The following is a 56,218-nucleotide window of genomic DNA, read 5'->3' on the forward strand; positions in this document are numbered from 1 at the left end:
GAGACTTAAACTTACGGTCCAGACGGCGTCGACGTTGCGGACCGAGCGGCGTCGAGGATTTCGACGAGCGAACTGTCGAGCGAGGGCAGGAAGGAACTGAGCGGCCTCGACAGCTGGGCCGGCTCTACGAGGAGAAGGGGGAGAGGAATCGAGCGAAGAAAGTGGTGATTGGTAACCATGAACAGGCCACGTCAGGGCGATAGATTAGTGAGAACAGCCGGAAGAAGAGCGGTTCGCGGAGTGCTCGCGACCGATAGGCTGGAATCGAGCGGTTCGCCTGAGGAGGAACTGGTTCCACAGGACCGGTAGACAAGAACGAGAGGGAAGTCTGCAGGGAATCCCCCACCCCTTCGTTTCGACTGGAACGGTGAGAGGGACCAGTCCAGCAAACCGATCAGCCGGGAATCCACGCCAAACCCAACTAGAACTAGACCTTTGCAGCCCTACAATTGGATATGTTCTCTGTATTACGGATATTGTTTTTCGGGTAGGTACTTAGTTCTTCCCTAGGCTAGACGTCGTCTGTTGTGCCCACTCCTCTTTCTCCGTTCCACCTGAAACGAAGGGGTGGGGGGTTCGGCCACATCTCGGCGTTCGACCCCCTGGTTTCCGATGGAACGACCAGTCGACCAGTCTCAGAATTCCAGCTTCGTACGGTCGGGCTACTCCAAAGATCGGGAGCAGATCGAAGAATCGGTAGGTCCTGCAACAGGCTGATACTGCACCGATGAAGTCGTAGTTTGGTCGAACAAATTAACCGCCATGTAGCGATTTTCGTTATCAGATCTCTGCCTTATCCCGAGGAGCGGGCAACGTCCTTGTCAGTTCCTTACATGCTATGGATCGTGTCGAAACTGCTACACGGAGTACGGTCGACCTACAATCTGACCGCTCCAATTAGCATCATCGAAACTTATTAGTCTCTCCTGTTTCCATTGGTTCATCTGCATCAACTGGAGCGTCTGTCGGGAAGCTGTCGCGGAACGCCGCAGTAACGGTCGTTTCCGGGCCGCTGTCTGGTGACGGCGCTCTCCACACGAAACGAAGGGGTATCCAATCGACACATGTCTGACGAACCGATGCCGGACGACCGACGCACGGCCGACCGCGACTTCGAGGTCGACCTCGACGACGTCCTCGTCGACGACGACGAGGGTGACGAGGGGCTCTTCGACGACCTCCTGAGCGGCGAACCGATATTCGAGAACAAGGAAGTACTGCGCCCGTCGTACACGCCACACGAACTCCCCCACCGGAAGGACCAGATCAACAATATGGCGACGATTCTCGTCGCCGCGCTCCGCGGGGAGACGCCGTCGAACATCCTCATCTACGGGAAGACGGGGACGGGGAAGACCGCGAGCGCGAAGTTCGTGAGCCAGGAGCTCGAGCGCACCTCCAAGAAGTACGACGTCCCCTGCGAGGTCGAGTACATCAACTGCGAGGTCACCGACACCCAGTACCGCGTGCTCGCGCAGCTCGCGAACACGTTCATCGAGCAGAACCGCACGTTCGTCGACGAGCGCGTCGCCGACCTCCAGGACCTCCGCAACGAGATGGAGGCCGAGACCGACGCACCTGAAACGGGGGGGTTGCCGGGCGAGTTCGAGATGGGCGACGGGAGCGACGAGTCCAACAACGATGGCTCGGATCTCCGCGAGCAGTTCGACTCCGTCGAGGACGTCGACGACCGAATCGAGGAGCTCCTCCAGGAGAAATCGGAGATGGAGGAGGTCCCGATGACGGGGTGGCCGACCGACCGCGTGTACGCGACGTTCTTCGACGCCGTCGACTACGTCGAGCGGGTCGCCGTCATCATGCTCGACGAGATCGACAAACTCGTCGAGAAGTCCGGCGACGACACGCTGTACAACCTCTCCCGGATGAACTCCGAACTCGACAACTCCCGGGTCTCCATCATCGGCATCTCGAACGACCTGAAGTTCACCGACTTCCTCGACCCGCGCGTGAAGTCCAGTCTCGGCGAGGAGGAGATCGTCTTCCCGCCGTACGACGCCAACCAGCTCCGGGACATCCTCCAGCACCGCTCTGAGGTGGCGTTCAAGGGCCAGGCGCTCTCCGAGGACGTCATCCCGCTCTGTGCCGCGTTCGCCGCACAGGAACACGGGGACGCGCGACGGGCACTCGACCTGCTGCGGACCGCGGGCGAACTCGCGGAACGCGACCAGTCCGACGACGTCACCGAGGAGCACGTCCGGCGCGCGCAGGACAAGATCGAACTCGACCGCGTGGTCGAGGTCGTGCGCACGCTCCCGACCCAGAGCAAACTCGTCCTCTACGCCATCCTCCTCCTGGAGGACAACGGCGTCCACAACGTCAACACGGGCGAGGTGTACAACATCTACAAGACGCTCTGCGACGAGCTCGACGCTGACGTGCTCACCCAGCGCCGCGTCACCGACCTCATCAGCGAACTCGACATGCTCGGCATCGTGAACGCGGTGGTCGTCTCGAAGGGCCGCTACGGGCGCACGAAGGAAATCTCACTTTCGGTCCCCGTCGAGGAGACAGAGACCGTCCTCGAAGCCGACTCCCGCCTGAGCGACATCGAGGATGTCACCCCGTTCGTGCAGGCGCGCTTCGACAACTGAGCGACTGTCCGCCTATCAGACCAGATTCTGACACCCCTTCGTTTCTAGTGGAGAACACCTCACTGAGGCGTGGTTACCATCCAGTTGAAAGACGAGTACTGTGGTGTCGAACGAACGAAGCGGAATCGAAGAACGGCCGGTACTGGCTGGACGGGAGATGCGCTCCGCAGTGTTCCCGAACGGCTACCCGAGGAGGTAGCGCAGCCAGCCGTTCCGTTCCACGAGGTCGAGTTCCTCGAGTCGGGCGTCGAGGCCGAGGATGCGCCCGGCGCCGAACGCCGCGACGGCGAGGAAGACGAGCATGTAGGCGAAGTCGCCGTTCACGTAGCCGTGTTGGACGCTCCAGTTCCCGAAGTAGAACAGGAGCATCATGAACGCGCCGAAGAACGCGGCGAGTCGGGTGACTGCGCCGAGCAGGAGCGCGACGCCGATAAGCGCCTCGCCCCACGGGACGGCAACGTTCACGAGGTCGAGGAACCACGGCGTATTCGCCATCCACGCGAACATCGCCTCGAGGGGGTTCCCGTTCGTGGACGCGACGTTCCCGAGGTAGCCGCCGGCGGCGAAGCTCCCCGAGAGTAGCTTGTCGACGCCCGACGAGAGGAACGCGTACCCCATCATCAGTCGCAGCGCGAGGACGAACCACGCGCTCAGGCTGTGTGCTTTCCCGCGGACGGTGATGCCGCCGAGACGGGATTCGAACGTGTTCGGACCGGCCGTAGTTTGGGACATAGTGTTTCCCTCCAGTTGGACGGAGGTTCTGCGGAACGATATAGCGAGCAGGCGTTTCCCACGGTCTGAGGCTCGTTCCTGGAGTGTGGGAATCACACTGGTGGTCCCTTCCAGTGGGAGGGTTCTGTCGAACGAATTAAGAGACGGCGCTCCGCAGGTCGGACTGTCGATGCGCGCTCCGTTCGATTCGGAAGAGGCACCCGACCTCCAGGACGTACTGGACGCCCTGGACGACGAGGGCTGTCGACGCATCATCGAGGTGCTCGAGGAGCCGATGACCGCCAAGCAGGTCGCGGACGCCAGCGACGTGCCGCTGTCGACCACTTACCGGAAACTCGACCTGCTGACGGACGCCGCGCTCCTCGAGGAGCGTGCGGTGCTTCAGCCGGACGGCCACCACACGACGGAGTACGCGCTCGTGTTCGAGGAGGTGGTCATCCAACTGGCCGAGGACCGGACGCTCGACGTCGGCATCGCCCGGCCGCCGGAGTCGACGGACGAGCGCCTCGAGACGCTCTGGGCGGAGGTGAGCAAGGAAACATGAGACACTACACCATCGTCGTCGCGCTGAAGACAGTCACGCTGCTGCTCGGCGGAGCGGTCACGTACTTCGCGCTGAAGGCGTGGAAACGCACCGGCTCGCCCGCGCTGCGGTCGCTCGCCATCGGGTTCGGGTTCGTGACCCTCGGCTCGCTGCTCGCGGGGGTCGTCGACCAGCTGCTCGTCGTCGACCAGACGTTCGCGGTGCTGACCGAGAGCGCGCTGACGGCTGTCGGATTCGCGGTTATCGTCTACTCGCTGTACGAGGACTAGGCGCCCGCGAAAGCGCCTGACTGGGGAGCGGTCGCGTTGGCGGCGGCCGGCGCTACCGGATCCATCGACGCCGTCCCGGAGACGGTGAGGCGCACCCAGCCGAGGTACGGGATGCGGTACTCCGCCGTTCCCTTGATCCACGACGGCCGCACGGGCTCCGAGATGCCCTTCACCTGGTCGTAGTAGTCGTTGGTCACGGAGTTGTCCCCCTTCGTGATGAAGCCGGCGTGGGGCGCGGGGCAGTTCCGGAGTTCCCCGCAGTCGTCGGCACCGCCGAGGAAGCTCTGGTCGGCCTTCTCGTACCAGTTCTCGCCGTCGTTCACCCAGAAGCGCACGCGGTGAATTACCGGCGTCTGCCTGGCGTTCCCGTTCGGCTGATAGACGATGACGTCGCCGGGACCACCGAACTTCCTGAAGTTCTGGTCCGCGCCCGTGCGCGCCGTGACGATGCCGGTGTCGCCGGTGGCGTACTCGGGGCTGAACCGCTGTTCCTCCATCACGAACACGAGGTCTCCTTTCACCATGTTCGGCTGCATGCTGCCGCTCTCGACGGCGACCAGTGGGGGCCAGACGCCGCTGACGGCGAACAGCAGCAGTCCGACCATCCCGACGGCGAGCGCGCTGCTCCCGGCCTCACGGAGGAACAGCACGACGCCGTTGTCTGTGTGGAGGAACCAGCTCGCGGCGCCGCGAACACCGCCGCGGGAGTCGGGCGAGTCATCGCCGTTCGTCATTCACAGGGAATTCGGCGCTGGCGGGTTTCAACCTTCCCCTCTGGCGACCGCCACGCTTTTGCTGAACCTCCGCGTCCGTCAGTAACGTGCCCCTAGAACCCCCGGTTCGGGTGGTCCGCGAACTCACAAGCCGGGGCTACAACGCCGACCGCGAGGCGGTGACGCTGCTCGCGGGTGCGGACGACCCGTCGGCTGCCGTCGAGCGAGCCGTCGACGAGGCGCCCGCAGACGCCCTGACGCTCACGGTCGACCACGTGCGGTCCGTGCTGGAAGACGACCTTACCGACGCCCGGACGGACGGCGCGAGCGAGGCCGCCGACGCGGCGGCTGACGCCTTCTCGCCGGACGCACAGACGCCGGATAAATCCAACTCTACCGACGCTACCTCTGGTTCCACTGAAGTAGAAACGGAGACAAATCATACCACGGAAACAGGTTCTCCACTAGAAACGAAGGGGGTCGACGACACCAGCGGAACGACTGAGTCTGTCGGGTCCGCCGACTCACAGGACGCTCCGAATCCCGCTGGTGACCACGACGAGCGCAGTCTCGACATCGCGGGCGACATCACCGGAGAGTCCACTGGGACCGGCGAGTACAAGAACTTCGTCGCGACGTTCCGCGACCGCTACGACCGGCTCTCGAAGAAGCTCCGCGGGCGCGTCAACCACCGTCCGACGTCGGCGCTGGACTCGATGCCGGGTGGCAGCGACGCCGCCGTCGTCGGCATGGTCAACGACGTCCGCTCTACTGCGAGCGGCCACTGGCTCGTGGAACTGGAGGATACGAACGGCGTCTTCCCCGCGCTCGTGATGAAGGATAAGGACATCGCGGCGGACGTCGACGAACTCCTGATGGACGAGGTCATCGCCATCGAGGGGACGCTCTCGGACGACGGCGGCATCCTGTTCGCCGACGACATCTTCTTCCCGGACATCCCGCGGACGCACGAGCCGAACACCGCCGACCGCCACGTCCAGGCGGCGCTCGTCTCCGACGTCCACGTCGGCAGCCAGGAGTTCGCCGACGACGAGTGGTCGGCGTTCGCCGACTGGCTCCACACGCCCGAAGCCGACGCCGTCGAGTACCTCCTCGTCGCGGGCGACATGGTCGAGGGCGTCGGCGTCTACCCCAATCAGGACGAGGAACTCGACATCGTCGACCTCTACGAGCAGTACGAGACGTTCGCCGAGCGCCTCAAGGAGGTGCCCGGCGACACGGAGATCGTGATGATCCCGGGGAACCACGACGCCGTCCGCCTCGCGGAACCCCAGCCGGCCTTCGACGAGGAACTCCGCTCCATCATGAGCGCACACGACGCCCGGTTCACCGGCAACCCCTCCACGGTCACCGTCGAGGGCGTGAATATCCTGATGTACCACGGCGTCTCCATCGACGAAATCATCGCCGAACACCCCAGCGAGGACGTCTCCTACGACAACCCGCACCGGGCGATGGAACTACTCCTCCGGAAGCGCCACGTCGCCCCGCAGTTCGGCGGGCGCACCCGCCTCGCGCCCGAGGAAGAAGACTACCTCGTGATGGACGAGGTGCCCGACGTCTTCCACACGGGTCACGTCCACAAACTCGGCGTCGGCACCTACCACAACGTCCGGATGGTCAACTCGGGCTGCTGGCAGCACCAGACCGAGTTCCAGCAGTCGGTGAACATCGACCCGGACGTCGCCACCGCGCCCATCCTCGACCTCGACACGCTCGACGTGACGGTCCGGAAGTTCGTCTGACCCGGTTTCACCTGCTCACTCCGGCGCCGTCACGCCCCAGGAGATGCGGTTCCAGAGGCGCTCGTAGCCGTAGTACGTCCCGGTCTTGATGAGGTTCGTGACGAGGCCGATGTTGATCGCGTCCGTCGTACTCCCGGTCACCACCCACGCCACGACGATGGTGATCGCGACCATCAGGGCGCGGTAGCAGAGCGTCTTGACTACCGCGCGGAGTCGCGCCTCGTGTGGTCGCCTGGAGATGTAGTCTCGGAGCATGGTCGCCGCTGTCCGAACCCTCGAACGGCAACGCAATAACTGGTCCGTAGCCGATACCGGTTACTCCGCGTCGACGCCGCGCTCCGCGAGGACGTCGAAGAACGACTCGGCGTCGAGTTCCGGGACGCCCTCTGCGGCCGCGTCGTCGCGCTTCGTCTGCCCCGGACTCTCCCCCACCACGAGGTAGTCGGTGTTCCCAGACACCGAGGAGACGGCGTTCCCGCCGTGGCGCTGCACGAGGTCCTGGAGTTCCCCCCGCGTCCAGCCGTCGACGCTCCCCGTGAACACGAACGTCAGGCCGTCGAGTTCGCTGGCCACCTCGCGTTCGGCCGGCTCGGGCTCACCGAGACGCGTCTCCGCACGGAGGCGCTCGACGACTCTACGGTTGCGCTCGTTGTCGAAGAACTCCCGGAGGTGGCCGGCGACTACGCTGCCGACGCCCGGCACTGACTGAAAATCATCCTCGTCGGCAGCGAGGACGGCGCCCAGCGTCCCGAACTCCGCGGCCACGTCCCGGGCGACGGTCGGCCCAACCTCCCGGATGCCGATGGCCGCGAGGAACTGCCCGAGTGGTGGGTGACGTGCGCCCTCCAGTTCGTCGCGGAGGTTCCGCGCGCTCGTCTCTCCCCACCCCTCCAGGGCGGCTATCTCCTCGACGCTCGCGTCGAAGATATCCGCGACGTCGTTCTCGACGACCCCATCCTCGACGAACTGCTCGGCGGCGCGCTCGCCCAGGCCCTCGACGTCGAGGACGTCCGCGAAGTAGCTGAGTCCCTGGACGAGCTGCGCCGGGCACGCGAGCCCGCCCGTGCAGAACGCGATGGGACCCTCGTACTCGACCGGACTCCCGCAGCGTGGACACGTCTCGGGGAGTTCGATGGTTTCCTCGCTGTGGGGTTCGACCACCTCCGCGACGTACGGGATGACGTCGCCGGCGCGCTGGACGCGCACCGCGTCGCCGATGCCGACACCCATCGCTTCGATTTCGTCGCGGTTGTGGAGGCTCGCGCGGGAGACGGTGACGCCGCCGACGTCGACGGGGTCGAGCAGCGCCACCGGCGTGAGCCGTCCCGTCCGGCCGACCTGCACCACGACGTCCGCGACGGTCGTCACCTCCGCGCGCGCCGGGAACTTGTAGGCGAACGCCCACCGGTAGTGCCGTGCGGTCGTCCCGAGTTCGGCGCACTGCGCGCGGTCGTCGACCTTGATCACGACGCCGTCTATCTCGTAGTTCAGTGACTCCCGTTCCTCGCCCAGGCGATTGCGGTACTCGATAGCACCGTCGACGTCGGGGACGCGCTCCGAGCGGTCGTCGACCTTCAACCCCCACTCGGGGAGCGCGACGTGTTCGTCCCAGTGGGAGTCGAAGCCGCCGTCGAGGCCGCCGCGCGAGGCGTCGGCCGTGGCGTCAGCTTCCGACTCGCCCGCAGCCAACACGTCGTAGAAGAAGCAGTCCAGCGGCCGCTCGGCGGTCACGCTCGGGTCTAACTGGCGGAGTGTTCCGGCCGCGGCGTTCCGCGGGTTCGCGAACGCGTCTTCGCCGCGCTCGACGCGCTCCGCGTTGTGCGCCTGGAACGCGTCCCGGGGCATGTACACCTCGCCGCGAACCGCGAGGAACGCCGGCGGGTCCCCGCGCAGGCGCAGCGGGACGCTGTCGATGGTGCGGACGTTCTCGGTGACGTCCTCGCCGGTCCGGCCGTCGCCCCGGGTGGCGGCGCGCACGAACCGGCCGTCCTCGTAGACGACCTCGACGGAGAGGCCGTCGAACTTCGGCTCGCAGACGAACTCGACGGCTCCGACCTCCCGCTCGACGCGCGTGGCGAACTCCCGGACGTCGTCGACCTCGCCGCTGGAGTCCAGCGACAGCATCGGCACGACGTGGTCGACGCTCTCGAGTTCGTCGAGCGGCTCGCTCCCGACGCGCTGCGTGGGGCTGTCCGGCGTCGCGAGGCCGAAGGCGTCCTCGAGGTCCTGGAGGCGCGTGAACAGCGCGTCGTACGTCCGGTCGCCGACGACGGGGTCGTTCTCGACGTAGTAGCGGTAGTCGTGGTAGTGGATGGCCTCCCGGAGCAGGCGGGCCTGCTCCGTGGCCTCGCTCTCGGAGAGGTTCTCGACGCGCGCAAACGATGTGGCCGGGTCGCGGACGTACGGGTTGTTCGCCGGGGCGTCCGCGCCGGCCTCGGCCTCGGGCATACGTCCCGGTAGACGGTGGGGGGTGGTAAGCGGTATGGAAGCCACAGGTCATCGTTCGACAGCGCTGTCGAAGGCCGCGGAGAGTCCGACTGCGACCGACACTCGGCAGACGTTGCACGCATCCCGCTATCTTATCCGCGCTCGCGCCGACACTCCTGTATGCGCGAGGACTTTCTCCTCCTGAACCCCGGCCCCGTCCCCGTGACGCGGGCGGTCCGAGACGCGATGGCTGAACCGATGGTCTCCCACCGCTCGGCGGATTTCGAGGCCGTCTACGAGCGCGCACAGGACCACCTCGACTACGTGTTCGAACACTCGGCACCGAGCGGTCTCACGACGTCCAGCGGCGGCACCTCGCTCATCCTCAACGGCACCGCGACGATGGGGATGGAGGCCGCCGTCGCGAACCTCACGGACGACGACAGCGAGGTCGTCTCCGTCGTCAACGGGAAGTTCGGCCGCCGGTTCGCCCGCATCGCGGACCGACACGCCGACGTGACCCGCGTGGAGTTCGACTGGGGCGAACCCGTCGACGTCGACGCGGTCGCGGACGCAGTGAGCGACGACACGGACGTCGTCACGATGGTCCACAACGAGACGAGTTCGGGCATCCTCAACCCCGTGGAGGCGGTCGGTGAACTCGCCAGCGAGCAGGACGCGCGCTACGTCGTCGACGGCGTGACGAGCATCGGCGGCGACGAGTTCCGCATCGACGACTGGCACGTCGACGTCGCCGTCACGGACGGCCAGAAGGCGCTCGCGGCGCCGCCGGGTATCAGCGCGCTGTACGTGACCGAGGCGGCAGAAGCCTACCTCGACGGCGAGAGCGCGCCGTTCTACGAGGACCTCGACTGGCACCTCCGGAAGGCCGAGTCCCACCAGACGCCTTTCACGAGCGCCGTCCCGCTGTTCCGCGGTCTTGCCGAAGCGGTCTCGGATATCCGCGAGGAGGGGATGCCCGACCGCATCGAGCGCCACCGCCGGCAGGCCGCGGCGTTCCGCGACGCGTTCCACGCGATGGGCCTGGAGTCGTTCCCGCGGCTGAACGAGGACGCGGAGTACTCGAACACCGTCACCGGAATGGTTCTGCCAGCGGGCGCGCGCGGTGACGACGCCCCCGCGTTCTTCGACGCCGTCGAGGCGCGAGGTGTCTCCATCAGCGGCGGGCAGGGCCACCTGGGCGGGGACATTTTCCGGGTCTCGAACATGGGGAACATCACGAGCGAGCAGCTCCTCCGGGGCGTGCGCACCATCGGCGAGGCGTTCGACGAGGTCGGCGTCGACGTCGACACGGACGCGGCCCTCGATGCCGCTCGGGACCGACTGCGCTAGGCGGCCACCTTCTTCGGCGCGAGTCTCACGAGCGCGGGGAGCGCGAGCGCCGCGAGCAGCAACTCCGCCCCGCCAGCGAGGAGGAACGCGTCTGCGAACCCCCACTGCTCGGCGACCCAGCCGCCGCCGACGATGCCTGCGAGGAACCCCAGTGAGCCGGCGGCGTTGAAGCCAGCCATGCTGACGCCGCGCTCGTCGTCGCCGGCCACGTCGGTGACGAGCGCCATCGTCGCGGGCGCCATCAGCGCGCCGAGCACGCCGACGACGACCATCCCGCCCTGCGCGAGCAGCAGGCTGGGCGCGAGGCCGACGCCGACGACGGCGAGGCCGTAGGTCGCGGAGCCGGCGGCGATGGGGAGCGTGCGGCCGACGCGGTCGGAGAGCTTCCCGAACGGATACTGGAGGAGCGCGAACGGCGCGAAGAACAGCGCGAGCGTGAGCCCCGTTTCGCCGGCGCCGAGGCCGAACTCCTGCCGGAAGTACAGCGTCCCGACGAGCGCGAAGAAGCCCGCTGTGAAGCGGTCGATGAAGCCGAACGCGAACGGGACGCCGAGCGCCGGCCGGTCGGCGAGGACGCGGAACCCTTCGCGGAGCGAGTCGCCGTGGCCCGAGGGCGCGCGGTCCGGCACGCGCAGCGCGAACAGTCCCGCGAGCACGAGGACGACGCTCCCGACGACGAGCGGCGCGCGAACCGCGAACTCGGTGAGCTGGCCGCCGACCGGTGCGCCGAGCGCGGTGCCGAGGCCGATGGCGATGCCGGCGGCGCCCATGTCCTTGCCGTGGTCGTCGGAGAGGTCCATTAGCATCGTCATCGCGAGCGAGAACGCGCCGATGGTGGCCGCGCCCTGGGCCGCCCGGAGGACGAGCGCGCCCGCGAGGCCGACGTCGAGGACGGCGAGCGCGGCGTAACCGAGGCCGCCGCCGACGGCGCCCGCAGCGATGAACGGAACGCGCCGGCCGGCACGGTCGCTGAGGGCGCCCCAGACGCCCGCGAACGCGACGAAGGCGGCGAACTCCGCGGCGAGGAACCACCGGCTGGCGGTCTCCGGGTCGTCCGCGCGGAACGCCGCGACGAGGTCGGTGGCGCCGGGGTAGAGGAGCACCTGGGCGAACAGCACCGCGAAGACGACGCCCGCCAGCGAGGCGCGCTCCCGCCTGACCATGCCAGCCGGTTAGGAGGGACTGGCTATGAACGCGGTGGAATCGGCCACCCCGCCGGGCAAACGTTGCCGTAACTGACGCGCATATTTGACGGGAGAACTATTACTCGTAGCAATGACTGACGCGAGCCACGGGCCGCGCACCCGGAGCGTCCACGCGGGCCACGAACCGGACGCGACTGGCGCCCGGGCGCCCCCCATCCACCAGACCACCTCCTACGTCTTCCCCAGCGCCGACGAGGCGGCCGCTCGCTACGCCCTCGACTCCGAGGCCGACGTCTACTCCCGCATCTCCAACCCCACCGTCTCCATCCTCGAGGACCGCCTCGCCAGCCTCGAAGGCGGCGTCGACGCCGTCGCCACGAACGCCGGAATGGGCGCCATCGACGCCATCACCACCACGCTCGCCGAGAGCGGGCGCAATATCGTCGCGGGCGCCGAGATGTACGGCGGCACCGCGTCGTACTTCTCGCACATCGCGAGCAAGCGCGGCGTTGGCATCCGCACCGTCGACGCGCTCGACCCCGAGGCCGTCGCCGACGCCATCGACGACGACACCGCGTTCGTCCACGTCGAGACGGTCGCCAACCCGTCGCTCGTCACGCCCGACTTCGAGGAACTCGCCGCCGTCGCCCACGAACGCGCCGTCCCGCTCGTGGTGGACAACACGTTCGCGACGCCCCACCTCTGCCGCCCCATCGAGCACGGCGCCGACGTCGTCTGGGAGTCCACCACGAAGTGGATCCACGGCGCCGGCACCACGCTCGGGGGTGTCGTCGTCGACGGCGGGACGTTCCCCTGGGACCACGCGGACGCGAACTTCCCGGAGCTCTCCGGGGAGAACCCCGCCTACGGTTTCGACTTCACGGAGCGCTTCGGCGAGCGCGCGTTCGCCGCCGCCGTCCGCCAGCGCGCCGTCCGTTCCTGTGGCACCGGCCAGACGGCCTTCGACGCCTGGCAGACACTCCAGGGCGTCGAGACCCTCCCGCTCCGGGTGGAGAAGCACTGCCAGAACGCCCGGGCGCTCGCCGAGGCGCTACGCGAGAACCCCGACGTCGCGTGGGTCTCGTATCCAGGACTGGACGACCACCCGACCCACGACGCCGCGAGCGAGTATCTCGAGGGCGGGTTCGGCGGGATGCTCACGTTCGGTCCCGAAGGGGGCTTCGACGCCGCCAAGGCCGTCTGCGAGGGCGTCGAACTCGCCTCGTTCCTCGCGAACGTCGGCGACGCGAAGACGCTCGTCGTCCACCCCGCCAGCACCACGCACGCACAGCTAGACGCCGAGGAACAGCGCGAGGCGGGCGTCGCGCCCGACATGGTCCGCGTCTCCGTCGGCATCGAGGACGCCGCTGACATCGTCGCGGACTTCGAGCAGGCGCTGCGGGGTGCCCGCTGATGCCGTCGACGAGCATCGGGTCCTTCGAGTTCGACTGCGGACAGAGCGTCGAGGACCTCACCGTCGCCTACGAGACGTACGGCGAATTCACTGGCGACAACGCCGTCCTCGTCTGTCACGCGCTCACGGGCAGCCAGTACGTCCGCGGCGGCGAAGGGGGGCAGGGCCGGGGCTGGTGGCACGACGTCGTCGGCCCCGGGAAGGCCATCGACACGAATCGCTACTACGTCGTCTGCGCGAACGTCCCCGGGTCGTGCTACGGGACGGACGGCCCGTCCAGCGAGGGACCGGACGGCGAACCGTGGGGGACCGAGTTCCCGCCGGTCACCGTCGGCGACTGGACGCGCAGTCAGCGCCGCCTGCTCGACGAACTCGGTGTCGGCCGCCTGCACGCCGTCCTCGGCGGGAGCGTCGGCGGCATGAACGCCCTCGACTGGGCGCGGCGCTACCCCGACGACGTCCGCCGCGTCGCCGCCATCGCCGCCGCGCCGCGCCTCGACGCGCAGTGTCTCGGGCTGAACGCCGTCGCGCGCCGCGCTATCCGCAGCGACCCGAACTGGAACGGCGGCGACTACTACGGCGGCGACCCGCCGGAGGGCGGCCTCGCGATGGCCCGCCAGCTCGGCCACCTGATGTACCTCTCGAAGGACTCGATGGCCCAGAAGTTCGGCCGCCGGACCGCGGGCCGGGCGTCCGGCAGCGACCCGTTCCCCACCGACGAGGCTGCCGCGTTCTTCCCCTACCGCGACGTCGAGTCCTACCTCGACTACCAGGCCGAGAAGTTCACGGACCGCTACGATGCGAACAGCTACCTCTACCTCACGCGGGCGATGGACGACTACGATCTCGCCGAGGGGTACGACTCGGACGCCAGCGCCATCGGCGCGTTCACCGGCGAAGCGCTGCTCATGTCGTTCACCGGCGACTGGCACTTCACCGTCGAGCAGAGCGAGGAACTCGCCGAGGCGTTCCGCGAGCGCGACGTCCTCGTCGCCCACCACGTCGTCGACTCCGACCACGGCCACGACGCGTTCCTCGTCGAACCCGAGTCCGTCGGTCCGCCGCTGAAGGACTTCCTCGCCGACGGCGTCGCCGGCGCCTCGGTCACGGACACCGTCGAACACGAGGACGACGACCGCACGCGGTACGCGCCCGTCCACAACAGCCTCTTCTCCGGATAGAACCGCGACTGCTGTTGTAGAGACCGGCAGGTACTGCAGGTGACTACCGGGCTTAACCCGCTACCGCTCCTCCCAACGGTATGGCTGACGACTACGGCTTCGACACGAACAGCGTCCACGCGGGCCAGGACGTCGACCCGACCACCGGGTCGCGCGCACCGCCGATCTACCAGACCACCTCGTACGTCTTCGAGGACAGCGACGACGCCGCCGCGCAGTTCGGCCTCGAGAAGCCCGGCTACATCTACTCGCGGCTGATGAACCCAACCGTCGAGACGCTCCAGGAGCGCCTCGCGGCACTCGAGGGCGGCGTCGGTGCCGTCGCCACCTCCTCCGGGATGGCGAGCCTCGACCTCGCTACCTTCCTGCTGGCGAGTGCGGGCGACAACATCGTCGCGTCCAGCGACCTCTACGGCGGGACGTACACCTACCTCACGCACAGCGTCGAGCGCCGCGGCGTCACGACGGAGTTCGTCGACGTCCTCGACTACGACGCCTACGAGGCGGCCATCGACGAGGACACGGCCTACGTGCTCGTCGAGACCATCGGCAACCCGAGCCTGAAGACGCCGGACCTCGAGCGCATCGCGGAGATCGCCCACGACAACGGCGTCCCGCTGATGGTCGACAACACGTTCCCCACGCCGTACCTCTGCAACCCCATCGAGCACGGCGCGGACATCGTCTGGCACTCGACCACGAAGTGGATCCACGGCGCGGGGACGACGGTCGGCGGGGCGCTCGTCGACGCGGGCAGCTTCCCGTGGGCCGAGCACGCCGAGAAGTACCCCGAGATAGCGGCGGAGAACCCGGCGTACCACGGCGTCAACTTCGCCGAGGCGTTCGGGGAGGCGGCGTTCACGTACGCCGGCATCGCGCGCGGCCTGCGCGACCTGGGCAACCAGCAGTCGCCGTTCGACGCGTGGCAGACCCTCGAGAAACTGGAGTCGCTGCCCCTCCGGATGGAGAAACACTGCGAGAACGCCCAGCAGATCGCGGAGTACCTCCAGGACCACGACGACGTGTCGTGGGTCACCTACCCCGGCCTCGAGGACCACCCGACCCACGACACCGCCACGGAGTACTTCGGCGGCGAGTACGGCGGGATGATCACGTTCGGCCTCGAGGGCGGCTACGACGCCGCGCAGGCGACCACGGAGAACACGGAACTGGCGAGCCTGGTGGCGAACGTCGGCGACGCGAAGACGCTCATCATCCACCCCGCCAGCACCACGCACCAGCAGCTCACCGACGAGGAACAGGAGAACGCGGGCGTCACCGGCGACCTGGTGCGCCTCTCGGTCGGCATCGAGGACCCCGCGGACGTCGTTGCGGACCTCGAACGCGCCATCGAGGCCGCCTCCCAGTAACTACTCGCGGAGGCGGTGCACGAGCGAACTCCGCTGCTCGTACGTCTGGTAGGCGGCAGAGGCGACGACGACGCAGAAGACCACGACCGCCCACGTCCCCGCGCTCAGCGCGCCGACGACGGGCACCCCGATTCTCGCGGCGACCACGAGCAGCACGCCGAGCACGCCGAGCGCGCCGTAGAACTCGCTGTACGCCAGCCCGTACTTCGGCACCACTTCCATGTAGACGCCGAGCGTCGAGGCGTTCGTCGCTGGCGTCACTTCCTTCGTGTTCTCGTCGTAGTCCACGACGCCGAGTCCAGCGAGTTTCGGGAGGTGGGTCTGCTGGAGGGAGATGTAGACGCTCTGCCGGACGTCCCGGGGCGGCGGGTCGGCGTCGGCTTCGCGGGCCGCGATGGCTTCCGAGAGCTCCCGCGTCGTCACTGGTTCGCCGGCGTCCCCGAGCAGTTCGAGGACCATCCGGCGTCGGTCGTTCCGGAGGACGTCGTGGATCTCTCCCTCGGCGAGTTCGCCCCCCGCTCCCCCCGTGCCGTCGAAGCCGCTGCTCGTTGTCAACCTTGCACAGTCTGTGTTCAATCTAGTCGATAAGTGTTTGGTTGTGTCACTGACCACGACGGCGAGCACTGGCGGCTCGGCGAGATAGCTCATTAAGCACCAATTAAGAAAGGGTCAGAGCGTCGTACGAACGGATGCCCGGGTGCGGAACCACCAGTGTGCCCTGGCCATTTCACCCGGTGCTCCCGCGATCCACCCGTCGCGGGGTTCGGAACGCAGTCTTTCTCTCGGCTCCCGGACCAGTCAACGCCCACGGAGCTAATTCCACGCACTCGGCGCCGAAGGTATGTCCAACGTTTAACTCGCACGCTCGGAATCGTAGCGTGATGTCGGGCCAACACGAAGACGCTGACGTGTCGACTGAACAGGCAGCCGAACCGCAGGCCGTGGGGGAGCGGCCGGCCGCAGAACCGTCGATTACGGACCTCGCCACCGACCCGGCGACGAAGGCGTACGTGAAGTTCCTCACCGCCTGTTTCGCGCTGGTCGGCGCAGCGGCGGGCCTCGGCGCGCTGTTCGTCGGGTTCATCGGTGGAGCGCCGCTCTCGCCCGAGACGGTGGTGAGTCCCAGTACGTTCGTCCAGAACTTCGACGCGGTCATGGGACAGCTGTACGTCAACCGCCTGGCGTTCCAGGCGATGAACGCCGCACCGCTCGTCGCGGGCGTCCTGGGGGTCGCCGGCGGATTCTACGTTGCGAGTAATCTGGACGGCTCCGACCGTCACACGTACGTCGCGAGCGCGCTCGGCGGTGGCGTCGGTGCGTTCGCCCTGGTCGTGGTCGTCGGCGTGCTCGGCTCGTTCGCCATCTCGGCGGTGCCGATGCCCCAGCCGACCGAGACGGCGTCCGCGTTCGGCGGCCTCTCCTCGATGGAGACGTCCCAGCTCCAGAGCGCCTCCGGCGCCATCTCCGCGGTGTACATCGGCGGAACGAAGCTCGCCTTCGACAAGCTGGCGTTCAACGCCGTCGCCATCGGCGCGGGCGTCGGCCTCGTCAGCGCGGCGGCCGCCTACGTCAGCCGGGAGTACGCGCCGACGCACTGAGCGTTCGAAGTACCACTCTCGTAACTATCGGAAACTTATAAGTTGGACAGCGGGTATTCTGCGTTCGATGTCAGGACAAGGGAGCGAACCAGGAGGAGAACCGCAGCCGACTACGCACCAGCAGCCACAGCGGACCGCCGAGCCGTCGTACGTCGACCTGCTCACCGCGCCGCTGACCAAGCGCTTCGCGACGTTCGCGAGCGCGACGGGCGCCGGCACCGGCGTCGGCCTCGGCGTGATGTTCCTCCTGCTGAAGTTCGCCGGGAAGCCGGCCATCGAGTCGCCGGACGGCGGGTTCGCGTCGCAGTCGCCCAAGGCGGGCGAGATCGCGGCGACGCAGTTCGTCAACCAGGCCGCGCAGCTCGCCATCTACGTGCTACCGCTGCTCGCCGCGGCGCTCGCGGCGGTGCTCGGACTGTACGCCGCTCGAAGGCTCGACGTGGGAGACCGGGAGACGTTCGTCGCGGCCGCGGTCGGTGGCCTCGTCGGGGCGGGCGTGCTCGTCGTCGTCGGGACGTTCTTCGTCTCGATGGGCTTCGGCAGCGTCACCGTCGAGGGTCAGCAGGCCGTCCGGAAGCCCGGCAGCGTCGCGTTCGGTAACCTCGTCGTGAACGCAGTCGCAGTCGGCCTCGGCGCGGCGGTGCTGTCCACCGTCACCTCGTGGGCCGACCGCACGCAGGCCTAGTCGAGCAGTCCTCGCTCCCCGAACAGTTCCTCCAGTTCTTCCACCGACGAGACGGAGACGTCGCAGTGGTCGTCGACGCCGGATTTCGGCTCGAAGCCGACCGCGAACCCGGCCTCCTCGAGCATCGGAACGTCGTTGGCGCCGTCGCCAACGGCGACCGCCTCCTCGGGCGTCTCGTCGAACTCCCCGCACGCTTGCCAGAGCGCGTCGTCCTTCGTCCCCTCGACGAGCGGCCCCTCGACGTCGCCAGTGAGGCCGTCGTCGTCCGCCGGCAGGCGGTTCGCGACCACGCTGTCGGCCTCGGCGTCCGCCGCCTCGAGGGCCGCCTCCACGCCCGGCGCGAACCCACCGGTGAGGACGACGACGGTGACGCCGGCGTCCCGGAGCGAGCGAATCAGGTCGCCGGCCCCCTCCCGCAGGCGGACGTCGCCGTAGACGTCCTCGGTGTCGTCGTTCGAGAGGCCCGCGACGAGTTTCGCGCGCTCCCGGAGGCTCTCCGGATAGGAGAGTTCCCCGCGCATCGCGCGCTCGGTTATCTCGGCGACCTCGTCGCCGACGCCGTGGCGCGCGGCGAGTCGGTCGAGCATCTCGGAGTCGGCGAGCGTGCCGTCGAAGTCGAACGCGACCAGAGTCATTACGGGGTCGTTCGCGGCGGGGCGGGAAAAACGTCGCTGCCGTGGCAGAGATTGGGGCTACGTGTCGGGGGCGTACCGGTCGAGGACGCGCTCCCGGCTCTCGACGAGTGCGCCCAGGTGGTCGACGCCCGCGAGGACGGAGCACTCGCAGTCCGGGAGGCGGTTGGCTACCCTGCGCGCACCGTCGACGGGCACGTTGGCGTCGTCCTCGCCGTGCCACCACCGCACCTCGGCGTCGACGGCTGAAAGCGGGAACGTCCAGTCGCCGGTGAACTGCCGGGACTCCCGGACGACGCCGGCGCGGTGCGCCGCGAGCGCCTCGAGGAAGTCCCGCTTCACGAGTTCTCGAACCGCCTCCGGTAGGTCCTCCCCGCCGTCGGTCGTGTACTGGGCGACGACGAACGACGCCGGGAGGCGACGGGCCGCCCACGCCTGCCCCCGGAGCAGTCCACCCAGGAGGCGGGGCGCGTGCTCGGCGAGCGACCCGAGCACGCGCTGCGGGGTCGGCGTCTCCTCGCGGACCGAGGCGGGCACCCCACCAGACACCACGTCGACGTCCCCGACGCGGTCGGCGTTCGCGGCGGCCGCCGCGAGGGCGTGGGGGGCTCCCCCGGAGAACGCCACGAGGTCCGCGCTCTCGACGCCAGCGTCGTCGAGGACGGCCGCGAGCAGTTCCGGGGAATCGGTCTGGTCGTACTCCGCGACCGGCGGCGTCTCCCCGTAGCCGGGCCGGTCGAAGGAGAGCACGCGCACGCCCCGGGTCTGCGCCGGGTCGTCGTACAGTCCGGCGAGCAGTCGCGACCCGGGCGTGCCGTGGAAGAACACGACCGGTTCGCCGTCCGGGTCGCCGAACTCGGTGTACGCTACCGGTGTGCCGTCGTAGTCGGCGGTGCGCCCGGCACGTTGCTCGTCGGTCGTCGCTGTCGTCGCGCTCACGCGTCGAAGTTGCGGCCGGCGACAGGAGGGCGTTTCGTCGGATGCATCCGGTCTTTTAAGTTAACCGCGGCATCACTGCCGGTGTGAAACGCGTCGCCTTCGCTGCCGACTATCCCGTCGACCTGACCCACCCGCTCCACCGGGCGGTCGTCGAACACGCCGCCGTCTCGCGCGCCGAGGTGCTGACGTGGGGGCCGGTCGGGAGCGCGACGACGCTGATCTGGGTCGACGCGGACCGCGAGACCGCGACGGAGATGCTCGAATCCGAGCCGGTCGCCGAGACGAGTCTCGTCGCGGGCGACGGCGGCACCTACGCGTTCACACGCCAGACAGAGTACGCGTTCGCCGACGACCTGCTGGACCTCGTCGCCGCCGCGGACGTCGCCTTCCTCCCACCGCTCGCGTTCCGCGCGGACCGCACCGCGCGCTTCGAGGCCGTGGGGGAGGCCGACGCACTCGGCGCGTTCTACGCGGCCCTCTCGGACCTGCTCGACGTCTCCGTGGAGTCGGTGCACGACTTCCAGCGCGGCGACACCCCGGCGTCGCTGACGGACCGCCAGCGCGCCGCCCTCGACACGGCACTCGACCTGGGCTACTACGACGTGCCGCGGGCGGCGTCGGTCGCGGACGTCGCCGTGGAACTCGACTGCGCGACGAGCACGGCGGGTGAACTCCTCCGGAAAGCCGAGGCGTGCGTCGTCCGGGACGCCGTCGGCGGCGCGTAGCCCGGCAAACGCCGCCGGAGGCGGACGCGAGTGTGGATAGACACGACGGCACCGCTGGCGAGAAGATACAAGATTGTGGATATTATGGCTGCTCGGAACCATCGTCAATACGTGCACGTGCGGAAACCCTTATCCCCGCGGGCGCCGACCCACACTGCATGAAGGTACTCGTCACGGACCCCATCGCGGACGCCGGTCTCGACCGGCTCCGGGACGCCGGCCACGACGTACAGACGGCCTACGACGTCGAGGGCGACGCGCTGCTCGACGCAGTCTCCGACGCCAACGCGCTCGTCGTGCGGTCTGGGACGCAGGTCACGGACGAACTGTTCGACGCCGCGCCCGAACTCGTCATCGTCGGGCGCGCGGGCATCGGCGTGGACAACATCGACATCGACGCCGCCACCGACCACGGCGTCATCGTCGCAAACGCGCCGGAGGGCAACGTCCGGGCTGCCGCCGAACACACCGTCGCGATGGCGTTCGCCACCGCGCGCTCGATTCCCCAGGCCCACGCCAGACTCGCGGGCGGCGAGTGGGCGAAGGGCGACTACCTCGGCACGGAACTCAACGGGAAGACCCTGGGCGTCGTCGGCCTCGGCCGTGTCGGCCAGGAGGTCGCCAAGCGACTCGGCGGCCTCGGCATGGACCTCGTCGCCTACGACCCGTACATCGGCGAGGACCGCGCCGAGCAGCTGGGCGCCGAACTCGTCGACTTCGAGGAGGTCGTCGACCGCGCCGACTTCCTCACCGTCCACGTCCCGCTCACAGACGAGACGGAGGGGCTCGTCGGCGAGGCGGAACTCGCGGAGATGGAGGGCGGCTACGTCGTCAACGTCGCCCGCGGCGGCGTCGTCGACGAGGACGCGCTCGCCGAGGCGGCCCAGGACGGCGTCATCGCGGGGGCGGCCCTCGACGTGTTCGCCGAAGAGCCGCTCTCGACGGAGTCGCCGCTGCTCGACGCCGAGAACGTCATCCTGACGCCGCACCTCGGCGCGTCGACGGCGGCCGCACAGGAGCACGTCGCGACGACCACCGCCGACCAGATCGTCGCCGCGCTGAACGACGAACCCGTGCTGAACGCGCTGAACGCGCCGAGCGTCGACGAGAGCGCGTTCGGCCGCATCGAGCCGTACATCGGCCTCGCGGAGACCGCCGGGAAGGTCGCGGCCCAGCTGTTCGACGGCCGTATCGAACGCGTCGGCGTGCGCTACGAGGGCGACATCGCCGAGGAGGACCTCGACCTCGTCACAGCGAGCGCCCAGAAGGGCGTCTTCGAGCCCCTGGAGTGGCAGGTGAACGCCGTCAACGCGCCGCGAGTCGCCGAAGAGCGCGGCATCGAGGTGACCGAGACGAAGACCCGCCAGAGCGAGGACTTCCAGAGCCTCGTCTCCGTCACGGTGGGCAACAGCGACGACGAACTCACCGTCTCGGGCACGTTGTTCGCGGGCGACGACCCGCGCCTCGTGAGGATCGACGGCTACCGCGTCGACGCCATCCCGCACGGCCACATGCTCGCCGCGCGCAACCGCGACGAACCCGGCGTCATCGGCTTCATCGGCACCGCGCTCGGGGAGGCCGGCGTCAACATCGCGGGGATGTTCAACGCCCGCGAGACCATCGGCGGGGAGGCGCTCACCGTCTACAACCTCGACGAGCCGGTTCCGAGCGGTGCCATCGAAGCGCTGCTCGCCGACGACCGCATCACCGATGTCCGGAGCATCGAACTGAACGGCGAGTAGGGCGAGCAGTTTTGTCGGCGCCGGACCTTCGTTCACCGTGCCCAGCGTCACCGACACGTTCATCGAGAACCGCGTGCGCGTCCAGCCCGACGACACCAACAACTACGCCTCCGCGCACGGCGGCAACGTCGTCAAGTGGATGGACGAGGTGGGCGCGATGTCGGCGATGCGGCTCGCCGGCGAGACCTGCGTGACCGCGCGCATCAACAGCCTCGACTTCGAGCGCCCGATTCCCCGCGGCGACATCTGCGTCATCCAGTCCTACGCCTACGCGACGGGCCGGAGCAGCGTCCGGGTCCGCCTGCGTGCGTTCCGCGAGGACCCGCGGTCGGGCGAGGGCGAGCAGACGACGAGTTCCTACTTCGTCTTCGTCGCGGTGGACGAGGAGATGAAACCCACGCCGGTGCCCGACCTGACCGTCGAGACGGAGCGCGACCGGCGACTGGAGCAGGAGGCGCTCGCCGGTGAGACGGGGTCCCGGGACTGAACGACCGGAACCCCGCCGCTGAAATACGCGCCGCCCGTCCCTCCGGTAGTGACGGAGAGCGCGACCGAGGAGCGCCTGGTGACCGGCTACGCGGGCCGCCTGCTCGTCGGCACGTCCGTGGGCTGGCTGGCCATCCAGGCGGGGCGACTCGTGCTGTCGCCGATGCTCCCGCAGGTGACCGCCGACCTCCAGATATCGGACGCGCAGGCCGGCTTCGCGTTCAGCCTGCTGTGGGGGCTGTACGCGCTCCTCCAGTACCCCAGCGGCCGCCTCTCGGACGCGCTCTCCCGGAAGACGCTGCTCACCACCGGGCTCGCGCTCGTGGCGGTCGGCTTCGGCGCGCTCGCCGCCGCGCCCTCCTACGCCTTCTTCCTGGTCGGCGCGGCGGTCGTCGGTCTCGGCGCGGGGCTCTACCCGACCGCCGCTCGCGCGCTCGTCTCCGACCTCTACTCCGACAAGCAGGGCCGCGCGTTCGGCCTCCACACGGCCTCCGGTGACCTCGGCGGCGTCGCGGCGGCGGGCCTCGGTGCGACCGTGCTTGCGGTGGCGACGTGGCGCGCCGCGTTCGTGCCCGTCGTCGCCGTCGCTCTCGTCGTGCTCGTCTCGCTGCACGCCTGGAGCCGCGAGGACTACGTCTTCGAGCGGCGGACCCTCGACGTCCGCGCGACGCTCGGTCGGCTGTTCGGCACGCCCCGGTTCCGCGGCCTCCTCGTCGCCTACGCGCTCTACGCGTTCACGTGGCAGGCGACCGCGGCGTTCCTCCCGACGTTCCTCAACACCGGCAAGGGGTTCGGTCAGGGTGTCGGGAGCGCGGCGTTTGCGGCGCTGTTCGCCGTCGGCGCCGTCGTCAAACCGACCGCGGGCACGCTCTCGGACTACGTGCCGCGGCGCACCCTCACCGTCTCCAGTCTGCTGCTCGGCGCGGCGTCGCTGTCGGCCGTCGTGCTCGCCCGGGAACCGCTGTTCGCCGTCGTCGCCGTCGTCGCGTTCGCCGCGGGCTTGATGTCGTTCCCGCCGGTGATGCAGTCGTACCTGATGGACTCGTTCCCCGCCGACTCGGCGGGCGGCGACCTCGGCGCGATGCGCACCGTCTACATCGGCCTCGGGGCGCTCGGCCCGACCTACGTCGGCACCGTCGCCACGCTCGCGGACTACCGGCTCGCGTTCTGGGGACTGGTCGCCGCGCTCCTCGTCTGCGCTGGACTCGTCGCCGCGACCACCTAGCGCGTGGGCTCTTCCGCCAGACGGTCGACCGCCTCGACGCCCGTGACGTCGAGCCGTGCGCCGCCCGCGTCGCTCTCGCCGAGTCTCGCCCGCCAGCCGTGGGCCTCCGCGATGTCCAGGACGATGGCCAGACCGAGGCCCGTCCCGGTGTCGCTCGTCGTGTAGCCCCGCTCGAAGACGTCGCCGCGCTGGCGCTCCGGGACGCCCGGGCCGTCGTCGGCCACGAAGAATCCGTCATCGGTGGCACCGACCGTCACGGTGACCGCGGGGTCGTCGTCGGCCGCCGTCGCGACGGCCGACCCGTGTTCGACGGAGTTGTGGAAGACGTTCTCCAGGAGGCTCTCTAGCTGGTCCGGGTCGGCGCGGACCACGCGGTCGCCGACGTCGACGCGGAGCGCGGCCGTCTCGGTAGGGACGTTCTCCCAGGCCCGCTCGACGACGGTCGTCAGCGGCACGTCGCTCATCTCGGGGTCCTCGAGGCCGGTGCGGGCCAGTCGCAGCGTCCCATCGATGATGTCGTCCATCCGGTCGAGGGCGCTGCGGACGCGCTCGAAGTCCGCCGGGTCGCCCTCCGCCTCGGCCAGGTCGAGGTAGCCCTCGGCGACGCTCAGCGGGTTCCGGAGGTCGTGGCTGATGGTGTCGGCGACCCGCTCGAGGCGCTCGTTCTCCCGGTCGAGTTCGGTGCGCTTGCGCTCCAGTTCGGTGACGTCCCGGAGCACCACGAGGCGCCCGGACGGGTCTTCGCCGACGAGACTCGACTGCACCGTCAGCCACCGCGTCTCCCCGCCCGCGACGACCCGCACCGGGTCGCAGCCCTCCGCTTCGAGCGCGCGAGCGATGGCCCCCGGAACGACCGCATGGAACGTGTCGCCGGCCGAGAAATCGACGCCGAGCAGTCGCCGCGCCGCGGCGTTGTAGTCCGCGACACGGCCGCGACCGTCGACGACCACGACGCCGTCGTCTAGTTCCGCGAACACCCTGTCGCGGGCCACGGGGAGCAACTCGAAGAGGTCGTACTCCAGCATGGCGTAGGCGAACGCGACGGCGGTGACGCCGAAGAACGCCTCCGGTTCGATGGTCGTCGACCCGGAGAGGTAGGCGACGTGTGCCAGCCACGGCACGCTCGCGCCGACGAGCACGGCGGCGGTCTGCCGGCGGTACTGGCCGCCGACCTTGACCGCGGCCGTCAACAACATCACGGTCCCCACGGCGTTGACGAGGTTCGAGTACGCGCTGGCGACCCAGAACAGCCAACCGAACTCGCGGCTGAGGCGGACCACACCGCCGCTCTCCTCGAGAGTCGCGCTCACCTGCACGAGGTGGTGGTAGTCGTTGGTCAGCACGAACGCGAACATCACCACCGGGAACACCGACAGCACGCCGAGCGTCCGGCGGTTCACCCACTCCTCCCGGCCGGTGTACTCGGCGGCGAAGACGAACCACGCCACCGGCACGACGAGGATGCCGACCCACTGGACGTCGACGGCGAGCAGTTTCGCGTCGAGTGTGGTGGCCGCCACCTGCATCGCGTTCCCGCCGGCCCAGACGCCCGCGGCGGCGGTGAACGCGACGAGGCCGACGGTCCCCGGTGCCTTCCGCCGCCACGCCAGCGCAGCGACGGCGAACGAGACGACTGCCGACGCGACGGAGAGCGCCACCCCGACAGTCAGTTGCATACCACTACCTGTCCGTTACCCTGAATAAATGTATCGGGAATACACGACGTTTCACGGCGTGTATCAGTGGAATAACCGGTGTCGGTACGTGAAAAAAGAACGAATGGTCGGTCTCAGAGTGCGTCGAGAACGCCGTCGGCGTCGGCCGGAACCGGGGTCGGGTCCCCGCCCGCGGCGGCCGCCGCGTCCGGGTCCTTCAGCAGGTGCCCGGTCGTGAGGCAGACGACCCGCTCGTCGGCGTCAATCTCGCCGCGCTCCCGGAGTTCCAGGAGGCCGGCGACCGAGGCGGCCGAGGCGGGCTCGACGCCGACGCCGTCCTCGGCGAGCATGCGCTGAGCGTCCGTAATCTCCTCGTCGGAGACGGCCACCGCGGTGCCGTCCGTGTCGTAGATGCCCGGGAGCGCCTTCGGCGCGTTCACCGGGTTGCCGATGCGGATGGCCGTCGCCCGCGTCTCTACGTCGTCCCAGCGCTCGACGTGGTCGCGACCGGCCTCGACGGCCTCGACCATCGGCGCCGCGCCCTCGGCCTGCACGCCCGTGAGCTTCGGCATCTCGTCCTCGCTCATCTCGCCCGCGGCGACGAGTTCCCGGAAGCACTTGTAGAGCGCAGCGGTGTTCCCGGCGTTCCCGACGGGGAGGACGATTCGGTCGGGCCACTCGCCGGTCGCCTCACGCGACTGTTCGAGAATCTCGAGGCCGATGGTCTTCTGGCCCTCGAGACGGAACGGGTTCAGCGAGTTCAGCAGGTAGGCCTCCCCGCGGTCGGCGAGCTCCGCGACGACGTCGAGGCAGTCGTCGAAGTTGCCGTCGACCTCGCAGATGCGCGCGCCGTGGAGCGCCGCCTGCGCGACCTTCCCTGCCGCTACCTTCCCCGCCGGCAGGAGGACGAGCACCGGGGTGTCGGCCCGCGCGCCGTACGCGGCCAGTGCCGCGCTCGTGTTCCCCGTCGAGGCGCAGGCCAACCGCCCGACGCCGAGCTCGTCGGCGACGCGCACGCCGACGGTCATCCCGCGGTCCTTGAAACTCCCCGTCGGGTTCATCCCCTCGTGTTTCACGCGGAGGTCCGCGACGTCCGCGCGGTCCGCGATCTTCGGCACCTCGTACAGCGGCGTGTTCCCCTCGGAGATGGAGACGCCGGCCTCGAACGGGAGCGCCGCCCGGTAGCGCCAGACGCCCGCGCCGTCGAACTCGTCGAACGTCGGGTAGTGGGCGTACCGCGCCTCCAGGAGGCCGTCGCAGTCGGGACAGCTGTACACCACGTCGTCGAACGGCGCGAGCGTCGCGCCACACTCCACGCACGCGAGCCAGACGCCGTCGTCGGCGACGGCCGGCGTGTCACCACCTAGCGAGAGGTCGGTCATGGTCACGTCTCGGAGTCGGACACACAAATACGGGCCGGGTGGTGCGGGTTTTGCCAGCTATCGACTGTCGGCTCGACGCGAAAAAATGGGGGGTCGTCGCTCAGTGAGAGACCGCGTCGCAGGTCCAGCCGGGGTCGTCGCCCGTGTGTTCGATCAGGTCCGAGCGGCAGGCCGGGCAGTAGTCGGGCGTAATCGAGGCGTTTCGGGGGACGTACACCGCGCCGCCACACTTCACGCACGCGTCGGATTCGACGGTCACACAGTCGGCACAGAGGTGGAAGTCGTCGACTGTGAGGTCGCGCAGGGGTTCGAGTTGTTTGTCCAGGGTGTACTCGTCGATAACCGCCTGACAGTTGTGGCACGGTTTCATGGCGATGCCCTTAGAGGGATGTGACCATCTCACATATGCTTACCCCTCGTGGCAACCACGGCCCGGCAGTCCAGTCCACGCCGTCAGTCGCGGCCTGGGGCCACGACGGCGTCGTCCTCCTCGAACTCCTCGATTCGCCCGTGGACGTAGTCCGCCCACGCAGTGAGTTCCTCGTGCATCCGCGATTTCAGCTCCGGCAGCGGGACCGCCTCGTAACAGAACATCTCGCCGCCGTGGTCGAGTATCACCCGGTGGCGCTCCGTGACGTCCTTCTCGTGAAGTCTCGTGAGTGCCCGCGCCACCGTCGAGCGGTCCCGGTCGAGGCCGTCGGCGAGTTCGCCCGCACTGGCCTCCCCCGTCGCGCGCAGTGCGAGGTAGGTGTCCACGTCGCGCTCGTGGAGGCCGAACACGCACCGGAGTATGTCGCCGGAGTCGGGCTCTTCGACGAGCATCAGCGCTCGCAGGGTGGGTTCGTCGGACATACTGAACTATTCGACGACGACCACCGTAAACCCCACCTCGGGTGTGCGTCGCCCGTACACGTCCGCAGCAGCGGTTTATCCGGTCTCGTGGTGTGTTCTCGTATGGCAACCGAGACAGCAGACGCCACGGCGGTCGAAACGAACTGGCCAGAGTGGGCGCGCGGCGTCCTCGCGGGCGTCGTCGCGGGCATCGTCTTCGGTGCGATGCTGAGTGTGGTGATGACGCCGGTCATCGAGAACGCGATTCCCGCGCTGTACGGGCTCTCCGGCGGCACGGTGGGCTGGATACTCCACCTCAGCCACAGCGCGGTATTCGGGGTCGTCTTCGCCGCAATCGCCACCGCTGGTGGGTTCGAGAAGCTGGGCCGAACCACGCTCGTCGGCGCCGCCTACGGCGTCGTCCTGTGGGTAGTGTTCGCCGCGGTCGTGATGCCGGTGTGGCTGCAGGCGGTCGGCTTCGGCGCGGCGCCCGCGGTCCCGAACCTGAACCCACAGAGCCTCGTCGGGCACGTCGTCTACGGCGTCGTCCTCGGCGGGCTCTACGCGGCGCTCGCGGAGTAGCAGTTCAGTCCACGAGTTCCACGAGCAGCGCCTTCTGGGCGTGCAGCCGGTTCTCGGCCTGCTGCCAGACGACCGAGTTGGGGCCGTCGACGACGCTCGAGGCCACCTCCTCGCCGCGGTGGGCGGGGAGACAGTGCATGAACACCGCGTCGCCGAGCAGCGCCTCGTCGACCTGAAACCCCTCGAAGGCGTCGAGGCGGGCCGCGCGCTCGTCCTCGTCGCCCATGCTCACCCAGACGTCCGTGTAGACCACGTCGGCGTCCGCCGTCGCGGCCTCCGGGTCGTGGCCGACGGCGACGTCGCCGTAGGACTCGGCGCGCGCGAGGACCGACTCCTCGAACGGGTATCCCTCGGGCGTGGCGGCGCGCACGTCGTAGCCCATCATCGCCGCGCCGACGAGGAACGACGCGGCGACGTTGTTGGCGTCGCCGACCCACGCGACGGTCCCCGTCTCGCCGACCACCTCGCGGAGCGTCAGCAGGTCCGCGAGCGTCTGGGCGGGGTGGGCGTCGTCGGTCAGCCCGTTCACCACCGGCGCCCGGGAGTTCGCGGCGAGCTCCGTCAGGTCGTCGTGGTCGAAGACCCGGGCCATCACGGCGTCCGCGTAGCGGCCGAGCACCTGGCCCGTGTCCGCCACCGGCTCGCCGTTCCCGAGTTGGATGTCGTTCTGGCCGAGGAAGACGGCGTGGCCGCCGAGCTGGGTCATCCCCACCTCGAAGCTCACGCGCGTCCGCGTCGAGGGCTTCTCGAACAGCATCGCGAGCGTTCGGCCCGCGAGCGCGGGGTGGGGGATGCCGTCGGCCTGCGCGCGCTTCAGCGCAGCCGCGTCGTCGAGTACGCTCGCCAGCTGTTCGGGGGTCAGGTCGTCGATTGTCAGGAAGTGCATAATCTGTCTGCCGCTGTCGTCAGTACTGCGACCCCGCGGTCGAAGTCCGCGAGGTCGATGCGTTCGTCCGGCGCGTGGTCGAGCGCCGAGTCGCCCGGGCCGTACGTGGCGACGGGGCAGTCCCACGCCGCCGCGTAGTGGTTCGCGTCGCTGGTCCCGGTCTTCCGGAGGTGCGTCGGCTCGCCGCCCGCCTCCCGGATGCCCGCACGGAGCGCGCCAGCGACGGACGTCCGGGGGCTCGACACCACCGGTGGAATCGCCTCGCCCCACGTCACCGTCCCGTGGTCGGTGCAGTCCGCGACGGTCGCCCGCACGTCATCGGCCGTCGTTCCAGGCGGCAGGCGGAACTCCACTTCGACGGTCGCCTCCACGCGTTCGCCGTCGGCGGAGAGCCCTCCCTGGACGGAGACGGGCTTGACCGTCACCGACTCGAACACCGACTCCCCGGGCTCGAAGGCGGCCTGCACGCGCTCGGTCCACGCGGTGGCGTGCTGGACGGCGTTGGGCTCCGGCCGCGAGGAGTGGCCGCTCGCGGTCGTCACCTCGTAGTCGGCGCGCACGAGGCCGCGGTAGCCCAGCGCGATGGCGTCCCAGCCGGAGGGTTCGCCGTTCACCACGGCGTCCGGTTCCTCGCGGTCCGTCACGAGGTGGCGCGCGCCCGCCGAGGTGGTCTCCTCCTCGACGACGCCCGCGAACGACGCGCCGGTCTCGACGCTCGCCGCGGCCATCGACGCGAGCGGCCCGGTGGCGTCGACGCTCCCCCGACCCCAGAGCTCCCCCGCTTCCTCCCGCACCTCGATCTCCCCGGGGACTGTGTCGACGTGGCTCGTCAGGAGAACTGCGTCGTCGCCGGGCGCGCGGACGTTGCCCGCGTCGTCGGTCCACGCCTCGCGCCCGGCGGCCTCGAAGTAGTCCACGAGGACGCCCGCGGCCTCGGCCTCTCCACCCGAAACAGAGGGGGTAGAGACGAGCTCGTGGAGGAGTCCCCGGGGCGTCACAGCACCGCCTCCAGCGCGTCCACCACGCTGTCGGCGTCAGTCTCGTCGACCGTTAACGGCGGCAAGAGGCGCACTACCGTCCGCCCCGCGGGGAGTGCGAGAATGCCGTGTTTCATCGCGAGCGACTGAAGGGCGCGGTTCGCCCCCCGTTTCACCTCGACACCGACTAGCAAACCAGCGCCGCGCACGTCGCGCACCGGGAGGTCACCGAGCGCCGACTGCAGGTGCTCCCCCACGGATGCCGCGTTCGCCGCCAGCTCCTCGTCCTCGATGACGTCCAGCGTGGCGAGCGCCGCGGCGCAGGGGACGGGACCACCGGAGAACGTCGACCCGTGGTTCCCCGCGTCCTCGGCTATCCAGTCCGCGCAGAGCGTCGCGCCGATGGGCAGGCCGCTGCCGAGCCCCTTCGCCACGGTGAGTACGTCGGGTTCCACGCCCACTCCCTCGCAGGCCCACAGGTCGCCCGTCCGACCGAGGCCGGTCTGTATCTCGTCGAAGACGAGCGCCGCGCCCGTCTCGTCGCAGGCCTCGCGGGCGGCCTGCAGGTAGCCCCCTGGCGCCGCGTGGACGCCGCCCTCGCCCTGGATGGGTTCGAGCAGGACGGCGGCGGTGTCGTCGTCCACCGCGTCGGCGAGCGCGTCCGCGTCGCCGTAGTCGACGAACTCGACGTTGTCGGGGACCGCGAACCCGTCCTTGTACTTCTGCTTCCAGGTCGCTGCGAGCGACCCCAGCGTGCGGCCGTGGAACGCGCGCTTCGCCGCGACCACCTTCTCGCGGCCGGTGGCGTGGCGCGCGAACTTCAGCGCGGCCTCGTTGGCCTCCGTGCCGGAGTTGCAGAGCCAGACGTTCGAGCAGTCCCCGGGCCCCAGTCCGGCGAGGCGGTCGTACAGCGCGGTGCGCGTCGGCGTCGGGTACGACCCCTGGACGAACAGCAGGTCGGCGGCCTGCTCCTGGACGGCCGACACCACGTCGGGGTGGCAGTGGCCGGCGGGCGCGCAGGCGTAGGAGGCGCCCATGTCGAGGTACTCGGTGCCCCCGGTGTCGTAGAGGTGGACGCCGTCGCCGGACTCGATCTCGATGGGTTTCTCGCCGAAGACGAAGCCGCTCATACTGCCTCCGGGTCGAAGCGCGTCCCCGCGCCGTCGAGGGCGCGCACGACGGGGTCGCGGCTGTTCGCGTCCGCCACGACAACCGACTCCGCGCCGCTCTCAAGGGCTTCCGTCGCGGCGAGCACCTTCTTCGACATGAACCCCTCGGCGGCGTCCTCGGCAGCCGCGAGGTCTGTGGGCGTCAGCACCTCCTCGATGAGCGAGTCCGGGTCCTCGGGGTCCTCGTAGACGCCCTCGACGTCGGTCAGCACGACCAGCGTCGCGTCGAGCGCGCCCGCGACGGCCGCGGCAGCGCGGTCCGCGTCCGCGTTCACCGCCACGCCGTCGTCGGCGAGCATCGGCACCGAGACGACGGGCACGTAGCCCGCGTCCAGCTGGGCCTCCAGGAGGTCCGTGTTCACGGACTCTATCTTCCCGGAGTGGTCGCCCCGACGGATCTTCTTCTTGCCGTCCTCGACGACCTTCACCGCGGACTTCCGCGGCCCCGTCAGCAGGCCGCCGTCGACGCCGTTGAGACCCACCGCGGGCACGCCGGCGTTCTCGAAGGCGGCGACGAGGTCGGTGTTCACCTTCCCCATCGCCATCGTGAACACGTCCATCGTCTCCTCGTCGGTGAACCGGCCGGTCATCCCCGAGGGCGACTCGACGTACTCCGGTTCCGTCCCGAAGTCCTCGAGCGCGCCGTCCACTGCGGTCGACCCGCCGTGGACGACCACGACGTCCTCGTCGTTCACCGTGAGGTGGGCGACGTCCGTCACTGCGCCCGCCGGGTCGACGGCGCGAGCGCCGCCGATTTTGACTACTACAGTCACGCGAACCACCCCGCGTGGTGAGCGTGACGCCGAGAGTCGCAGCGCGCCTCGCGCGACCGTCTCTCGGAAGTCGAATCGTCGCCTGCGAGCGGAGCGAGCAAGCGACATTCGAGTTCGCTTTGCGAACTCATGGACTTCCCACCGGGTGCATCCCGAGCTGGTTCAGTCCGGCCGTCTCCTCGTAGCCGAGCGCGATGTTCGCCGCGTGAACGGCCTGCCCGGCCGACCCCTTCACCACGTTGTCGATGGCCGAGAACGCGACCACGCGGCCGTTCTCTTCGTCCAGTTCGAAACCGACCTCCGCGTCGTTCGTGCCGGCGACGACCTTCGGTTCGGGGTAGCGGTAGACACCGCTCCCGCCGGCGACCGTCTCCACGAACGGCTCGTCGTCGTACGTCTCGCGGTAGGCGCCCCAGAGGTCGCCCTTCGTGGGCGTCTCCTCGGGGAACACGTGGCACGTCGCCGCGGCCCCACGCACCATGTCGACGGCGTGGGCCGTGAACGACACCGAGAGGCCGAGTTCCTGCTCGATCTCGGCCTCGTGACGGTGGCCTGTGGGCGCGTACGGACGGACGACGCCCGAACGCTCGGCGTGCGAGGAGGCCTTCCCACCGCTCGCGCCGCCCTCCGAGGAGCCGACTTTCACGTCGACGACGACGTGGGCGTCCTCGAGGAGGCCGGCCTCGTGCAGCGGGAGCAGGCCGAGAATCGTCGCGGTAGCGTTGCAGCCACCGCCCGCAATCAGGTCCGCGCCCGCGAGTTCGTCGCGGGAAATCTCGGGGAGCGCGTAGACGGAGTCGTCGAGGTTGTCGGGCGCGGTGTGGCCGTCGTACCACTCGTCGTACTGCGCCTCGGTCCCGAGGCGGAAGTCCGCGCTCAGGTCGACGACGGTGTCCGCGGCGTCCTGCCACGCGTCGACGTGCTCCATCGCGACGCCGTGGGGCGCCGCGGCGAACAGCACGTCCACCGATTCGAGGTCCGTCGGCTGGGTGAACCGGAGGTCGAGGCCGCGGAGATTCGGGTGGACGCTGCCGACCGTCTTGTTCGCGTACTCGCGGCTGGTCGCCTGGGCCACCGCGAACTCCGGGTGGCCGGCGAGCAGGCGGAGCAGTTCGCCGCCCGCGAACCCGCTCGCGCCGACGACCGCAGCGGTCGCCGTCGCCGCGTCCGCGTCGTCTGCTGCCGCCGTCGCCATCAGGCGGTCACCTCCACCTGGGAGGCGGCCTTCGCCTCCAGCCAGTCGACGACCGCGGCGGGCACGTCGACGTCCGTCGCCTCGTTCAGCGCCTTGAACTCGACGGTGTGGTTGACCTCGTGGACTGTGTAGCCGTCTGCCGTCTCCATCGCATCCACGCCGAGCAGACCGCCGCCGACGGCGTCACTCGCGTCCTTCACGAGTGCAGCGAGTTCGTCGTCGACGTCGAAGGCGTTCACCTCGCCGCCCTTCGCGGCGTTCGTCAGCCAGTGGTCGCCCGAGCGCGTCATCGCCGCGACTGGCTCGCCGTCGACGGCGACCACGCGGATGTCGCGGCCCGGCTTGTCGACGTACTCCTGGACGTAGAAGACGCTGTGCTCGTAGTGGCCGAGCGTCGCCTTGTGTTCGAGGATGGCCTCGGCTGCCGACCGCGACTCGACCTTCGCCATGAGACGCCCCCACGAGCCCACGACGGGCTTCAGGACGCAGGGGTAGCCGTAGGACTCGATGGCCTCGAGCGCGCTGTCGGTGGTGAACGCGACGGTCGTGTCGGGCGTCGGGATGCCGGCGTCCGCGAGTGCGATACTCGTCTTCGCCTTGTCTGCGCAGAGCGCGGCCGTCTCGGCGCTGTTCACGACCGGGACGCCGTACGACTCGCAGAACTCCGTGAGGTACGTCGAACGGCTCGTCGCGAGGCAGCGGTCGACCACCAGGTCGCAGTCCGCGAGCGGCGCGTCGGTGCCGTCGAGGGCGAAGCCGTGCTTGCGCACGTCCACCTTCTCGACGTCGTGGCCGCGCTCGCGGAGCTCCGTCAGCAGGAGCTTCTCGTCCTGGCGGATGCGCGAGTACAGCAGACCGAAGCGCAACTCACTCCCCCCAGTCCTCGGCGAGCTCGGGCGCTTTCTCCAGTGTCAGGGGGTCGTCGTCGACGACCTCCAGTTCGGTACCGCAGGTGCCACAGTCGACGATCTCTCCGGTCTCGGCGTCGTCGTGGAGGGCCACGTCGGCCCCGCACTCGGTGCAGGTAGTCATTACAACTCACCGTATCCACTGGTACCACTTAAGCTAATCGAACCTGTCAAACAATATAAACAAACTACACTAACGGCTACCGGCGCGAGAACGCGCAAGAATTGCGAACGACCGAAACGGAATCGAGTTCAGAGAGTTGACTAGTTTTGCCCCAGAGGGGCGGTCGCGGTCGTCGAAGCGGGGCGGCGAGTGCGGCTGCCGCGCGCAGAGCGGCGACCTCAGACATACGTCGCCACCTCCGCGTTGAGGTCGGCTGTCGCCGATTCGAGCGCCGCTTCACGGTCCGCGACGCCGGTCTCGTCGGCGTCGATGCCGTCGAAGACGTCCACGAGCGCGTCGCGAACCGCCTCCGGCGCCGGGCCGCCCGTCGAATCGCGTTGCACGACGCTCTCAACCGGGTCGAGCGCCGCCGCCACGAGTTCGGGGTCGACGAGGTCCGACAGCGAGTTGCCGGTCACCTCGCGGGCGGCGGCGTCCACCGCGTCGAGGTCCGCGCCCTGGTCAGCAGCGAGCGCAACAATCTCGTGCGCAGTCCGGAACGGCAGTCCCGCCGCGGCGAGTGCGTCGGCTACGCCCGTCGCCGTCGAGAAGCCCTCGCCGGCCGCCTCGACGAGCGTCTCCGCGGGCCAGTCGGCGGTCGCGACAGCGCCGCCGGCGACCTCGGTGGCCTCCGAGACGCAGTCCACCGCGTGCCAGACGTGCACCGTCGCGCGCTGCAGGTCGCGGTTGTAGGCGCGGGGGAGCCCCTTCAGCGTCGTCGCGAGGGCCTGGTAGGCGCCGACGGCGTCGCCCGCCGTCGCGCGCACGAGTTCCAGCGTGTCCGGGTTCTTCTTCTGGGGCATGATCGACGAGGTGGAGGCGTAGTCGTCGTTCAGGTCGACGAACCCGCGGTTCGCGAAGAACACGAGGTCCTCCGCGAGGCCCGAACAGGTCACGGCGACCGAGGAGAGCGCGGCGACGGACTCGAGCAGGAAGTCGCGGCTCGCGGCCGCGTCCGTCGCGTTCGTCACCACGCCGTCGAAGCCGAGCAGGTCGGCGGTGCGCTCGCGGTCGACGTCGAACGTCGTCCCCGCGAACGCCGCCCCGCCGAGCGGCGACTCGTTCGTGCGGTCGTAGGCGTCCAGCAGGCGCGCCGCGTCGCGGGCGAGCGTCCCCTCGTAAGAGAGCGCCCAGTGCGCGACGGTCGTCGGCTGCGCGGGCTGGAGGTGCGTGTAGCCGGGCATCACCGTCTCGGCCTCGGCCTCTGCAACCGCGGCCAGCGACTCGCGCAGCGCGAGGACGGAATCGAGTGCGTCGAGCAGGTCCTCGCGCAGGCGGTGGCGGATGCAGGTCGCCACCTCGTCGTTGCGGGAGCGCGCGGTGTGCATCTTCCCGCCGACGCGACCGACGCGCTCCACGACGGCCGTCTCGATGGCTTCGTGGACGTCTTCGCCGTCGGGGAGTGCGTCGAAGCCCGCGCTCTCCACGTCGTCGAGTGCGCCCAGAATCTCGGCCGCCTCGTCGTCGGTGACGACGCCCTGTTCGGCGAGCATCACTACGTGCGCGCGGTCCACCGCGAGGTCCGCGGCGAAGATGCGCGCGTCGCCGTCGAGCGAGGAGAGGAACGACCGCGCGGGGCCGCCGCTGAAGCGGTCGCGGCGCACCACCGTGCCGTCGTCCTCCCCGCTCATTCGTCGCTCGCCTCTGTCTCGGTCAGGTCAGCCTCGCTGCTCGCGGCGTCGCCGCTCGCTGTTCCCGAGGCGCCGTGCGCCTCGCCCGCGCCGCCGTCGGTCTTCAGTTCGGGCTTGCTCGCGTTCGCGAGGCGGGACTGGAAGCCGTGATACTTCGCGACGCCAGTGGCGTCCTCCTGTTCGATGCCGTTGACCGTCTCCGTGTCGAAGGAGGCGGCGTCCGCGGAGTAGACCGCGTGCTCGCTCTCGCGGGCGACCGGACGGGCCTGTCCGCCCTCGAACTTGATGGTCACCGTGCCCGTGACCGACTGCTGGGTCTGGTCGATGAACGCGTCGAGCGCCGCGACGAGCGGGTGGTCGGCGAGGCCCTCGTAGGCCTTCTGGGCCCACTGCTGGTCGACCTGCTGCTTGAAGTCGCGCTCGTCCTTCGTGAGCACGAGCCCCTCGAGGGCCTCGTGGGCGGCCAGCAGCGTGGTGGCTGCGGGGTGCTCGTAGTTCTCGCGGACCTTCAGGCCGAGCATGCGGTCCTCCATCAGGTCGGTGCGACCCACGCCGTAGCTCCCGGCGAGGTCGTTGAGGTACTCGATGAGGGCGACGGGCTCCATCTCCTCGCCGTCGACGGAGACGGGGACGCCGTTCTCGAAGCCGATGTCGACAGTTTCGGTGTCGCCCGTCGGGGCGTCAGTCCAGTCGTAGATGTCCTCGGTTGGCTGGTAGCCCGGGTCCTCCAGGTCGCCGCCCTCGACGGAGCGGCTCCAGAGGTTCGTGTCGATGCTCCACTCGCCGTCGTTGCCCGCCTCCACGGGGAGGCACTTCTCCGCGGCGTACTCGATCTCCCACTCGCGCGTGAGGCCGAGTTCGCGGACGGGGGCGAGCACCTCGAGGTCGCTCGCGCGCCACACCGCCTCGAAACGCAACTGGTCGTTGCCCTTCCCGGTGCAGCCGTGGGCGACCGCCGCACAGCCCTGCTCCTCGGCCACCTCGAGAATTGCCTCGGCGATGACCGGGCGCGCGAGCGCCGTGCCGAGCGGGTAGCCCTGGTAGGTCGCGTTCGCCTTCACCGCGTCGAAGCAGCGCTCGGCGAACTCCGCCTTCGCGTCGACGACGAAGTGCTCGACGCCGAGCGCATCGGCCGTCTCGTGGGCCTCCGCGAACTCCGCGTCGGGCTGGCCGACGTCGACCGTGACGCCGATTACCTCGTCGTAGCCGTACTCCTCTTTCAACAGCGGTACGCAGACCGTCGTGTCGAGCCCGCCCGAGAAGGCGAGCGCGACTTTCTGTCCTGTCATGTGATGTGATTACCGCGACGCTCGAACGCTGATGCAACCGACCGAGAACTGGGGGAGAACTGTAGTGGGGTCAGGGGGACCCCGGTCGTCGCGGCGGGCGTCGAGCGGCGGCCGCGCGGCTCCCGGCGGGAGTACCCGTGAGGGGAGCCGGCGACGTCATTGTACCCTACCGAACTGGCTCCGTGGGCTTAAGCGTTGTTCCCCGACCGAGGTTTGCCGCGAACGGCCCGAACGCTGATGGGCGTCGTCTCGCAACAGCCGGGCATGACACGCTCACGGGCCGCGCTGGACACCGACAGCCTGCTCAAAATCGTCCTCCTGCTCGTCGTCGTCTGGCTCGTCCTCGAGATCGTCGAGACGATCGTGGGAACGCTGGCGTCCATCCTCGGCGTCTTCAAGCCGGTCATCGGTATCGTGCTCGTCGTGCTCATCGTGCTGTGGCTGCTCGACCGCATCTAACGTCAGCGCTTTCACGCTCCGGTCCCGACTGGAGGGCGTGTACAGCGTGAACGCGCCGGTTCCCCCGGCGGTGAACGAACTCGCCGACGACCTCCGCCCGGCGCTCTCGGAGTTCGCCCGCGTCCGCGAGTGGCACGAGCGCACGCTCCTCCTGAAGCGCGTCCCCGCCGACGACCGCAAGGAACTCCGGACCGCCTGGCAGACCGCCAAAGAAGCGCTCCGCGGCGCGCCCGCGGTAGAAGCCCGCGTCTCCGAGGTCGACACGTTCGACAACCCGCCGAACGGGTCGAGCCCCGTCGTCTACCTCGCCGTCGAGAGCCCCGGCATCCACGACCTCCACGCGCGCCTCTGTGAGGTGTTCGACCCCGTTCCGATTCTGGAGGGCGGCGACGACTACGACCCCCACGTCACGCTCGCCCGAGACGCCGACGGCTTCCAGGGCCGCCGCGCCGTCGACAACGTTCGCGGCCGCGAGGTCGGGCCGGTGACGTGGACCATCGGCGAACTCGAACTCTACGACGCCGAGTACGGCGAACGCGTCGACACCATCTCGCTGCCGGCGTAGCACCCGACCGCAGGCACTTTTCCCGGAGTGTCAAACTCCCACACATTCATTACAGGTGTAGACAATTCGAGGTTGATGAGCAGGCACGTCGACCCGACCAGCGAGCACGCGGCGGTCGCCGGGAAACCGCTGTTCGTCCGGTTCCTCGGACGAATCGGCTTCGAGAACATCACTGCCGTCGCTGGGGCTCGGGCCGAACCGCTCACGGCCTACGCGCTCCTCGTCGTGTTCGTCGAGGTGGTCGTCCTCCAGGGGTTCAACGCGGTCACGAACCGTCCCGTCGCGTTCGTCGAGAACCCGCTGTGGCTGGTGCGCCCGGTGGTCCTCGTCGGCGCGGCGCTCGCGACCCACTCGCTGTTCCAGCGCTACGAGTCCGCCGTCCAGGAGAGCCGCCTCCTCGACCGCGCCGGTTCGCCGGACCAGCTGCGTGAGTTCGTTCCGCCCGCGCTCGGCGCAATCGTCGTCGCCGTGGGCGTGGGCTTCACACTGGTGAACGCCACCGTCCTCCTCGGTATCGAGCAACTCTACGCGGCGGGCGGGCCGGCGCGAGTGTTCCGCTTCCTCGTCGTCACGCCGTTCGGCTACGTCCCCATCTTCGGCACGTTCCTCGCCACGTACCTCACCGTCGAGGTGCTCGTCCCTCGTCGCATCGCCCGCGCGGAGGTGAACGTCGACTTCCTCGACCCCGAGGGACTGGGCGGGATGCGGCCCGTCGGGGAACTCCTCAAGTACGCGTACTACTGCGTCATGGTCGGCCTCGTGGCGTACGCGCTCGCGATGTATGGGCCGCACGTGCTCGGTGGCCCCTTCGCGTACGATGAACTGTCGGCGCCGGGAGCAGCGGTGAACGCTGGCTTCACGGCCGTCTGGGTGGTGGCCGTCGGCGTGATGGCCTACGGCATCTACGAGCTCCACCGGTTCATGGCGCGCGAGAAGCGAGAGGAGGTCCGCCGCCTCGATGACCTCGCCCGGGAGCAGCTAGACGAGCCGTGGGACATCCGACAGTTCGACGCCCACGACCCGCCGGCCGAGTACTTGACCTACCGCGAGCGACTGAACCTCGTCACCGCGACGCGGGAGTACCCGGCCACGTTCACGATGTGGTCACAGCTACTGGTCGGCGTCATGGTTCCGAAAGCGCTCCAGATGGCGCTTTCGGCGTTTTGAGGCGCGGCCCGACCCCCACACGGTTACGTTTCTGCTGGGTATCACGGACTGGGCGGGTCGCCGTCGTAGGCGTCGAGGTCGCCGTAGAAGTTGAGCATCGAGAACCGCAGCTTCTCCGGGTCGATGTCCACGAGCTCCGAGCGGTCCTCCGGCGGGAACGTGGAGTTGACGCTGTACTTCCGCATCTCTGTCCTGCTGCCCGCGGTGTACCGGCGGTCGACGAGCATCCGGACGCCGAAGTCCTCGGGCGACCGGATGACGCGGCCGATGGCCTGCCGGGTCTTCCGGACGGTCGGAATCTCGACGGCGTACCGCCAGCCCGCGTCCTCGTTCCGCCGGGAGTCCTCGCGGTCACCGAACGCGCGGTCGTAGGCGTCCTGGACGGCCTCCGCGCGGGCGTCGAGGTGGGGGTAGGGGACGCCCACCACCGCGACCGTCCGGGCGTCGTCGCCGTCGAAGCTCACGCCCTCCGCGAGCGTCCCCCACAGCGAGGTGAACAGCGCGCCGTTCCGGTCGGCGACGAACGACTGCCGGAGCTCCTCGGCGGCGACGCCGGGTTCGTCGAGGTAGCGCGCGGCGTCGACGTCCGAGAGGAGGTCGTGGTAGCGCTCGGCCTCCGCGTAACTCGGGAAGAAGAACAGGCAGTTCCCGGGCGTGAACCGCACTGCGTCGCGGAGGACGTCGGCGACCTCCCGCTGGACGCTCCGGTCGTCGCGCTTCGAGGCGAACAGCGGCTCCGTGTCGACGGCGAACGTGCGCCGGCGCTCCGCGGGGAACTGGAGCCCGAACGCCATCTCCACGGGGTCTTCGAGGCCGAGGACGTCGCCGACGACGTCGAACGGCCGCAGGGTCGCGCTCATCAGCACGCTCGCGTGGACCGCGTCGAAGAGGGTCGTCGTCACCTCCCGCGGTATGCAGGTGTACAGTTCCGCGCGGCCGTACACCGCCTCGGTGCCCTCGTCGCGGCGGACCGCGGCGGTCGGATACTGCCCGAGTTCGCCGCCGTCCTCGACGTACGTCTCGACGAACTCGGCGACCTGCAGGACGTGGCAGTCGCGGCGGGTGGTGGTCTCGCCGTTGCGGTAGGCCTCCTCGTACTCCTCCTCGAGGTACTCCCCGAGCGCGAGCGCGTCGTCGACGTCCTCGTGGATGCCCGGTCCGGTGTACTGCTGGAGGAAGGCGAGAGTGAGGTCGTCCCGGCGGTTCTCGTTCGCGACCGGGACGTCCTCCCAGTTCGGCCCGACCTCCGACTTCGCGCGGGGTGGCCCCTGGCCGCCCGGCCCGAACGACTCCTCGTACGTTTCGACGAGCGCGTCACGGAACGCGGAGACGACGCGTTCGGCAGCGGCCGCACGGTCCTGGGTCACCTCCTCCAGTTCCGAGAGCGCGCTGTCGAGGGTGTTCTCCGTGAGCGTCTGGGCGGCGTGGTCGCGGGCGGCGTCCTCGATGTTGTGGGCTTCGTCGAACACCACAACGACGTCCTCGGGGTCCCGGCCGAGCCAGCGGAAGAACTGCGCGCGGATGCCCGGGTCGAGCAGGTGGTGGTAGTTACAGACCGCGAGGTCGACGCCCTCCATCCCGTCTTTGAGCAGTTCGTAGCCGCAGAGCCCCGCCTCCTCGGCGTAGTCGTAGATGTCCTCGGGGGTCCGCACGTCGTCGTAGAGCCAGCCGTAGAACTCGTCGTTGTCCCGCGCGAGGTTCTCGTAGTAGCGCTCGCAGACGTTGCCCTCGCGGAGGTCCTCGAGGTCCGCCTCCACGGACTCGAGTTCGTCGAGGACCGCCTGCCGGGCGTCCGCCGCGTCGGCGTCGCCGCCCTGGCTCTCCTCTAAGAGCGCCGCTTGCCGCTCCTCCAGTTGCCGCTTGTCGCGTTCGGCGTCGACGAGTTCGTGGGTGTTGTCCCGGAGCACCTGGCACTCCTGATAGTCGACGTCGATGTGGCACATCGACCCCTTCCCCTTGAACACGACGGAGCGGATGGGTTCGGCGTCGTGGATCTCCCGGGCTTCCCGGACGAACTGGCGCATCTGCTGGTGGACGTTCGTCGTGATGACCACCGTCTTGTCCGTCTCGCGGGCGTGCGCGAGCGCCGGCGCGAGCGCTGCGAGCGTCTTCCCCGTCCCGCAGGCCCCCTCGAACAGCACGTCCCTGCCGGTGTCGAGGGCGTCCCGGATCCCGTCCATCGCCGCCCGCTGGTTGTCGTACGGCGAGGGCTTCGGGAAGAACTGCATGTACTCGTCGGGTGGGTCGCTCGCGGCCACGATAGGGGCGAGTTGGTCGCCACGTCGTATAAACGTCCGCCTCGTCGAGGCGGCCGATGCGTCAGGCCGGGTGTCCGGGCGCTCAGCTCCCGTCTTCCGGTTCGACGTACACCTTCGTGATGCTGGAGTTCGCCGACTTGAGCGCGTCCCTGAGCCCCGAGATGGTGGCCTCCATCTCCCGGGTTTCGGGGCCGTGGACGAACTCGACGTCGGCGGTCACCACGATGTCGTTGGGCCCGAAGAAGACGGTCCGGAGGCCGACGACGGAATCGACGCCCTCGAAGTTCTCCACGACCGACCGGAGTTCGTTCTCCTCGTCCTCTGCGAGGCTCTCGCCGAGCAGCAGGCGCTTGTTCTCCCACGCCAGCGCGACGGCGAAGAACATCAGCAGGACACCGATGGCGAGCGCCGCCGCGGCGTCGTAGGCGGGGTTCCCCGTCTGCTCGGTGAGGAAGATGCCGGCCAGCGCCAGCAGCAGGCCGAGGAGTGCGACGGTGTCCTCCGTGAGCGCGGTCAGCGTCGTGGTGTCGCTCGTGCGCCGGAACGCCTGCCGGAAGCTCCCCCAGCCGTGCTCTCTCATCTGGCGTTTCATCTCCTCGTAGGCCTTCGCGAACGCGTAGGACTCGAAGGCGACGGCGCTGAGGAGGACGGAGTAGTTCACCCAGACGCCGGGGAACTGGTAGCCCAGCAGTTCTGCCTGCTGGGTGAGCACCCGGCCGTGGCCCGTGAGCGCGTCGTAGCCGTGTTTCGCGGACTCCCAGCCGGCGATGCCGAACAGCATCACGCTGACGAGGAAGGAGTAGAAGAACTGCGCCTTCCCGTAGCCGAAGGGGTGCGAGCGCGTCGCGCTCCGCTCGCCGTAGCGCAGCCCGATGAGCAGGAACACCTGATTGCCGGTGTCAGAGACGGAGTGGTAGGTCTCCGAGAGCATCGCGGGGCTCCCCGTGACGAGAAAGCCGAGGAACTTCAACACCGCGATGGCCCCGTTGGCGAACAGTGCGGCGAGAACGACGGACTTGCTGCCGGCCATTGGACGGAGTTCGGCCGGCCGACACTAAGTAGTAGCCCTTGGCACCGGACCGTCGGCGTCGCTCGTAACAGTGACGGGCCGCGGCCTCGTAGCCCGGGACATGATCGCCGTGTTGTCGGACACGCACAGCCAGGATGGCCACGCGCTCGCCGGCAGAGCGCTGGAGGCGGTGCGCGAGGCAGACCCCGTTGTCCACGCGGGAGACTTCACCACCGAGCGGGCGCTCGACGCGTTCCACGGGGCGAGCGAACGACTGCTCGCGGTCCACGGGAACGCCGACGACCCGGCCGTCCAGGACCGCCTCCCAACTGCCCGGACGCTCGACGCAGCGGGGCTGACGGTCGCGGTGACTCACCGACAGCGCGGCGGCGCGACCGGCCTGGAACTGTTCGGGCGGGAGCGTGGCGCCGACCTCGTCGTCTCCGGCCACACGCACCGGCCGACGGTGACCGAGACGCGGGAGACGACGCTGCTGAATCCGGGGAGTCACGCGGACCCGCGCGGGAATCCGGCGGCACACGCGGAGTTGTACCCAGTAGCGGACGGTGTCCGCGGCGAACTCAGGAACCGGGCGGGGGACGTGTTAGGAGAGTTCCGGGTGGAGGGCCGGTAGCGTCAGGGGGTCGCAGGCCGTGTCGGCCTGTACCACACTGTACGCAACACGGTATCAAGTAGGCACCGTACACTCAAATAGCCGTTTTAGCTACGGTAGAACCACGCGACGGCGACGAGGGAGAACACGAGCAGGCCGCCGAGGAAGAACGTGAGGCCGACCGGGAGTGACCCCATCCCCTGGCTCGCCGCGTCGGCCGCGACTCGCGTGGGCTCCTGGTTCTCCGCGACGAACCCCGCGACGGTGCTGGTCGTCTCTGCGGCGCCCGCGTTCCCCGTTCCGGTGCCGGGCGCGGAGAGGCCGCTCCCGAAGATGCGCTGGACGAGCAGGCTCGCCACGCCCAGCACGCCGATGCCGCCGAGGAGACTGGTGAGCGCCGTCTGGACGTTCTCACCCTCCTCCTCGCTGCCCGCGAACAGCACGACGGGGGCGTCACAGGGGGCGTAGACGCTCATCTCTCGACCTTTCGCGGAGTAGCGCGTGTCGCACTCCTCGATGAGTTCGGCGTCCTGGAGGTTCTCGAGGTGGTACTGGGCGTTCTGGAGCGACGTGTCGACGTCCTCCGCGAGTTCGGAGGGCGTGGCGGGTCGGTCGTGGAGCGCGGCGTAGAGGCTCCGGGACGTCCCCGAGGAGAGCGCCGACAGCAATCGGTCTGCGTCGTTGGAGTCCACACCGACCACGCGAGGTTCGCCCTCGGGGTCGGCCGCCTCCGAACGGGAGGGCAGCAGGCCGGACATGACCACCCCTTTGAGATGCAGTGCAATGAGTTTTGTCTTGACACGACACGGCCCGGCCGCCCGGCCGGCGAAACCCCTATTGTCACGCGCAGGAACTACGACGTATGGTGGAGTTCGGCCCCGTGTTCTACGCCCTCGCGGCCGCAGTGCTGCTGTTCGTGTTCTTCATGTTCATGTTCATCCGGCGGACGTTCACCGGATTCAGGGAGGGCATGGACCGCGGGAAACGCTAGCGGGCGCGCTCGACGGCGGCGACGCACTCGTCCACGTCAGCGGCGTCCACGTCGAGGTGCGTGCAGAACCGCACCGTGTACTCCCCGAACTCCGAACCGAGCACCCCCTCCGCTTCGCAGTTTTCGAGGAACTCGGCCGCGCTCAGACCCGTCTCCGTCGTGTCGACGAGCACGATGTTCGTCTCCGGGACAGGGACAGACAGCCCCTCCAGGTCGTCGAGTTCGGCGGCCAGTCGGCGTGCGTTCTCGTGGTCGACGTCGAGCCGCTCGCGGTTCTCCAGCGCGAGCAGCCCGGGTGCCGCGATGACGCCGGCCTGGCGCATCCCGCCACCCATCAGCTTCCGCGTGCGGCGGGCGCGCTCGACGAACGCCTCGCTCCCCGCGAGCATCGACCCGACGGGCGCACCCAGCCCCTTCGAGAGACAGAACATCACGGAGTCAGCGGGCGCGAGGAGGTCCGCGGCGTCGACGTCGAGCGCGGTGGCCGCGTTGAACACCCGTGCGCCGTCGACGTGCACCGGGAGACCGAGGTTGCTTGCGGCGTCGGCGGCGGCCGCGAGTTCGTCGCGCGGGACCGGGACGCCCCCCTTCACGTTGTGCGTGTTCTCCAGGCAGAGCAGCCCCGTGCCCGGCCGGTGGAGTTCCTCCTCGACGTAGCCCTCGCGGACCTGCTCGGGGGTCGGACAGCCGTTGGCGCCGCCGGCGTACGTCCGCACCTGTAGCTGGGAGTGCTGGGCGAACCCGCCGAGTTCGTACTTGTAGACGTGGCTCTCCTGTTCGACGAGCACCTCCTGTCCGCGCTCGGTGTGGACGCGCGCGGCGATCTGGTTGCCCATCGTCCCCGACGGCACGTACAGCGCGGCCTCCATCCCCACGGCGTCGGCGGCGCGCGCCTCGAGCTCGTTGACGGTCGGGTCCTCGCCGTAGACGTCGTCGCCCACGTCGGCGTCCGCGGCGGACTGGCGCATCGCCTCGCCGGGGGTCGTCACCGTGTCACTGCGGAGGTCTATCACGGCTCTCTCTGCGCACCGGAGCGACAAAAGTGGCCGCGTCCTTGACCCGTCCTCTCCTGTCTGTGACATGTACTGTTCCGAAAAACCCTTCAGAACCGTTGCGTGAATGTACCCCATGGATCCCCGGATTCGGAGGCACGCGGAGGTCATCGTCGACCGAGCTATCGACCTGCAACCCGACGAGAACGTGGTGGTCAGCATGCCGCCCGTGGCCGAGGACCTCGCCGTCGCGCTCTACGAACAGATCGGCGAGGTCGGCGCGAACCCGATGATGGTCGCTCGCGGCGACCGTGGCATCGGCACGGACCGCGCGGCCCGCGCGTACCTCCGCGCCGCCGACGAGGACGACCTCACTGCACCTGAACACCTCCTCCAGCTGTTCAAACACGCGGACGCGGCCGTCGTCGCCCGCCCCCACGAGAACGTGACCGAGCAGAGCGACGTCAGCACGGAGATGGGCGCAGCCTTCGGTCGCGCGTACCGCGAGGTGCTGAACGCCCGCCTCGAGACGAAGTGGTGTCTCACCCAGCACCCCGCGCCCGCCGACGCCCAGCTCGCTGGCATGTCCACGGCGGCCTACGAGGACTTCGTCTGGAGCGCGGTCAACAAGGACTGGGACGCCGTCGAGGAACACCAGGAGCAGATGGTCGAAATACTCGACGGCGCCGACCAGGTCCACATCGTCTCCGGCGACGAGACGGACGTCACGATGAGCGTGAAGAACATGATCACGCTCAACGACTGCGGGACGAACAACATCCCAGCGGGCGAGGTGTTCACCGCGCCCGTCCCGGACAGTGTCGAGGGCGAGGTGCTGTTCGACAAGCCGGTCTACCACCAGGCCCGCGAGGTCCAGGGCGCGTGGCTAAAATTCGAGAACGGCGAGGTCGTGGACTTCTCCGCCGAGCAGAACGAGGGCGTCCTCGAGGGCATCCTCACGACTGACGAGGGCTCGAACCGCCTCGGCGAACTCGGCATCGGGATGAACCGCGACATCGACCGCTTCACCTACAACATGCTGTTCGACGAGAAGATGGGCGACACCGTCCACATGGCGCTCGGCCGCGCGTACCCCGCGACGGTCGGCGAGGGTGTCGAGCAGAACGACTCCGCGAAGCACGTCGACATGATCGTGGACATGAGCGAGGACTCGTTCATCGAGGTGGACGGCGAGGTCGTGCAACGAAACGGGACGTTCCGATTCGAGGACGGGTTCGAGGAGTAGCGCGGCGCGACGGAGTCGGGCCGCGAGCCGCGAGCAGCGGTCGGGTTTTAGCGTGGATTTTGCCGGCGCGAGCGGAGTGAGCGCCGAGAAAAGGTACGCGCAGGTTCCCCAGCACGACGCCGACGTTCCAGGTAGTGCCCAGTTCTCGCTGCCCGCTCGAACCCTGTACAGTTGTGCTGGAAGTTGTACACTGTTCCCACTGGACGAAATCTGCCACAAAGGGTTTACTACGACTGTTCGGTGCCAATTCGGACGAATCCGGTGCTCCATCGCTGTAGCGACGCTCTCCGACTTTGTTATGGTGCTTCTTGACAAGGGGTAATTTAAGTCAGTGGCGTGTGTATCCCTGTCACGTGCCCAAGCTCGACTGCCCGGACTGTGGTCGTGGCATCGCAATGCACGAACTCGAGACGCGAACCGTCGCCCAGACCACTGGCTTCGAGACGAGCTACCGCTGCCCGTTCTGCCGCACCGACTTCGAGGAAGTCAAGCAGCTGATGTAGGACGGGCCCGGTACGATTTCGCCCCTTCGAGTAGACGCTGGCTCTTCGCTCGCGTATCCGTAGGCGTTTTTGCGGAGGCGAGTAGCATTCGTGGCCAGAGGCCGCGATTCACTGCGCGAACGGAGTGAGCGCAGGAGTTTTTAGCGTAGCTTTTTGCGAGACGGGTTGCCGCAGCGAGCGGAGCGAGCGAGCAAACCCGTCGAAGTAAAAAGGTACACGGGCACGAGGGGATTCGAACCGGAGGGAGACTCACTGCGTTCGTCTCCCAGGGTTCGAACCCGTGCCGCTTCGCTCCTCGCGTTCGCTCGTCGCAGAAGCGGGCACGAGGGGATTCGAACCCCCGGCCGTCTGGTTAGAAGCCAGACGCTCTGTCCGAACTGAGCTACGTGCCCTCGGCGTTGGGTACAGCGGGCGGGCGTAAAAACCGACTGGATACGTCGTTCCGGGGGTTAGTCGGCCGGCTGTCCGTCGCCGACGGCCGCTTCGCTCCCGGGTCGCTCCCAGACGAAGACGAGGGTACCGGCGAGGAGGAAGAAGCCCCCGAGGCCAGCGATGGCAGCGAGCGGGGTGGTGGCGTCGGCGAGCGCGCCAGCGGCCGGGTTCATCGGGAGGCGAACGAGCGCGTACACCATCGACGCGGCGCTCAGGACGGTGGTGCGGCCGGCCGCGTCGGCGTGGTCGTTGATGTAGCCACTGGCGATGGGCGCCACGGCCGTTCGGGCAGACTTCATCAGGAAGAACACGGGGAGTGCGGCGACCGGGAGCAGGAGGGGGACGACGAAGAACGCACCGACGAGGCCTGGGACGAGGAGGAGTGCCCACTGCGTCGAGAGCAGGTCTTCGATGTCCCCAGCGAAGTAGCTCGTGACGGCCGCGAGAACCGTGAACCCCGCGTACAGCGGGCCGAGCGCGGTCTCGGAGAGGCCGGCAGAACCGGTCGCCACGGGCTGGATGAACTCGTCGGCGGCGGTGACGACCCCGAAGAACAGCGCGAGGTAGAGCACGGTTGAGCGCAGCGGCGGGTTCCTCAGTTGCTCCCTGAGCACGGGGAGCGCGTCGAGGACGGTGAAATCCTCGTCGCCGTTCGCGTGCCGGTCGGTCTCGGGCATCGAGAGCAGGACCGGGACGGAACTCGCCAGCAGCAGGCCACCGGCGAGGAACGGCAACCGGGGGTCGTAGCTGTACAGCACGCCTGCGGTGAGCATCGTCGCGGCGCTCAGCGACTGGTTGACCGACCCGCCGCGGCCGCGGACCCGGGTGAATTCTTGTTCGTCCAAGCGCTCCTCGAGGGTCTCGTAGAGCCAGGCGTCGCCGCTGCCCGAGCGGAACGCGAGCCCGAGCGCCCACACCACCCAGAGAACGACGAACGCGGGGAACGTCCGGGCGACGAGGAAGCCGAACACGGAGAGCGCGAGCAGCACCGACCCGACGAGGAGGCTGTTCCGGCGGCCGATGCGGTCGCCGACGTAGCCGGTCGGTATCTCTCCGACGACGACGAACGCCGCGGAGATGCTACCGAGCAGACCGATCTGGGTGAAGTTCAGCCCACGGTCGAGCAGGAAGATGGTGAACACCGGCCAGAAGAACCCGAACGTCGCCGTCGTCTGGTAGAGGTAGTACTTCAGGATGATTCGCGGCGGCAACCGGTCCCGGTTCAGCATCGTCGGAGCTCACCGGGCCCACGGACCGCTACTGGCTGCGGCACGTCCATATTCGGCGTACCGAGTGACTGGCCCAAAAGCGTTCGCTGACGAGGAAATCAGTAGCGGGTTTGACGTTTTCGTGGCGACGGAACGGCGACCGGGCCGACCGCGAGGGGATACATCGAAGCACACAGGTAGCGGGCGCTACTTCCCTCGGGCAATGAGAGTCATCGGGACCGTGGGGATGCCGGGCAGCGGCAAGAGCGAGGCTGCCACCGTCGCCGAGGAACTGGACGTTCCCGTCCTCATCATGGGCGACGTCATCCGGCAGGAGTGCCGGGACCGTGGACTGGACCCGGCCCAGCACCACGGCCGCATCGCGGGGGCGCTCCGCGAGGAGAACGGACCGGCGGCCATCGCGGAGCGCTCGCTCCCGGTCATCGAGGAGTACCTCGAGGATATCGACGTCGTGCTCGTCGACGGCATCCGGTCGGCGGTGGAGGTCGAGCGCTTCAGGGAGGCGTTCGGCGACGAGTTCACGCTCGTCCACGTCTCGGCACCCTACGAGGTGCGCCGCGAGCGCATCGAGGACCGGGGCCGGCCGGGCGACAGCGACGGCGAGAGTCTCGCCGACCGCGAGGAGCGCGAGCGCGGGTTCGGGATGGACGAGGCCATCGAGCGCGCGGACGTCGAGATCGAGAACACCGACTCCATCGAGGCGTTCCACGAGCGCGTCGCCGACCTGCTCCGGGGTGAGACGGCGTGACCGACGTCGTCTACAGCGTCGACGTCCGCGTGACCGCGCCGGTCAACCCGACGGAAGTCACCGACCGCGTCGCCGACGCGGTGACGAACCTGTTCCCGACCGCGGACGTCGAGCAGCAGAGCAGTCGCGTGGTCGCGGCGGGCCACTCGGTCGAGGCGTTCCGCGAGCGCCTCTTCGAGCAGCAGATCCTCGACACGGCGCGCAAGCAGTTCCACGCCAACCGGACGAGCGAGGGGTTCAGCTTCGACCTGAAGAAGCAGGCGGCGTTCAACGGCACGGTGAACTTCGCGGTGGGGAACCCGAACGAACTGGGCGACATCCACGTCGAGGTGGACGTCCACGAACCGGACGTGGAGTCGTTCATCGACTACTTCGCGCCCGAGACGGAGGACGGCGAACCGGTCGACGGGACGTAGGCAGCGGTCTCTTTCGGTTCTTCTCACGGAACGGGGGTGGAGTCGGCTTGCCGGCTCGGCCCCGTCTACTCCGCCGCAGGTGTCGCCACCCCCACTTCAATCACACGAGCAGTTCCACGACGCCGAACAGGACGAGCACGCCCAGCACGTCGCAGACGTTCGTGACGACGGGAATCACCACGTCGTCGGGGTCGAGTTCGAACCGGTAGGCGGCGTACGTCGCGGCGACAGTGACGACGACGGCGAGCACGGCGAGCGCGGCCCCGGAGAGCGAGGCCACGACGACCACCGTCTCGACGGCGAGGTCGGCGCCCTGCGTGAGCGTCGCGAGTCCCCACGCGCCGACGCCCACGATGGGGAACAGCGTGAGCGCCAGCGCGACGGTGGCGACAGCGTTGCCGGCCAGCTGGTCGTCGGCCGGGTCGAAGGAGAGCGTCCCGAGGTGGAACGCCGTCGAGAGCCGCGAGGCGAGGATGCTGCCCAGGTTGCCCGCGGTGCCGATTGTGACCGGCACGAGCACCAGCAGCGAGGGGTGGGCGAGCAGCGTCGCCTCGAAGGAGCCGAGGACCAGCCCGCTCCCGACTTCGACGACCGTGAGCGCGAGCAACACGGGGAGTGTGGCTCGCGTGATTGCCGCGACGCTCCACTCCCGGCGCACTCAGCCACCCCCGACGACGACTCTGACCGCGACCACGAGGAACGCGAGGCCGAACACGTCGCCGGTCGTCGTCACGAGCGGGCCGACCAGCGTGTCGGGGTTGTGGCCGCGCCGGAACCCGACGAAGACGACGGCGACGACGGCCACGGTGAGCGCGACGCCCGAGAGCAGGCCGGCGACGAACGCGACACCGACGAGCGTCCAGACGTCGGCGACCGGCCGTCCGAGCACGACCAGCGTGAGGAACGCGACGAGCGCGGCGAACACGCTCGCTATCAGTCCGTTCGACATCGCCGCCGCGGCCGCCGCCCGGAGCCGTTCGTCGCCGGCGGTGACGTGCGGTTCGACGACACCCTGGTGGAGGCCGGTGGCGAGGCGCGCGCCGAACGCGCCGTAGACGTTCCCGCGGGTCGCAAGCAGCGCGGGAACGAGCACGAGCAGTCCCTCCACGATGCGGAGTTGTCCGCGCATCCCGCCGAGGACGACGCCCGCGAACAGACCCCCGACGACGCTCGCCGCGAGCGCCGGGGCGGCCTCCCGGTACGCGTCGACGGCGACCGCTCGAACGCTCATGGCCGACCGGACGCACCGTGCGGGGAAAAAACCCGACGGCGCCCTCACTCAGGTTCGGTCCGCAGGAGGTAGACGAGGGCGCCCGCGCCGCCGACGAAGACGGCGCCCGCGACCCACGCCGCGAGGTTCGAGCGGGAGTCGCCGTGGCGGCCGGTTCGCCCGTCGAGGAAGACGGCCAGCGGCGCCAGCACCCAGGCGTGGACGAACAGCGCGAGTCCGAACTCGTACGTCGGGTCGAACGCGGCGAGCACGAGGCCCGCGGCGAACACGGCTACGGTGCCGACGAGTACGTCGCGCCAGACGTGCGGTGCGCTCTCCGGGTCGTCGACGGCGGCCGTCTTCCGGACGAGATAGGCGGCGCCGACGGCGACGTTCACCAGCGGCACGAGCCCGCCCACCGCCCACGGGAGCGCCCGCGGCGACCACGTCTCGTTGTCGGTCTGCCAGGCGTCGTAGCCCAGCGAGAGCGCGAGCACGACGGCCGCGGTGACTCCGAGGGCCAGCGCCGGGCCGGTCGCGCCGGTGCGGAACGCGACGAACGCCAGCAGTCCGGCGAGGACGCCCGTCGCGACGACCACCTCCGTCAACGAGTGGCTCCTCTCCCGTGCCGGGTCCGCCGGCTCGCGGAGCGCGCGCGTCGCGTCGACGTCCACCGCGTAGTCGCCCTGCTTCTCCACGAGCGTGACGCGCTCGCCGGTGAGCGCTCGCGGACTGTCAGTCCCCTTCCCGACGGCGTCGAGGAGGCGCGCGAGTCGGCTCGACGCGTGGCCGCCGGTCGGCCACGACTCGTACACGCGGACCATCTCGCCGTCGTCGAGTTCCACGGAGAGCGCGAGCGCGTGGCTCGCGTCCACGTCGACCGGGTAGTCGTGGGAGACGTCACTGGCGTCGATGCGCGTCGCTCGCCGAACCACGCCGGCCACGCGGCGGCCGGTCCGCCCGGTCGCTCCCCTGTGGCGCATTCACGCGTGGTTTCGCGAGCGGGGGCAAAACACTACTGGCCGTCCGCTCAGAACATGCCGCCGAAGCCGCCGCCGCCTCCGCCACCGCCGCCCTGCATCTTCTTCATCATGCGCTGCATGTCACCGTCGCCCATCCCCTGGAACTGCTTCATCGTGCGGGCCATCATCTTGTGCTGGTCGAGCAGTTCCTTCACCGTCTCCTCGGACTGCCCCGACCCCTTCGCGATGCGCTTGACCTGCGAGGCGCCGACGGAGCGCGGGTTCGCCATCTCCGCCTCGGTCATCGAGTCCATGATGACCTCGAAGTTCCGCATCCGGTCCTGGGTGACGTCCATCGCGTTGTCCGGCAGTTCGTCCATCAGGCCGCCGCCCATCCCCGGAATCATGTCCATCACCTGGTCCAGGGGGCCCATGTTGTCCATCGCCTGCATCTGCTTGCGCATGTCGTGGAGCGTGAACTCCCCCTTCATCATGTCCTCGGGGTCCCAGTCGTCCTCGCCCTCCTGGGTCTCGTGCATCGCGCGCTCGACGCGCTCGGTGAGCTGCTTGAGGTCCCCCATCCCGAGCAGCCGGGAGATGAAGCTGTCCGGCTCGAAGCGCTCGACGTCCTGGACCGTCTCACCGGTCCCCAGGAACGCGATGGTCGACCCCGTCTCGTTCACCGCGGTGAGCGCCCCGCCACCCTTCGCCGTCCCGTCGAGTTTCGTGATGGTGACGCCGTCGATGCCGATGGACTCGTCGAACTGCTTGGCCTGGTCTTTCGCGCCCTGGCCGATGGCGGCGTCGAGCACGAGCAGGTTGCGGTCCGGGTCGACGGCCCGCTCGATCTCCTCGATCTCCGAGATGAGGTCGTCCTCCAGCGCGTGTCGGCCCGCCGTGTCCACGATGTGGACGTCCGCGTCTTCGGTGGCTTCGAGGCCGTCGCGGGCGATCTGGACGGGGTCCTCGCCGTCCGGGTCGCCGTAGAACTCCACCTCCGCGCGCTCGGTCATCTCCTTCGCCTGGTCGTAGGCGCCCGGCCGGAACGTGTCCGTCTGGATGACCGCGGGCCGCAGCCCCTTCTTCGAGAACCACCACGCCATCTTCGCCGCGGTGGTCGTCTTCCCGGAGCCCTGCAGGCCTGCCAGCAGGATGGTCTGGTCCTCAAGGGGGATATTCGTCGAGTCGCCGACGAGTTCGACGAGCTCCTCGTAGACGATGCGGAGGACGTGGTCGCGGGCGGACGTGCCGCTCGGTGGCTCCTCCTCGAGTGCGCGCTCCTTGATGGAGTCCGAGAGGTCCATGACGAGGCTGACGTCGACGTCGGCCTGGAGCAGCGAGCGCTGGATCTCCTTGACCACGTCGTCGACGTCCTCCTCGGAGATACGGGACTTCCCGCGGAGGGTGTCGAGCGTGCCCCGCAGGGAACTCCCGAGGTCGTCGAGTACCATTGTTGAGCGGAAGTAGACGGCGACCCCCTAAGAGCCTTGTTCCCTGGGTCGCCTCACTCCTCGTCGCCGTGTATCGCCTTCCACACCGTCTGGTCGGTCACGGGCATGTCGAGATGCTGGACGCCGAACGGTTCGAGGGCGTCGACGATTGCGTTCACGACGGCCGGCGGGGCCGCGATGGTGCCGCCCTCGCCGATGCCCTTCACGCCGAGTTCGTTCCGGGGGCTCGGCGTCTCGGTCGTCCGGGTCTCGATGTCGGGCAGGTCCCCGGCCTTCGGGACGCCGTACTCCTGGAGGCCGGCAGTGTGGAGCGAGCCGTTCTCGCCGTAGACCGCGTGCTCGGAGCGGGCCTGCCCGATGCCCTGCGCGACGCCGCCGTGGATCTGGCCCTCGACGAGCGTCGGGTTCACCTGGACGCCGCAGTCGTCGTGGGCGACGTACCGTTCGACCTCGACCTCGCCGGTCTCCGGGTCGATGGCGACCACGGCGGCGTGCGCGCCGAACGGGTACGTCGAATCCTCGGCCTCGTAGAACGTCGTCGCCTCCAGGCCCGGGTCGGGGTCGCCGGCCCCGTACGCGGCGCTGGCGACGTCCGCGAGCGACACCGAGCGCCCCGGCGCGCCGCGAACGTGGCACTCGCCGTCGTCCACGACCACGTCCTCGGGCGGCGCTTCGAGTTCGCTCGCCGCGGCCTCCCGCACTTTCTCGGCTACCTCGCGGGCGCTCTCCGCGACGGCGTTTCCGCCGACGACGGTGCTGCGACTCCCGAACGTCCCCGTGCCCTGTGGCACCTGGTCGGTGTCGCCCTCGCTCACCGAGATGTCGTCGTAGGCGGCCCCGAGTTCGTCCGCGACGATCTGGGCGTACGTCGTCGCGTGTCCCTGGCCGTGGGAGTGCGTGCCCGCGTTCACTTGCACGCTCCCGTCCGGGTGGATGCGCACCACCCCGCTCTCGAAACCGCTGCCGGCGTCCTCCACGTGGAGTGCGACGCCGACACCCACGTAGCGGCCGTCGTCCCGTTCGACGGCGTCGAGAGCCCCGTCGAATGCGTCCACTACCTCGTCGAGCGCGCGCTCGTAGTCCCCGGAGTCGAGGGTCACGCCGGTCGCCGTCTCGTGTGGGAAGTCGTCCGCGTGGACGAGGTTCTGCCGGCGGAGCGCCACGGGGTCGACGCCGAGTTCGCGCGCCGCCGCGTCGACCAGGCGCTCGGTGACGTAGATGGCCTCCGGGCGGCCCGCGCCACGGTAGGCGTGGACGGGCGCGGTGTTCGTGAACACCACCGTCGTCTCGCAGTGGACCGCGGGCACGTCGTAGGCGTTCGGGAGCAGTCGCCCGTAACTCGCCGCTATCGCGGGTCCGACGTCGACGGCGTACGCCCCCGCGTTCGCCGTGGTGTCCGCCCGGATGCCGCGAATCGTGCCGTCGTCGTCCACGGCGAGTTCGGCGTGCGTTCGGTGGTCGCGGCCGTGGGTCCCGGCGCGACAGTTCCCGCTCCGCGTCGCCGTCCACTTCACGGGTCGGCCGAGCTGCATCGCCGCCCACGCCGTCACCGCCTCCCCGGGGTACGGCCGGCCCTTGTGGCCGAACCCGCCGCCGACGTCCGGCGAGACGACTCGTACGTCGCTCTCCGCGAGGCCGAGGGCGTGTGCGAGGTTGCTCCGCTGGCCGTGGGGGTTCTGGCAGGCCACCGTCACCGTCAGCCGTCCGTCCGCGTCGTCTCGCCGCGCGAGCGCCGCTCGGGGCTCCATCGCCGTCGGGAGTACGCGATTGTTCTCGAGGTCCAGTTCGACCACGCGGTCGGCGGCCGCGAACGCCGCGTCCGTGGCCGCCTCGTCCCCGACGTCACCGCGAACCGCGACGTTGTCCGCCGCGTCCTCGAACAGTGCGGTCGCGTCCGGGTCGGTGGCTGCCTCGGGGTCGACCTCCACGTCGAGGGCGTCGTAGCTCACGGAAACGTCGCTGGCCGCGGCGCTTGCGGCGTACCGGCTCTCGGCGACCACGGCGGCGACCGGCTGGCCGTCGTAGCGCACGCGGCCGTCCGCCAGCACCGGCTGCCCGGGCGGGTCGAAGTCGAGGGGCGAGGTGGCCACCGGGAGGCGACCCGGCGCGTCCGACGCCTCGACGTCCTCCCACGTGTACACGGCGAGGACGTCGTCGCGTTCGAGTGCGCTGCTCGCGTCGACGTCCTCGACGCTGGCGTGGCCGCGCTGACTCCGAACGAACGCGAGGTACGCCTGGCCGGGGGCGTCCAGGTCGTCGGTGTACGCCGCGTTCCCGGTGACGAGCGCGGCGTCCTCCCGGCGCGCCACTCGCTCGCCGACCAGTCCGTCCGGCTCGCGGGCGTCGGGGTCGCGGTCTGACATGGCCTTGGGTTGGGGGCCGTCACTGAAGGCTGTTTCCTGAACTGGATTCGAGGCGCAGCCGCCAGCGGACGGTCCCGCACGTCGGCCGGCAGCGGCACGTTCAACCCGCTCGCGCCCATAGCCCCGCTCGTGTCCACCGTCCACGCCACGCGAGGGCTCGTCGACGTCCTCTGTGAACTCGCAGCGGACGCCGACCCGGAGTCGCTGTCGGTGCGACTCGCAGCCACGCCGGCAGGCGACCTCCGGCCCTTGGACGGCGCGCTCACCGGCCTCGAGCCGGAAACGCCGGTGCTCTCGGATTTCTACTTCCCCGAGGCCGGCGACGCGCTCACCAACGTCTTCGGGGTGGACCTCGCGACCCCGACCGGCCAGACGGCCGGCCGGTTCGCGTCCCACCCCGACGGCAACCCGGACGTCGCCGTCACGGACGACCTGCACGCCCAGCTGCTCGTCGCCGTGCCACCGTGGAAGACGGGGAACGTCCGCGCGTACGACCGCAACGGCACCGCTCGCGACCTGGTGCTGGTCGACGCGGAACCTCCGGAACCGGACGCGCTGGGCTGACCGTCAGTCGGCCAGCAGGTCCTCGACCATCGCCTCGGGGT

General features: G+C 69.3%; 57 protein-coding genes and 1 tRNA gene (1 of these 58 cut by a window edge). 25 read left to right on the forward strand and 33 right to left on the reverse strand.

All coding sequences use genetic code 11. The annotated features are described in order from the left end of the window. Positions 1-1,064 precede the first annotated feature (1,064 nt). Positions 1,065-2,612: a cell division control protein Cdc6 gene (locus HALDL1_01495; protein ID AHG02450.1), complete on the forward strand. Its 1,548-nt coding sequence runs from the start codon at positions 1,065-1,067 to the stop codon at positions 2,610-2,612. Between the two features lie 183 nt (positions 2,613-2,795). On the opposite strand, the gene HALDL1_01500 is transcribed toward HALDL1_01495, so the two are convergent. After that, on the reverse strand, positions 2,796-3,344 hold the full coding sequence (locus tag HALDL1_01500) for a DoxX family protein (protein ID AHG02451.1): 549 nt from the start codon (positions 3,342-3,344) through the stop codon (positions 2,796-2,798). A gap of 169 nt (positions 3,345-3,513) precedes the next feature. Between HALDL1_01500 and HALDL1_01505 the strand changes: the two genes are divergently transcribed. Then, positions 3,514-3,888 (forward strand): IclR family transcriptional regulator, encoded by a 375-nt coding sequence (locus HALDL1_01505; GenBank protein AHG02452.1) that lies wholly within the window; start codon positions 3,514-3,516, stop codon positions 3,886-3,888. Further along, entirely contained in the window at positions 3,885-4,157 is a 273-nt protein-coding gene (locus HALDL1_01510) for a hypothetical protein (protein AHG02453.1), read from the forward strand. The genes HALDL1_01505 and HALDL1_01510 overlap by 4 nt, the downstream gene beginning before the upstream one ends. Here HALDL1_01510 and HALDL1_01515 read toward each other — a convergent pair. Further along, on the reverse strand, positions 4,154-4,891 hold the full coding sequence (locus HALDL1_01515; GenBank protein AHG02454.1) for a peptidase: 738 nt from the start codon (positions 4,889-4,891) through the stop codon (positions 4,154-4,156). The genes HALDL1_01510 and HALDL1_01515 overlap by 4 nt on opposite strands. 86 nt (positions 4,892-4,977) lie before the next feature. Here HALDL1_01515 and HALDL1_01520 point away from each other — a divergent pair, with 86 nt between their 5' ends. Continuing rightward, positions 4,978-6,636 (forward strand): DNA polymerase II small subunit, encoded by a 1,659-nt coding sequence (locus HALDL1_01520; protein ID AHG02455.1) that lies wholly within the window; start codon positions 4,978-4,980, stop codon positions 6,634-6,636. A gap of 15 nt (positions 6,637-6,651) precedes the next feature. On the opposite strand, the gene HALDL1_01525 is transcribed toward HALDL1_01520, so the two are convergent. Together HALDL1_01525 and ligA are read right to left on the reverse strand one after the other, a co-directional pair. Next, positions 6,652-6,891 (reverse strand): hypothetical protein, encoded by a 240-nt coding sequence (locus tag HALDL1_01525; GenBank protein AHG02456.1) that lies wholly within the window; start codon positions 6,889-6,891, stop codon positions 6,652-6,654. 60 nt (positions 6,892-6,951) lie between these two features. After that, the gene (ligA, locus tag HALDL1_01530; GenBank protein AHG02457.1) at positions 6,952-9,084 is read right to left on the reverse strand and encodes an NAD-dependent DNA ligase LigA; all 2,133 of its coding nucleotides are present in this window, start codon (positions 9,082-9,084) and stop codon (positions 6,952-6,954) included. Positions 9,085-9,243: 159 nt separating this feature from the next. Here ligA and HALDL1_01535 point away from each other — a divergent pair, with 159 nt between their 5' ends. Continuing rightward, positions 9,244-10,416 (forward strand): aminotransferase, encoded by a 1,173-nt coding sequence (locus HALDL1_01535; protein ID AHG02458.1) that lies wholly within the window; start codon positions 9,244-9,246, stop codon positions 10,414-10,416. Here the strand turns inward: HALDL1_01535 and HALDL1_01540 are convergent. Further along, positions 10,413-11,579, reverse strand: coding sequence for an MFS transporter (locus HALDL1_01540; GenBank protein ID AHG02459.1), 1,167 nt, complete (start codon positions 11,577-11,579; stop codon positions 10,413-10,415). The genes HALDL1_01535 and HALDL1_01540 overlap by 4 nt on opposite strands. 85 nt (positions 11,580-11,664) lie before the next feature. On the opposite strand from HALDL1_01540, the gene HALDL1_01545 reads away from it, so the two are divergent. The 3 genes from HALDL1_01545 (at position 11,665) to HALDL1_01555 (ending at position 15,526) form a co-directional block, all read left to right on the forward strand. Then, complete coding sequence (locus HALDL1_01545) at positions 11,665-12,975, forward strand: O-acetylhomoserine aminocarboxypropyltransferase (protein ID AHG02460.1); 1,311 nt, start codon at positions 11,665-11,667, stop codon at positions 12,973-12,975. Beyond that, positions 12,975-14,156, forward strand: coding sequence for a homoserine O-acetyltransferase (locus tag HALDL1_01550; GenBank protein ID AHG02461.1), 1,182 nt, complete (start codon positions 12,975-12,977; stop codon positions 14,154-14,156). Before HALDL1_01545 ends, HALDL1_01550 begins: the two co-directional genes overlap by 1 nt. Positions 14,157-14,236: 80 nt before the next feature. Beyond that, a complete protein-coding gene (locus HALDL1_01555) occupies positions 14,237-15,526 on the forward strand; it encodes an O-acetylhomoserine aminocarboxypropyltransferase (GenBank protein AHG02462.1) in 1,290 nt (429 codons plus the stop codon). Here the strand turns inward: HALDL1_01555 and HALDL1_01560 are convergent, their stop codons facing one another. Further along, entirely contained in the window at positions 15,527-16,081 is a 555-nt protein-coding gene (locus tag HALDL1_01560; GenBank protein AHG02463.1) for a hypothetical protein, read from the reverse strand. It lies immediately after the preceding gene. A gap of 326 nt (positions 16,082-16,407) precedes the next feature. Here HALDL1_01560 and HALDL1_01565 point away from each other — a divergent pair, with 326 nt between their 5' ends. Next, positions 16,408-17,124: a hypothetical protein gene (locus HALDL1_01565; protein ID AHG05069.1), complete on the forward strand. Its 717-nt coding sequence runs from the start codon at positions 16,408-16,410 to the stop codon at positions 17,122-17,124. Between the two features lie 67 nt (positions 17,125-17,191). Then, positions 17,192-17,809 carry a hypothetical protein gene (locus tag HALDL1_01570; GenBank protein AHG05070.1) on the forward strand — a complete coding sequence of 206 codons (618 nt, stop codon included), beginning with the start codon at positions 17,192-17,194 and terminating at the stop codon, positions 17,807-17,809. Here HALDL1_01570 and HALDL1_01575 read toward each other — a convergent pair. After that, positions 17,806-18,444 carry a phosphoserine phosphatase gene (locus HALDL1_01575; protein AHG02464.1) on the reverse strand — a complete coding sequence of 213 codons (639 nt, stop codon included), beginning with the start codon at positions 18,442-18,444 and terminating at the stop codon, positions 17,806-17,808. The two genes, HALDL1_01570 and HALDL1_01575, sit on opposite strands and share 4 nt — an antisense overlap. Before the next feature lie 57 nt (positions 18,445-18,501). Next, positions 18,502-19,380 (reverse strand): alpha/beta hydrolase, encoded by an 879-nt coding sequence (locus HALDL1_01580; GenBank protein AHG02465.1) that lies wholly within the window; start codon positions 19,378-19,380, stop codon positions 18,502-18,504. Positions 19,381-19,463: 83 nt separating this feature from the next. Between HALDL1_01580 and HALDL1_01585 the strand changes: the two genes are divergently transcribed. From HALDL1_01585 to HALDL1_01600, 4 genes are all read left to right on the forward strand, one after another. Continuing rightward, positions 19,464-20,105 carry a bacterio-opsin activator gene (locus tag HALDL1_01585; protein AHG02466.1) on the forward strand — a complete coding sequence of 214 codons (642 nt, stop codon included), beginning with the start codon at positions 19,464-19,466 and terminating at the stop codon, positions 20,103-20,105. Between the two features lie 158 nt (positions 20,106-20,263). Next, entirely contained in the window at positions 20,264-21,847 is a 1,584-nt protein-coding gene (locus HALDL1_01590; GenBank protein ID AHG02467.1) for a 3-phosphoglycerate dehydrogenase, read from the forward strand. A 37-nt stretch (positions 21,848-21,884) separates the two neighbouring features. Then, a complete protein-coding gene (locus tag HALDL1_01595; GenBank protein ID AHG02468.1) occupies positions 21,885-22,334 on the forward strand; it encodes a thioesterase in 450 nt (149 codons plus the stop codon). A 48-nt stretch (positions 22,335-22,382) separates the two neighbouring features. Continuing rightward, positions 22,383-23,558: a lactate dehydrogenase gene (locus tag HALDL1_01600; GenBank protein ID AHG02469.1), complete on the forward strand. Its 1,176-nt coding sequence runs from the start codon at positions 22,383-22,385 to the stop codon at positions 23,556-23,558. On the opposite strand, the gene HALDL1_01605 is transcribed toward HALDL1_01600, so the two are convergent. The 4 genes from HALDL1_01605 to HALDL1_01620 all read right to left on the reverse strand — a co-directional run bounded on the left by HALDL1_01605 (position 23,555) and on the right by HALDL1_01620 (position 27,447). After that, positions 23,555-25,234, reverse strand: a complete 1,680-nt coding sequence (locus HALDL1_01605; protein AHG02470.1) for a histidine kinase — start codon at positions 25,232-25,234, stop codon at positions 23,555-23,557. The two genes, HALDL1_01600 and HALDL1_01605, sit on opposite strands and share 4 nt — an antisense overlap. A 113-nt stretch (positions 25,235-25,347) precedes the next feature. Beyond that, on the reverse strand, positions 25,348-26,595 hold the full coding sequence (locus HALDL1_01610; protein AHG02471.1) for a threonine synthase: 1,248 nt from the start codon (positions 26,593-26,595) through the stop codon (positions 25,348-25,350). 100 nt (positions 26,596-26,695) lie between these two features. Further along, positions 26,696-26,965, reverse strand: coding sequence for a hypothetical protein (locus HALDL1_01615; GenBank protein AHG02472.1), 270 nt, complete (start codon positions 26,963-26,965; stop codon positions 26,696-26,698). An 83-nt stretch (positions 26,966-27,048) separates the two neighbouring features. Continuing rightward, the gene (locus tag HALDL1_01620) at positions 27,049-27,447 is read right to left on the reverse strand and encodes a TrmB family transcriptional regulator (protein ID AHG02473.1); all 399 of its coding nucleotides are present in this window, start codon (positions 27,445-27,447) and stop codon (positions 27,049-27,051) included. 102 nt (positions 27,448-27,549) lie between these two features. Between HALDL1_01620 and HALDL1_01625 the strand changes: the two genes are divergently transcribed. After that, positions 27,550-28,008: a membrane bound his kinase A gene (locus HALDL1_01625; protein ID AHG02474.1), complete on the forward strand. Its 459-nt coding sequence runs from the start codon at positions 27,550-27,552 to the stop codon at positions 28,006-28,008. A 4-nt stretch (positions 28,009-28,012) separates the two neighbouring features. Here the strand turns inward: HALDL1_01625 and HALDL1_01630 are convergent, their stop codons facing one another. From HALDL1_01630 to HALDL1_01670, 9 genes are all read right to left on the reverse strand, one after another. After that, on the reverse strand, positions 28,013-28,894 hold the full coding sequence (locus HALDL1_01630) for an ornithine carbamoyltransferase (protein ID AHG02475.1): 882 nt from the start codon (positions 28,892-28,894) through the stop codon (positions 28,013-28,015). Continuing rightward, positions 28,882-29,892 carry an acetyl-lysine deacetylase gene (locus HALDL1_01635; GenBank protein AHG02476.1) on the reverse strand — a complete coding sequence of 337 codons (1,011 nt, stop codon included), beginning with the start codon at positions 29,890-29,892 and terminating at the stop codon, positions 28,882-28,884. The genes HALDL1_01630 and HALDL1_01635 overlap by 13 nt, the downstream gene beginning before the upstream one ends. Next, complete coding sequence (locus HALDL1_01640; protein ID AHG02477.1) at positions 29,889-31,001, reverse strand: acetylornithine aminotransferase; 1,113 nt, start codon at positions 30,999-31,001, stop codon at positions 29,889-29,891. Before HALDL1_01640 ends, HALDL1_01635 begins: the two co-directional genes overlap by 4 nt. Further along, the gene (locus HALDL1_01645) at positions 30,998-31,813 is read right to left on the reverse strand and encodes an acetylglutamate kinase (protein AHG02478.1); all 816 of its coding nucleotides are present in this window, start codon (positions 31,811-31,813) and stop codon (positions 30,998-31,000) included. Before HALDL1_01645 ends, HALDL1_01640 begins: the two co-directional genes overlap by 4 nt. Before the next feature lie 127 nt (positions 31,814-31,940). Continuing rightward, the gene (locus HALDL1_01650) at positions 31,941-33,008 is read right to left on the reverse strand and encodes an N-acetyl-gamma-glutamyl-phosphate reductase (GenBank protein AHG02479.1); all 1,068 of its coding nucleotides are present in this window, start codon (positions 33,006-33,008) and stop codon (positions 31,941-31,943) included. Continuing rightward, positions 33,008-33,874: a glutamate--argW ligase gene (locus tag HALDL1_01655; protein AHG02480.1), complete on the reverse strand. Its 867-nt coding sequence runs from the start codon at positions 33,872-33,874 to the stop codon at positions 33,008-33,010. The genes HALDL1_01650 and HALDL1_01655 overlap by 1 nt, the downstream gene beginning before the upstream one ends. 1 nt (position 33,875) lies before the next feature. Continuing rightward, positions 33,876-34,040: a biosynthetic carrier protein gene (locus HALDL1_01660; GenBank protein ID AHG02481.1), complete on the reverse strand. Its 165-nt coding sequence runs from the start codon at positions 34,038-34,040 to the stop codon at positions 33,876-33,878. Between the two features lie 218 nt (positions 34,041-34,258). Further along, entirely contained in the window at positions 34,259-35,710 is a 1,452-nt protein-coding gene (locus HALDL1_01665; protein ID AHG02482.1) for an argininosuccinate lyase, read from the reverse strand. Then, positions 35,707-36,999, reverse strand: coding sequence for an argininosuccinate synthase (locus HALDL1_01670; GenBank protein ID AHG02483.1), 1,293 nt, complete (start codon positions 36,997-36,999; stop codon positions 35,707-35,709). Before HALDL1_01670 ends, HALDL1_01665 begins: the two co-directional genes overlap by 4 nt. A 264-nt stretch (positions 37,000-37,263) precedes the next feature. Here HALDL1_01670 and HALDL1_01675 point away from each other — a divergent pair, with 264 nt between their 5' ends. The 3 genes from HALDL1_01675 to HALDL1_01685 all read left to right on the forward strand — a co-directional run bounded on the left by HALDL1_01675 (position 37,264) and on the right by HALDL1_01685 (position 39,190). Then, a complete protein-coding gene (locus HALDL1_01675) occupies positions 37,264-37,458 on the forward strand; it encodes a hypothetical protein (GenBank protein ID AHG02484.1) in 195 nt (64 codons plus the stop codon). A 37-nt stretch (positions 37,459-37,495) separates the two neighbouring features. Then, positions 37,496-38,023 carry a phosphoesterase gene (locus HALDL1_01680; GenBank protein ID AHG02485.1) on the forward strand — a complete coding sequence of 176 codons (528 nt, stop codon included), beginning with the start codon at positions 37,496-37,498 and terminating at the stop codon, positions 38,021-38,023. 75 nt (positions 38,024-38,098) lie between these two features. Then, positions 38,099-39,190 (forward strand): hypothetical protein, encoded by a 1,092-nt coding sequence (locus tag HALDL1_01685; protein AHG05071.1) that lies wholly within the window; start codon positions 38,099-38,101, stop codon positions 39,188-39,190. Between the two features lie 41 nt (positions 39,191-39,231). On the opposite strand, the gene HALDL1_01690 is transcribed toward HALDL1_01685, so the two are convergent. Together HALDL1_01690 and HALDL1_01695 are read right to left on the reverse strand one after the other, a co-directional pair. After that, positions 39,232-41,418 carry a helicase gene (locus HALDL1_01690; GenBank protein AHG02486.1) on the reverse strand — a complete coding sequence of 729 codons (2,187 nt, stop codon included), beginning with the start codon at positions 41,416-41,418 and terminating at the stop codon, positions 39,232-39,234. 112 nt (positions 41,419-41,530) lie between these two features. Beyond that, the gene (locus tag HALDL1_01695; protein AHG02487.1) at positions 41,531-42,478 is read right to left on the reverse strand and encodes a cation transporter; all 948 of its coding nucleotides are present in this window, start codon (positions 42,476-42,478) and stop codon (positions 41,531-41,533) included. A 100-nt stretch (positions 42,479-42,578) separates the two neighbouring features. Between HALDL1_01695 and HALDL1_01700 the strand changes: the two genes are divergently transcribed. Then, positions 42,579-43,091: a phosphoesterase gene (locus tag HALDL1_01700; GenBank protein ID AHG02488.1), complete on the forward strand. Its 513-nt coding sequence runs from the start codon at positions 42,579-42,581 to the stop codon at positions 43,089-43,091. A gap of 86 nt (positions 43,092-43,177) precedes the next feature. Here HALDL1_01700 and HALDL1_01705 read toward each other — a convergent pair whose 3' ends face one another. Continuing rightward, entirely contained in the window at positions 43,178-43,828 is a 651-nt protein-coding gene (locus tag HALDL1_01705; GenBank protein ID AHG02489.1) for a hypothetical protein, read from the reverse strand. 104 nt (positions 43,829-43,932) lie between these two features. On the opposite strand from HALDL1_01705, the gene HALDL1_01710 reads away from it, so the two are divergent. Then, positions 43,933-44,061: a hypothetical protein gene (locus HALDL1_01710; protein AHG02490.1), complete on the forward strand. Its 129-nt coding sequence runs from the start codon at positions 43,933-43,935 to the stop codon at positions 44,059-44,061. Here HALDL1_01710 and HALDL1_01715 read toward each other — a convergent pair. Further along, positions 44,058-45,074, reverse strand: coding sequence for a threonine aldolase (locus HALDL1_01715; protein AHG02491.1), 1,017 nt, complete (start codon positions 45,072-45,074; stop codon positions 44,058-44,060). The genes HALDL1_01710 and HALDL1_01715 overlap by 4 nt on opposite strands. A gap of 115 nt (positions 45,075-45,189) precedes the next feature. Between HALDL1_01715 and HALDL1_01720 the strand changes: the two genes are divergently transcribed. Then, a complete protein-coding gene (locus HALDL1_01720; protein ID AHG02492.1) occupies positions 45,190-46,299 on the forward strand; it encodes an aminopeptidase in 1,110 nt (369 codons plus the stop codon). Positions 46,300-46,694: 395 nt separating this feature from the next. Continuing rightward, entirely contained in the window at positions 46,695-46,802 is a 108-nt protein-coding gene (locus tag HALDL1_01725) for a hypothetical protein (GenBank protein ID AHG02493.1), read from the forward strand. Positions 46,803-47,119: 317 nt separating this feature from the next. Here HALDL1_01725 and HALDL1_01730 read toward each other — a convergent pair. Together HALDL1_01730 and HALDL1_01735 are read right to left on the reverse strand one after the other, a co-directional pair. Next, positions 47,120-47,194: transfer RNA gene (locus tag HALDL1_01730), tRNA-Arg, on the reverse strand. 57 nt (positions 47,195-47,251) lie between these two features. Next, entirely contained in the window at positions 47,252-48,463 is a 1,212-nt protein-coding gene (locus HALDL1_01735; protein ID AHG02494.1) for a sugar transporter, read from the reverse strand. Between the two features lie 202 nt (positions 48,464-48,665). On the opposite strand from HALDL1_01735, the gene HALDL1_01740 reads away from it, so the two are divergent. Together HALDL1_01740 and HALDL1_01745 are read left to right on the forward strand one after the other, a co-directional pair. Beyond that, positions 48,666-49,211 (forward strand): hypothetical protein, encoded by a 546-nt coding sequence (locus HALDL1_01740; GenBank protein AHG02495.1) that lies wholly within the window; start codon positions 48,666-48,668, stop codon positions 49,209-49,211. Next, positions 49,208-49,627, forward strand: coding sequence for a hypothetical protein (locus HALDL1_01745; GenBank protein AHG02496.1), 420 nt, complete (start codon positions 49,208-49,210; stop codon positions 49,625-49,627). Before HALDL1_01740 ends, HALDL1_01745 begins: the two co-directional genes overlap by 4 nt. Positions 49,628-49,727: 100 nt before the next feature. On the opposite strand, the gene HALDL1_01750 is transcribed toward HALDL1_01745, so the two are convergent. Genes HALDL1_01750 through HALDL1_01770 form a run of 5 tightly spaced genes read right to left on the reverse strand, consistent with a single transcriptional unit; the run spans position 49,728 to position 55,613 of the window. Then, positions 49,728-50,285, reverse strand: a complete 558-nt coding sequence (locus HALDL1_01750; protein AHG02497.1) for an ABC transporter permease — start codon at positions 50,283-50,285, stop codon at positions 49,728-49,730. Continuing rightward, on the reverse strand, positions 50,286-50,858 hold the full coding sequence (locus tag HALDL1_01755; protein ID AHG02498.1) for a membrane protein: 573 nt from the start codon (positions 50,856-50,858) through the stop codon (positions 50,286-50,288). A gap of 44 nt (positions 50,859-50,902) precedes the next feature. Next, the gene (locus HALDL1_01760) at positions 50,903-51,820 is read right to left on the reverse strand and encodes a hypothetical protein (protein ID AHG05072.1); all 918 of its coding nucleotides are present in this window, start codon (positions 51,818-51,820) and stop codon (positions 50,903-50,905) included. Positions 51,821-51,867: 47 nt separating this feature from the next. After that, entirely contained in the window at positions 51,868-53,250 is a 1,383-nt protein-coding gene (locus HALDL1_01765) for a signal recognition particle (GenBank protein ID AHG02499.1), read from the reverse strand. A gap of 53 nt (positions 53,251-53,303) precedes the next feature. Beyond that, positions 53,304-55,613 (reverse strand): carbon-monoxide dehydrogenase, encoded by a 2,310-nt coding sequence (locus HALDL1_01770; protein ID AHG02500.1) that lies wholly within the window; start codon positions 55,611-55,613, stop codon positions 53,304-53,306. A 129-nt stretch (positions 55,614-55,742) separates the two neighbouring features. Between HALDL1_01770 and HALDL1_01775 the strand changes: the two genes are divergently transcribed. After that, a complete protein-coding gene (locus tag HALDL1_01775) occupies positions 55,743-56,177 on the forward strand; it encodes a hypothetical protein (protein AHG02501.1) in 435 nt (144 codons plus the stop codon). Between the two features lie 3 nt (positions 56,178-56,180). On the opposite strand, the gene HALDL1_01780 is transcribed toward HALDL1_01775, so the two are convergent. Continuing rightward, positions 56,181-56,218: the end of a cell division protein FtsY gene (locus HALDL1_01780; protein AHG02502.1), read on the reverse strand. It continues 1,162 nt past the right edge of the window; only the last 38 of its 1,200 coding nucleotides appear in the window; its start codon lies off the right edge, out of view; it ends in the stop codon at positions 56,181-56,183.

Origin of the sequence: Halobacterium sp. DL1 (genome assembly GCA_000230955.3) — an archaeon.
GTDB lineage: Archaea > Halobacteriota > Halobacteria > Halobacteriales > Halobacteriaceae > Halobacterium.

Coding starts and splice junctions, on each gene's coding strand:
- HALDL1_01495 (AHG02450.1), top strand. CDS start 1,065: ATGTCTGACGAACCGATGCCGGACGACCGACGCACGGCCGACCGCGAC.
- HALDL1_01500 (AHG02451.1), bottom strand. CDS start 3,344: ATGTCCCAAACTACGGCCGGTCCGAACACGTTCGAATCCCGTCTCGGC.
- HALDL1_01505 (AHG02452.1), top strand. CDS start 3,514: ATGCGCGCTCCGTTCGATTCGGAAGAGGCACCCGACCTCCAGGACGTA.
- HALDL1_01510 (AHG02453.1), top strand. CDS start 3,885: ATGAGACACTACACCATCGTCGTCGCGCTGAAGACAGTCACGCTGCTG.
- HALDL1_01515 (AHG02454.1), bottom strand. CDS start 4,891: ATGACGAACGGCGATGACTCGCCCGACTCCCGCGGCGGTGTTCGCGGC.
- HALDL1_01525 (AHG02456.1), bottom strand. CDS start 6,891: ATGCTCCGAGACTACATCTCCAGGCGACCACACGAGGCGCGACTCCGC.
- ligA (AHG02457.1), bottom strand. CDS start 9,084: ATGCCCGAGGCCGAGGCCGGCGCGGACGCCCCGGCGAACAACCCGTAC.
- HALDL1_01535 (AHG02458.1), top strand. CDS start 9,244: ATGCGCGAGGACTTTCTCCTCCTGAACCCCGGCCCCGTCCCCGTGACG.
- HALDL1_01540 (AHG02459.1), bottom strand. CDS start 11,579: ATGGTCAGGCGGGAGCGCGCCTCGCTGGCGGGCGTCGTCTTCGCGGTG.
- HALDL1_01550 (AHG02461.1), top strand. CDS start 12,975: ATGCCGTCGACGAGCATCGGGTCCTTCGAGTTCGACTGCGGACAGAGC.
- HALDL1_01555 (AHG02462.1), top strand. CDS start 14,237: ATGGCTGACGACTACGGCTTCGACACGAACAGCGTCCACGCGGGCCAG.
- HALDL1_01565 (AHG05069.1), top strand. CDS start 16,408: ATGTCGGGCCAACACGAAGACGCTGACGTGTCGACTGAACAGGCAGCC.
- HALDL1_01570 (AHG05070.1), top strand. CDS start 17,192: ATGTCAGGACAAGGGAGCGAACCAGGAGGAGAACCGCAGCCGACTACG.
- HALDL1_01575 (AHG02464.1), bottom strand. CDS start 18,444: ATGACTCTGGTCGCGTTCGACTTCGACGGCACGCTCGCCGACTCCGAG.
- HALDL1_01590 (AHG02467.1), top strand. CDS start 20,264: ATGAAGGTACTCGTCACGGACCCCATCGCGGACGCCGGTCTCGACCGG.
- HALDL1_01605 (AHG02470.1), bottom strand. CDS start 25,234: ATGCAACTGACTGTCGGGGTGGCGCTCTCCGTCGCGTCGGCAGTCGTC.
- HALDL1_01610 (AHG02471.1), bottom strand. CDS start 26,595: ATGACCGACCTCTCGCTAGGTGGTGACACGCCGGCCGTCGCCGACGAC.
- HALDL1_01615 (AHG02472.1), bottom strand. CDS start 26,965: ATGAAACCGTGCCACAACTGTCAGGCGGTTATCGACGAGTACACCCTG.
- HALDL1_01620 (AHG02473.1), bottom strand. CDS start 27,447: ATGTCCGACGAACCCACCCTGCGAGCGCTGATGCTCGTCGAAGAGCCC.
- HALDL1_01625 (AHG02474.1), top strand. CDS start 27,550: ATGGCAACCGAGACAGCAGACGCCACGGCGGTCGAAACGAACTGGCCA.
- HALDL1_01630 (AHG02475.1), bottom strand. CDS start 28,894: ATGCACTTCCTGACAATCGACGACCTGACCCCCGAACAGCTGGCGAGC.
- HALDL1_01640 (AHG02477.1), bottom strand. CDS start 31,001: ATGAGCGGCTTCGTCTTCGGCGAGAAACCCATCGAGATCGAGTCCGGC.
- HALDL1_01650 (AHG02479.1), bottom strand. CDS start 33,008: ATGGCGACGGCGGCAGCAGACGACGCGGACGCGGCGACGGCGACCGCT.
- HALDL1_01660 (AHG02481.1), bottom strand. CDS start 34,040: ATGACTACCTGCACCGAGTGCGGGGCCGACGTGGCCCTCCACGACGAC.
- HALDL1_01665 (AHG02482.1), bottom strand. CDS start 35,710: ATGAGCGGGGAGGACGACGGCACGGTGGTGCGCCGCGACCGCTTCAGC.
- HALDL1_01670 (AHG02483.1), bottom strand. CDS start 36,999: ATGACAGGACAGAAAGTCGCGCTCGCCTTCTCGGGCGGGCTCGACACG.
- HALDL1_01675 (AHG02484.1), top strand. CDS start 37,264: ATGACACGCTCACGGGCCGCGCTGGACACCGACAGCCTGCTCAAAATC.
- HALDL1_01685 (AHG05071.1), top strand. CDS start 38,099: ATGAGCAGGCACGTCGACCCGACCAGCGAGCACGCGGCGGTCGCCGGG.
- HALDL1_01690 (AHG02486.1), bottom strand. CDS start 41,418: ATGCAGTTCTTCCCGAAGCCCTCGCCGTACGACAACCAGCGGGCGGCG.
- HALDL1_01695 (AHG02487.1), bottom strand. CDS start 42,478: ATGGCCGGCAGCAAGTCCGTCGTTCTCGCCGCACTGTTCGCCAACGGG.
- HALDL1_01700 (AHG02488.1), top strand. CDS start 42,579: ATGATCGCCGTGTTGTCGGACACGCACAGCCAGGATGGCCACGCGCTC.
- HALDL1_01705 (AHG02489.1), bottom strand. CDS start 43,828: ATGTCCGGCCTGCTGCCCTCCCGTTCGGAGGCGGCCGACCCCGAGGGC.
- HALDL1_01710 (AHG02490.1), top strand. CDS start 43,933: ATGGTGGAGTTCGGCCCCGTGTTCTACGCCCTCGCGGCCGCAGTGCTG.
- HALDL1_01720 (AHG02492.1), top strand. CDS start 45,190: ATGGATCCCCGGATTCGGAGGCACGCGGAGGTCATCGTCGACCGAGCT.
- HALDL1_01725 (AHG02493.1), top strand. CDS start 46,695: ATGCACGAACTCGAGACGCGAACCGTCGCCCAGACCACTGGCTTCGAG.
- HALDL1_01735 (AHG02494.1), bottom strand. CDS start 48,463: ATGCTGAACCGGGACCGGTTGCCGCCGCGAATCATCCTGAAGTACTAC.
- HALDL1_01740 (AHG02495.1), top strand. CDS start 48,666: ATGAGAGTCATCGGGACCGTGGGGATGCCGGGCAGCGGCAAGAGCGAG.
- HALDL1_01755 (AHG02498.1), bottom strand. CDS start 50,858: ATGAGCGTTCGAGCGGTCGCCGTCGACGCGTACCGGGAGGCCGCCCCG.
- HALDL1_01760 (AHG05072.1), bottom strand. CDS start 51,820: ATGCGCCACAGGGGAGCGACCGGGCGGACCGGCCGCCGCGTGGCCGGC.
- HALDL1_01765 (AHG02499.1), bottom strand. CDS start 53,250: ATGGTACTCGACGACCTCGGGAGTTCCCTGCGGGGCACGCTCGACACC.
- HALDL1_01770 (AHG02500.1), bottom strand. CDS start 55,613: ATGTCAGACCGCGACCCCGACGCCCGCGAGCCGGACGGACTGGTCGGC.